The following is a 57,671-nucleotide window of genomic DNA, read 5'->3' on the forward strand; positions in this document are numbered from 1 at the left end:
CCGACAATCTGTACCAGCGGCGCTTCAGACGCCGTCAGCACACTAAATACTGCCCTGGACGATGGGCCGGATGGCGCTCGCAGCCTGCTAAAGCAACGGCGCACTGCCGATATCAATGACGAGGCGGCTGTAAAACACATTCTGGCCCTGTGTCCCTGGGAACCGCATGCTTCGGGAGATATTGACTTGTCGATTGCTGAATTGTTGCTGGAGTCACCCACATTGCTGCGACGCGCCCTGGAAATCGCGCGGGCACCGGATGGTGCCTGATATGGATGCCACAGACCCTACACCCATGCCCGTCACCCCAACAGAGGCGGCCAGTCTGGTCATTCTGCGCGGCCCCGTGGATGCGCCAGATGTTCTGTTGGGACGCCGCCGGGACACCGCCCGTTTCATGCCGGGCTATTTCGTCTATCCGGGTGGGGCAGTGGATGCGCCGGATATTGCACTGGCCGACAGTGACTGGCCGGGAAGCCGCTTTCATGCAGCCGCGATTCGCGAAACCTGGGAGGAAGCGGGCGTCAGCCTGGCCAGACCCGGCACATTAGACGCCGATCTGGTCACTCTGGATCCCTGTTTTTCTGCCCTGAATGCAATGGGCCTGCGCCCTGCTGCGGAGGCGTTGCAGTATATCGCCCGGGCCATAACCCCCGCGACATCCCCTATCCGGTTCGATACCCGGTTCTTTCTGACCGGCACAGACGACATGCATGGAACCGCCACCGCCATTGGGGAATTGCCCGAAGTCGTCTGGATGCCGGTCGTTACAGCCCTTTCCAGCACGAAATTAAGCGGCGTCACAAAGTTCGTCCTGGGGGAAGCGCTGAGCCTGTGGCAGCGCGGCGAAGGCCTGATCGAGCCAAGCCGCCCGGTGCGGGTTTACACCTATGAACACGGTGCCAGACTGATCCGGCGCGAGTCCCAGTCAGACGGATTGGCCTGAGAAACGCTTTGTGGTGGATATCCGCTTGACATCGCGGGCCGCACGGCTATTTTCCAGCACCGTTGAAAGCGGCGCACCCGACAGGCGGGGGGCGACGCATTAAGTAGAAAAGGATTACTCCGATGGCTAAACCCGCGACCATTCGCATCAAATTGGTAAGCACCGCCAATACCGGTCATTTCTATGTGACCAAGAAAAATCCGCGGACCATGACGGAAAAGATGGAATTCACCAAATACGATCCGATCGTGCGCAAGCATGTGGCGTATAAAGAAAGCAAGATGAAGTAATCTTGCCGCTCGCCCTTTCGGGGTGTGCCAAATGTTGAAAAGCCGCTCTTTGAGCGGCTTTTTGCGTTGCCAATTGGACCTTTGGAATTCGTGTAACTATGCCAGCCCCCTACGAAAGCGGCATGGCCTTACAATAAACGCCCCGTTGCGACAGGGTTGAGCAAATTTTGGTCGCCTGAGACTGACTGTCGACCGGCCCGGCATGCAGGCGATAGAAGATCCCCTTGCTGCCCAGATCAACGCGGCGAATGATGGGACGCAGTCCTTCCAGTTGATCGCGATTCCCATTCATCAGAATCTTCCATCCCTCTTCCGCATGGGCCTGATCCTTATAGGATGCCAGATGCAACCCGAATGAGCCCGGTGTAACACCAGACCCGCTTTGGGCGACGCCCTGCTGCGCTGTCGTATCTGTCGCCATACTGGATTGCGGTGCGGTGGACGGTGCCGCCTGTATCGCAGGCTGTGTGCCTTCCCCCGGCTGGGGAATGCCCGCGATCATGCCCAGCGCCTTTGGTCCGCTGGTCGATTGGCTATCACCCTGCATTGTCGCCATCTGGTCTGGTTGCTCTGCTTCCATCACAACCTGCCCCTGGGGCGGCACAGCGGTGCCTTCCGGCATCATGGCCGATTGTCCGGTTCTGCTATAGCTCTGCAAGCGCCGAATGACCGGTGGCCCGCCCGCACTGTCGCGCGCGATCAGCGTCACGTAATTCCCGATCTCTGGCGCATATAGAAAGGTTACTTCATCGGGCGTTTCACGACCACAGCCGATGCGATAGACCGCAAAAGTTCCCGCGGGAACCATCGCGGATTCCAAGCCACCGGTGACGCATTGCCAATCATATTCCCAGGCATAGGGCGGCACATCCGTATCAACAGTGGATCGAAATGTGATTTTTCCGCCCGGCTTCAGGGGGAACATCGACCCCTGCATATCCGTAATCAGGCGCTTACCACGGCCACGGTCCGGGCTGGACCATTCCAAGGCAGGCAGCAGGGGATTGGCGTCTGTGATCTGACTTTCTCCGCCCGATGACCGCCATGCAATGCGCCCTTCTTCGACGATTGCCGCAACCTCCCAGGTGACATCAGGATTGTCATAGGTAAATCGGTTCCCCGGCTGTAATCGGGGCAAGGCGCTGGCTGCCATCTGAACCTGCGTCAGTTGTTGCTGCGACATGCCGTTTGGGGGCGCGTCCTCCCCCAGGCCAAGACAGGCCGACAAGGTCAGGCACAGGGCAGACACACAGGCCAGGGAAGCGACGGATGATGGAATTTTATGTGGCATTGGACCTGCCCTCCCCGATCACTGTGGCGGCGGAGTTGGCCCGCCGAACAGGAAAGATCCAGGTATCTCAAAACTATTGGCCCCGGACGCCGATGTAACAGAGATTGCATTCACTTCCTCAACGCCGACCACCGGAACAGGACCCTGTGCAATCGTCGGGGCCGCAACGGGCGTAATCGAAGGTGCTTCCGGTCCAGCGGTTGGGGGCTGCAAAGAAAGGGGGTCTGATACCGGCGCAGCACTCAGCGATGGACTTGCAGAATCCGCAGCGGGAACTGCCGCTACCGATCGATCCAGCGGCCCCTGAACAACCGCAGCGTCGACCGCTGAGACACTGGTTTCAGACGACCCGCCAAGCAGACGACGCACAGAACTGAAAAAAGTCTCTGATTCGTTAGGGACCGTGGCAGCAGCTTCGCTCACGGTTGCGGTCTCATAGACAGGCTGAACCCCCGAATCGGATGGAACCACAGCGGGTGAAGGCGCAACAGTTGGCGGTGTGAGACGCGCGGTACTGACTTCAGGAACTGCGACCGGGGTTGTTGCCGGACTATCAGCAGGGGCATCCAGTGGCGCCATGCCGGTCGTCGGGGCGGGAACAGTTTCGGGCTCAGCGGATGAGGGCGCGGTGGTGCCCGCTGCGGGCGCATCTGAGGATGTTTCCGGCGGTGGCGTGATCGTAGAGGCAGGCGCGCTTGGTTCAGCAGGCGGCGCTAAAGGCTCAGCTGGCGGAAGTGGTGCGGGTGCTTCTGACCTCAGCTTGTTTTTCATCTGGCGCGCCTGAACATCTTCCAGGGGCGGCAGTTCCTGCACATCCCCATCATTGCTCTTATAAAACTCAAGGTCTTCAATGACGTCGACATCCAGCTTCATAAAGCCCGGCGTCATCAAACCCATCGCAGTCGCCAATTCATAAACGGCAATACGGGTATCATAATCGGCCCGGATAAGATTCTGTTCCGCCTGGAAAACCTCGTTTTCCGCATCCAGAACGTTCAGGGTTGTTTCCTTCCCGGCCGACCGCAACTTCTGCCGCGCGACAAAAACCTCCTGAGCAATAGAAACGGCATTGAACAGCAATTCTTTGCGTTCAGAGGTGTTCTGGTACTTCGTCCAGGCCTGTCGCACCTGACGCTCAACCTCGCGTTGCGTGCGGTCTGCGGCAGCCAATTGTTCCAGCCAGCTTTCCTGCGCACTGGCGACGGCGGCATCTGTGCGGAAGCCTGAGAAGATTTCCCAGCTTGCCTCAATCAACACCGCCATGTCCTTGTCGACATTGCGGGTGCCACTGACATTGCTTTCGTAATTCATGCGCCCAACAGCGCTGAGGCTGGGCAGATAGGCACCGCGTTCCGCCTCAATCGTGAAGCGGGCGCTTCTGGCCAGAAACTCCCGGCCGGTTATTAAGGGGTTTTCATCCCTGGCAATATACAGCGCGTCATCAATGGTTGGCGGGATGACTTCCATCGGTACCGGTTCCAGGCGCATCTGGGTAATGTCTGGTGACGAATCGAATGACTGAATATAGGAGGCAACCGCCTGGCGAAGCTGGCCTTCCAGATCAACGCGGGCCTCAATCGCCAATTGCAGACGCGATTTCGCCTGCAGCACATCAACCTCAATCCCCGCGCCGCGTTCAACCCGTTCGGTTTCCAGATTCAATTGCTCCCGGATTGTGCGTTCCCGGGCGCGCGCCACGCGGATCAGTTCGTTCAATCGCAGGACACCCAGATAGGCTGTGACGCCTTGCAACATGACGGTTTGAACGGTGCTTTCCAGCGCATAGGCCACACTGTCACGCGCCATTAATGCAGATGACACGCGGTTATCAGTCCCGCCACCATCGAACAGAACCTGTCGGATCTGGATGCCCAAAGCTTTGAACTGCTGAAAGTCCCCTTGGGTCCCCGCCGCGCGGGTCGTGGTGTTTGAAACCAGTTCCTTACCAAGGCTGCTGGTGGCGGTGACAGTCGGCAGATACCCGGACCGCGCGCTGCGCACTGATTCCTGCGTGCGGCGCAGAATCGCCCGTTGTTCTTCAATTCTTGGATTTGTTTGGATCAGGGACCGCAGCTCTTCGGCCATTAACTGGGCGTGTGCCTGCGGGGTCTGTGCCGTGGTCAGAACGCAGAAAGCCAGCGCGCCAAAATACATGCCGCGCACAGCCATTCCAAAACCGTTCAAATCTCTAGCCACCGACGCCCCTCTTACCCCTATTCCTCGCTTAATGCCCTGATTCTTAGCCAGTGCAATAAACGAAACCGCCAACCACCTTATTCTTACCAGATAGATCGGCAGTCTACCAACAGACTCTTACCGCTCCCGGAACGCTTCATGTTGCAGCTTCAGTACGGGCCTGACCATGTAATCAAGCACAGTTCGCGTTCCTGTGTGGATATCAACAGTCGCTTCCATCCCCGGTGTGATCGGAAAATCACCTTCTTGTGTCCCTAAATACGTCTTATCCGTCCGCACCACAACTTCATAGTAAGTCTGCCCCTGCTGCCCTGTGCTGGTGCTGGCTGATACACGTTCGACAACGCCGTCCAAGCCCCCATACCGGGCATAATCATAGGTGGTGATTTTAACGACAGCCTTCTGCCCGGCGGCAACAAACCCTCGATCTTTCGGGTTCAGTTTCGCCCGAATTTGAAGGTCGTCGGAAACCGGAACAATTTCAGCAATCGGTTCACCGGGGCGAATAACGCCGCCGATCGTATTGGTCCGCAAATCCATCACGATCCCATTTATTGGACTTTTGATTTCGGCCCGCAACGCCTGATCAGTCGCAGTGGTCAGGGTCTCTTTCATTTCAGCAATTCTGGTTTCAATAGAGACCAGGTCTTCAAGCGCCCGCCTGCTGTACTGTTCGATCTCCCGTTCACGTTCCGCATCAATCTCGCTTAACGCAGATCGCGCACGCGGAACGGATTGCTGCAAAACCGACAATTCCCCTTTTAACTTTTCGACTTCCCCTTCAATCTGGACATGCTCCATCTTAGGGGTCAGGCCTTCCTTTAACAAATTAGCGGACATTTCTAAGCGCTGCTGAACCAGCGCCAGATCCCGGCGAACGGAGCTGGTATGAGCCTCCAATTCCGCAATCTCTAACTGACGCTGTTTAGAGCGTTGATCCAGCACGCTTAATGACGACTGAAGATCACGTTTGCGCGCCTCAAAACTGCGCAATTCCGCTTCGACCATGTCGGGGCGGTTTTCAACGATATCGGCGGGGAACTGGGGATCAGACTCACCGCCCTGCGCCTCCGCCGTCAGACGCGCCTTCGCCAGATACAGGCCATCCAGGCGGACCTGCAACTCCTGCCGGTTAATGCCAACACCCGCCAGGTTCAACTGCATAAGACTTTGCCCGGCGGTCACATGGTCCCCCTCCTTAACCATTATGGACTCGATCACGCCGCCTTCCAGATGCTGTACGAACTGGGTCTGCTGTTCAGGAATAACCTCCCCGATCGCAACAGAGACTTCATCCAGTTGCGCCATCGACGCCCAGCCAAAGAACCCTGCCAGCAACACGCCAGGCCCCCAAATCGCGAATCGAGAAGATCCTGTCTTGATCGACGCTCGCAGGGCGTCCAGCGGATTGTCGGAATTCGGATCAATACGGGTGGCGACCATTGCTAAAGCCCCCCAAACATACAGGATTGCCTGAAGCCAGACTGGGCCAAAATGTTGCTATTCCGCCGCATTGGGAGAAACTTCCTTTTTCACAGATCCCGCCGCTCCAGGGCCCATTTTTCCAGGAGGTGTTGCCCCCTGAACCGCCGGGTTTTGCTTTTCTGCCGCCCCCCCTTTGCGCAATTGTTCCAGCACAGAGCGCGCCGGCCCGGCCAGTGCGACACGCCCGCGATCCAAAACCAGTATCGTATCTGCAACCGCCAACAAAGAAGGCGAATGCGTCGCCACCAGGATCGTGTGATCGGCGGCCATCTGGCGCAGGCTTCGGGCCAGGGCTTGTTCCGCCTCCCCATCCAAATCTCCGGATGGCTCGTCCAGCAACAGAACCGGCGGATCGCTGATCATGGTACGGGCGGCAGAAATCCGACGGCGCTGCCCCCCGGACAGCCGGCCCCCGGACTCCCCGATTTCAGATTCATATCCTTGCGGTAACTGGGCAATGGCTTCATGGGCCCCTGCCCGCTTTGCCGCCGTCACGATATCGTCGTCCTGCGCATCCGGGCCGCCCATCAGGATATTTTCCCGAACAGTGCCGCTAAACATCACCACTTCCTGCGGCATCAAGCCGATCCATCGGGCAATCTGGGCCCTGGGAAACTGGGCAATATCAGCACCATCCAGCAATATCCGGCCGGTATCAGGCGCATACAGTCCACCCAGCAGCTTAAACAATGTGGTCTTGCCGCTGCCATTCCGCCCAACGATGCAATGCAGCCCTCGGGGGCCAATGGTCCCATCAATCTTTTCAATCGCCGCCTCCCCTTCAGGGCTGTAGCGGAAGGAAAGTTCTTCGATGCGCAGCACACCTTCCGGGCGATCAAACGGCAGTTCAGGGGCACTGACATCATCTGCCATCGCCAGAACGACTTCCAGGCGTCGCGCGGCTTCTCTGGCGCTTTGCAAGGTTTTCCATTGCCCGACCAAACCAGCAATCGGGGCGACCATGCGTCCCGCCAGCATGTTCGACGCGATCAAAGACCCGATCGTCATGGATTGGTCCAGAATCAGCAAAGCCCCAACACATGTGATCGAAATCGTCGTCGCCAGACTCATGACATGGCTGATCGTGACATGGGCATCCCCTGCCGAACCACGGGCCAGCGACGCCTTGATGGTGTCAGCATGACGTTGCGCCCAGATGGGCCGCAACCGACCGGCCAGCGCCAGGGATTTTACAGTGGCACGCGCGGCAATGATTTCAGAAACAAGAGTTTCACGTTTGGTGCTCTGTAGACGCTCTTCTTCGGTCAGCGTCGCTGCGCTGGAGCCCGACCGCCATGCCAAAATCATGAAAAACGGCAGCACGATCAGAACCACCATCGCCAAAGGCGGGGCCAGCCAGAAGATGGCAATCAGGAACACCACCGCGAAGGGCAGATCCATCAGCAAGCCCATAGAGGGCCCGGAGACCCCGCCCCGCACAGCATCAATATCGCGAAACAGAGTTTGCCAGGAGGTTGTCGTGCGGGATTCAAGCACGCGCAACGGCAGGTTCATGATCTTCTCGAACAGGGCCCGACCGACATCGATGTCAATATCCAGCCCGATTCGCTGGAACAGTTTCGACCGGCCCAGGCGCAACAGACCATCAAACCCGATGGCAACGGCCATTCCGATGACCAGCCCCTGCAGCGTGGTCAATCCCGCATGGAATACCACACGATCATAGACCTGCAGCATGAAGATCGGCACAGCCAAGGCCAACACATTGATAAACAGGGAAGAAAACAATGCTTCCAAGAGTTTCCCCTTGGCGCGCTTCAAGGCGCGATGCAACAGTTTCCCCACCTGTCCTTCGGACATTTCCATTTCCCTATTCGAATTAACCTGAGCCCCATTATTCGGAGCACTGCTGCATTTTATCCCAACGCGACGGGTACAATAGCATAGTTAAAGCGACTAGAACCATACGGGCAAAGTGACACGCTGCAACCCCATCGAATGGCAAGGCGATATAGAAAGGTTCAAAAAAATCATTAAAGTTTTACCAAACATAAAAAACTATGCCTGAAATCTTTCCAAAACTTCCATCAAATGCTATATAAATTTTAGGAGGGGCGCTTAGCGCTTGAGGCGTTGCTGGTTTATGAATGCATTCTCGCACAGAAGTGCTATGGATACTGATAAACTGGGGCTCCTGGGGATTGAAAATGGCAAAACAAGAATCAACGCTTCGCCCAGGCGATAATGGCGCTTCGTCTGAGGAAGGCTCTAACTTTTCAGTGGAGCCCAACCACGAAGCCAATAGTGATTCTGCTTCACCCACCGTCGATCCAGCGTTAAACACCCCGCGCAATCAAGATGGCGATGCCTTAGCCAGCCCCAACGGCGTTTCCAACATCATTCTAACAGACAATGATCTATCTGATCTGGCGGCACGCAGTGATGCCTTACCCGGATTCCAGGCGACATCAGAGACCGGGCTGCAAACCGGAACATTGGGCGGCGCTGATGTCAGCATCGTAATGTCGTTTGATGCCCGCGATGGCGACACTGTTTCCCTGCCCGACATCTCCTACATCTATGACGGCGATTATGTCCGCCAAGGCACGGACCTGCTGTTGATCAAGCCGGATGGAACGGCTGTTCAGATTGAAAACTATTTCGCCGTGGAATTCACCCCCGATATCTTGGGGGCTGGCGGACGTCGGTTAACGCCGGAACTGGTCGAATCCTTCCTGCACCCGGTCGCGCCCAATCAATTGGCTGCCTTGACTGATAATCAGGTCGCGCAGGCCCAGGGCAACAGCATTGGCACCGTGGAAACCATTACCGGTGAAGTCTATGCGGTTCGGCCCGATGGCACCCGCGTGCGGCTGCAGGCCGGTGATCCCGTTTTCCAGGGCGACCAGATTGAAACGGCAGACGGCGCGTCGATTAAAATGACCTTCATCGATGGCACGCTGTTCACCCTTGGCGGCGATGCGCGGCTGGCGCTGGATGAAATGGTGTTTGATCCGGCCACCAGTTCTGGGGAATCTGCCTTCTCCATCCTGCAAGGCGGGTTCCTGTTTGTTTCGGGTCAGATTGCCCAGAACAATCCAAACGACATGACCGTGACCACGCCTGTCGCGACCATCGGGATTCGCGGAACCATCGTGACCGGGGAAGTGTCTGGCGAGCAATTGAGTACGGGAGAGACCTTCCGCTTCACTATTGTGGATGGGGAAATCGCCATCACGGCGGGCACCCAGACCATCGTCTTGAGTGAGAATTTCGCCACCGCTACCGGCACCGCCGATGGGACCGGCGGCACAGCCATATTTGATTTCGTCGATACGGCGCAAAATGTGATCGCCCGGAACTCCAGCCAGTTCAAAGCTCTGTCGCCCAGTGATCTGCAAACAATTGAAAATGCTATTAAAACGACTATTGAGGCCAGAACCGGCCAAACCATTGATCTGAATTTGCAGGATCTTGTGACAAACGCACCGGATTCCAATTCCGACGATGAATCCGATAGCGAAGAGGATGACGACAATTCAGCAGGGGAAGTCGAAGACAGCGGCGGCGACGATGAAGAGTCGCCAACAAATAGTGAAACTGACGAAAGCGGTGGCGGTGAAGATTCTGAACTGACCGAAGAAGACCTGCAGGATCTTCAGGATGCCGAAGAAACGGATGAAGAAGGCGCAGGCGACGACGAAGAAGAACAGGAAGAGATTGGCGATATAGAGGGCGGTGAGGATCCCGGTGACGAAGGCGGCGGTAATGACGGGACCAATGCGCTCGGTGATGAAGTAATCAATGTTGTCAGCCCCTATACCGGTGGGTCGGATGACACGGAACAGACAACGGGTAACGATAGTCAGGTCACCCCAAATCAAACACCCTCATCAACCCAATCCCCTGTTTTCTCTCAAGATGACTCGTTCAACGAATCGGTCACGCCGGTAACCGGTTCCTCATCCACGGTTGGAGATGGCAACAGTTCGTTCAATGTCACCCAGGGCAGTTTGCAATCCTCCCCCTCTTCCGGGTTTGATTTTGGATATCAGGCCCCCAACAGCACGGCCAATACCACCTTCAACAGTGCTAATTTTTCAAATCCAGATGCAAATTACCTGGTTACGACCGGATCGGGTACAGATAACATAACAACGGGCGGCGGAAACGATTCCGTCAATACCGGGGCGGGCAATGACACGATCACGACCGGTGGGGGCGATGATACCGTCAATGCAGGCACCGGAGATGACACGATTATCGGCGGTACGGGCGAAGGCAATGACTTCTATGATGGCGGCGAAGGATATGACAGCGTCACCTATGATTCCGTCTCCGGCCAGAACAGAACCTCCCTTTCGGTAAACCTGTACAGTGTTTCCGGCACCACGTCGGTGAATGACTATGGCGCAGAAATTATTGATTACGACACATTAACGAATGTTGACTTCATCCGCCTGGGCCATGGCGATGACACCGTGAGAGTGTATGAGGCCGGAATTGATGTTGATGGCTCGCAGGGGCAAGACACGTTGAGCCTGAATTTTGCGGGCGGCGATGTCACCTTCAGCTTTGCCGATGGCGTGTTTAATAAGAACAGCGCCAGTTCGACCTTCACCAACTTTGAATACGTCCTGGGCGGTGAAGGCAATGACAAGATCACTGTCGACGATATTTCCCAATCCGCCAGCGGCGGCGATGGCGGGTCTGATACATTGGTGATTGGTGACAACGCCCTGCTGTTGAATCTGGGCGGCAGTGTCAGCAATGTTTATTTAACTGATGGGGAAGCGACGCAGACATTCGCGAATTTTGATTTTGTCGAACAGACCAGCGGCACACTGTCCCTCGGCAACGGGACCTATAACGCGACCGGTCAGGTAACCCTGAACACGATTACTTTGGATAACTATATTGCGCCTGTATTCGATGGGCCCGGCACATTTGTAAATACCGGCGCGATTGAGTTCGACTATTCCGCAGGGGCGGATCTGATCGGCAATTTGGACATGCGCGACGGCACGTTCCACCTCACTGGATATTCATCGCAATTGGATATCTCAGATGGCGGTCGCCTGATCATCGGGACGGACACCGGGTATCTTGGCAGCACGCTGTCGGCGCTCAGCATAAATGTCGGATCAGATGGCATTGTTGAGATTGCCGAAGGCGAAACGGCCTCCCTGGCCAATGCCAAGTATCGTTTTCTAAACGACACATCGACATTACAGGTAAATGGAACCTGGCTGAATTCTGATTCAGACACATTCAATGGATTCGGCGCCAGTCTGAACAGCTCGGTCATCAATGGGACAGGCACCGTCATCAATGGCGGTGAGATTTCGTTTAATGGCGATATCCTGAATATCGATATCCAAAACGAAAACCCCTCTGAGGAAGCCGACGGTGATATCTATGTCAATAACAGCGGCAGCTTCACCGTCAACTCCACCATAACCGGTGGATCAATTACCCTGTTTAATGATGCGCAGCTTAACGGTACCGGGTCGCTTGCGGACCTGTCGATGCTGCAGTTGAACGATGGGGCTGCCCTGGCGGTGACTTACACAGAAGTGATCGGGACCGTTAACCTGCAGGGAACGAGCAGCGTCACGGGCATTTTGGATATCAACGAAGGAACATTGGCCTTTGAAGATTCACAAGCCACATTATCCGTTGGCACAAATGGTACCCTGATTGTTGGATCAGAAACTGACCTTGGCAGTGACGGGACCCTGAATATCGGCAGCGGCGGGACGATCAGCATCGAAGCCGGAGGGCGTTTCGATCACGTCGGGGGATACTCGTCAGGCGATGATTCACAGATAAATCAGACGGCTCTGGGCAACCAGTCCAATCCGGATATCGCGCTGCTGGGCAACGGTAATTATGCCGTTGTCTGGGAACAGGCTGGCAATGACAAGGGTGCCATCGTCAATGCATCCGGCACAGTCATTGCCGAATTTGATGCAACGGCAACAATGGGTGGCACGCATAGCCCCCGCGTTGCAGCGGCGGGCACGGACCACTTCATTATTACCTACAACCAACTCAATGGCTCGACCGTTGTTCAGAAATGGGCCTTGTTCAACAATGATGGAACCTATGTCGATGCCTACCATGAGTTATCAAACGAATCTGGAATAAATTATGTAGATTTTGACGCTTTCTCCTTTGGAAGCAATGGATACGGCTATATCACGCGCTCAGAAAACACCAGTTCATTTACGGTAAAAATCCTAAATGGCGGCACGACCAGTCCGTTCACCCTGATCCCGGGTGGCCCGATTGTTCAGGGGGCACAAATTGTTGAACGTACGGGCGGATCCCTGGTTGCAATTTTCGGAACGGAAATTAGTGGCGACAACAAAATCTACCATCAGGTTTTAAATCCGGTCGGCGGCAGCATGGGCAGCCAGACTTTTCTGGATGCGCCAGGCGCGCAAGGAAAGCTGGGCATCGCCGCATTACCCAGTAATGGCTATGTCATTGCGTGGAGCAACGGTTCGGAGATTTTTGCGCAACGGTTCGGCAGTGCAACCCAGCAGGTTGGAAGCCAGATAAGTGTTACGAATGGTGCCATCGATGGCACCGACCCTTCCATTGTTGCCTTCGCGGATGGCAGCTTCCAGATTTTCTATGAAAGTGCGACGGCTGCCGCGATTTACATGCAGTCCTTTAATTCTTCCGGTATCGCAGAGGGCGATAGAGTCCTGATCGCGGACACTACGAATTCATCCGGCGCGCAAACAGATGTTGTGGCTATCCCCAATGAAAGCGGCGATGGCGTGACATTTGTTTATGTCAGCAACGGCACGAATGGCACCGATATTTTCTTTGGCAACACCGCGGATGATGTAAACGGCACCGCCCTAAACCTTGAAGTTGGCTCCACAATTGGTGGCACAGGCACGTATGTTGTTTCCGATGCGGAAACCATGGATGGCATCACCCTGGCTGTGGGTGCCCATATCGACAATGACAGCACCCTGACGGTCGGCACCACGGGCTTAGATATACAGGGCGAAGTCGACAATGACGGTGGGACAATAGTAGTCTCGGAAGGATCCGCCTTAAGCGTCAATGGAACCAACAGCATCATCAGTGACGGGGTAATAAACGTCCAATCCCTGTCTGTGCTCAGCGGCAGTGGTCAAATCAGCGTCGATGACCTGATCCTGAACGAAGAATCATCTCTTTACCTTTCCGACACCCAAGTGAATGGAACCCTTTCTGTATTGGGTGAAGCCGACATAGCCGGAAATCTGGATATCACCAATGCAGAATTGTATTCTGAAGAAGAACGCACCAAGGGGGATTTAGATCTCGTCGACGGTGGTGTTCTTATCATCGGCAGCAATACTTCCTTTGATAACTTCGACAATGGGGGGATCAATTTCTTCAGCGGTGGTGTTTTGCGGATAGCCGCAGGTGAATCCTTTGATTTAGGAGAATTCTACGAAGCAGGAACCTCTGTCTTTGAAAGCCAATCCGGCGGAACCTTAGAAATATTGGGTTCTGCAACGATCGGAGAATACGAAACTTTCGATGGCTTGGCAGAAGCGGAATCTACGACGATCAATGGATCGGGCAACTTCTCCAATGCCGGCAGCCTGACCTTAAGTGGCGACACCGTAAACATCCAATTTGCCAATCTCGATACAGGCACGCTGCAAATCAATTCCGGGACGACGACCTTCAACGCCGACATGACGTCATCCGGCAGTATCGATATCAACGGCACCATGGCGATGAACAATACACTGACCAATACCGGGACGGTCAGTGTCGATGGCACCCTTATGGGCAATGGCCGTGTCATTAACTCAAATGGAACGATTTATCTGGGCGACGGTGCGGAGATTTCCGTCAACTATTTTGACAATTCGAACGGCACGATTGATTTCTCTGAAGGCGATGGGACGTTCACGGGCGGCACGCTGGACATGACGACCGGAACGCTGGCCGCAAGCTCATCCACGGACAGCCTGACCATCCTTGAGGCCACAGCAATCTTTGGCGGCACCACGGATTTAGGCGAAACCGGCGTCACAGAATTTTCCGAAAATGGTACGTTAAGTGTGGCTTACGGTGAAACCTTCACCTACGACGCGGACAGTACCGAAGCGCAAATCCACTTTCTGAGCGGCGCCACTATTGGCGGCGATGGCATGTATCTCAGTCAGGGAACGCTGGATGTTTCAGGGCTGACGATTGGCGACAATGTCACATTCAACAACCAGGGTCAGATTGATGTCGGGACCCTTGGTCTGACCCTTGGTTCCGGCACTTTTTATAACAACGCTGGCGCGATCGAACTGAACTACGGTGCGATGATGACAATCGCCGGTGGTGGCACGGTAACTCTGGACGGTTCCATTGGGATGAACGACGGTGCCACGATTGCGGGTGCCTCTACCTTGGACGTTTTTCAACTGGATGGTTCCTTATCCAGCAATGCCGCAGGCGGCACGAATGTGATCAGTGTGGACCTGGTGGTCAGCGAAAGTGGCAGTATCGTCATTGGTGGCGACAGTGGCAGCGATGGGACGCTGTTGATTACCGGGGCGTTTCAAAATGATGGCTTCGTTCAGGTTGACCCAGTCAATCAGAACGAAAATGGCGTGCTGAAAATCTCGCAGGATTTCACCAATTTCGGGACATTACAGGTTGATAATGCCGCGACATTGGTCGTGGGCGACGGATTGGGCACGCTGACCAATGAAGGAACCCTGCAAGGTCAATCCAGTATCCTTTTTGAGAACGGCATTATTCAGGCCGGACGGATCATAAATGACGGCGTGCTTCTGGTTCCCGGCTTTACTGAGGTTGGATCACGGCTGGAAATTCAGGGAACGCGATTTGACAGTCTGGATGGCACGATCACGATTAATAACGGGGGCGTACTCTCCTTCCTGTCCTCAACACTGACAGTCGGATCGGACACGGAATATAACAACAGTGGTTCCTTGGTGATCGGGTCCGGCAGTGTTCTTGATCTGGGTGACGACTTCCAGTTTGAAAACACCAACGCCAGCAAAATCATACTGAACAGCGGCGCCAGTCTTGGCGGCGCGGGGACATTGTTGAATTATGGAGATATGGATCTGGGTGGCGTCATTATCGATGCCACTTTCGAAAATGCGACGACAGAAGGTGGCGTCGGGTCCATTGATGTCGCTTCGGGCGAAACATTAACGGTCCATGGCAGCCTGACCAATTCCAGTTATGCTGATTTTACCGTCGAAAGTGGCGGTGTACTGGCCGGTAGCGGGTCGATCACAAACTATGCGGCCCTTGAAGCTGCGGGCGTAACAATTGACTCTGGGCTAACCTATACCGGCGATATACAGCTTCTATCCACGGCAGATACCTTCACCGTGAATGGTACCGTTGAGGGCGATCTAGATATTGATTTGAGCCAGGTAATCGCAGAGATCAGCGGTGATGGCGACTTCAATGTCACCGGCGGCACGCTGAATGGTTTTGGTGAAATTCTGCAAACATCGGTGACGATGCGTCAGTCGGGAATTCTGACCCTGTCGTCCAGCGATGCAACGATCAGCGTTCAATCCCACAGTTGGATAATGGACTCCGGTGCAGGATTTGCGGACAATCACGGAACCTTGTCTTTTGTATCCGGGGCCAGCCTGGGCATGGCGGATGGTGTTGATTTCTCTTACAATGCCACCGGAATGCCAGAAATCCAGTTGGGGATATCCGGCGGACAGAATGAAGGCAACAGCGCGATTTTTGGTGATGCGACATTCACCGTAGCCAGCGGCACACTTGCCCTGAGTAACGAAGCCGTCGACATCGATTCCAGTGGTTTTATTGTAAATGGCGTGTTGAGAATCGAAGAAACGGATGTATCGGTCTCATCCTCCGCATTCCAGACGACAGCCAACGGAACCATTTCGGTCAATAGCGGCTTATTGGAAACGGACAACCAATGGACCAATGCCGGAGAACTTTCGCTGATAGGCGTTAACGCCTCCTCCGTCCTGACCCTGACACAGGACCTTACAAATTCCGGTAGCCTAACGCTGTATGCACTGGAAGGCCCCTATGGCGGCACGATTGAGGTTTCGAACGATCTGTCTGATGCAACCCTGGTCAATACCGGCGTTATCGAAACCAACCTGTATGGGACCGCAACGGCGCAGCATCTGTTACAGGTCAATATCGACAATCAGGGCACGATAGACATCCAACAGGACACCCGCTTAGGGCAAAGTGAAGCATTTGAATTGCCAACCCTGGACACGAAGGACGGCACCGTCTCAATCAGTTCAGGTAAGGATTTCCTGATTTCCGGCACGATGGTTGTCGGCGCAGATACAAACCTGAACGGGTCAGGTACACTGACGCTTGGGGATCAGTCTTCCTTCCAGGTGGTTGGGGGCGAAACCTTCACAATTGGAAATTCCGGCGGCACGCTGTCTTCTGCGCTGGTCAATTTTCAGGGTCAGGCCTTTATCAATGGCACAGGCGTCTTAACGAATGACGCCATAACCAGTTTTGAAACATTGGAAGTATCCAATGGGGCCAGCCTGACGAATGATGGCACCATGACAGGAACCGACTTTGCTATCGATACAGAGGGCGAGGTTACAAACTCCGGATTATTCGAACTCAGTGGCGGATCTTTCAGCGTAGCGGGCTCTCTGGCAAATGAAGGCACGATTTCTGTTGATCGTGGTGCTGTCATCCTGAACACGTCTGAATTTGATAACACGAATGGGACAGTTACGTTTTCGGCGGATTCCATGGGTGGATCGACGTTGACGATCAACAGCGCCGTAACAAATGCCGGCAAAATCGTCGCATATCTCAGTGGCACTCAAATGCAGGGTGAAAATGTTGTCGTGAATTCCGATAACGGCAGCACATTCACAAACAGCGGCACTTTCACCGTTGATCAAGACCCGCAATCGAATCCGGGGTCCCTGATAATCGGAACAGACTTTAACAATTCCGGTCTGCTTGAAATAGATGGGGTTGCTGAAATCCAGACGGGCAAGAACCTGGACACGCATGATGGCGACATTGATTTCGATTTTGAATCAGAAATCGTGATCAATGGCAACGCCACCTTGTCTGTTGGTAATGATACCAGCATTACAGGGTTCGGCTCTCTAACATTTGGCGACTCCGCGCAGCTGAACATCGTTTCCGGTGAAGTCTTTACCATCACCAATAATACATCTGACATGGATTTCACCGCAGGCGGCACCATTTCCGGCGATGGCGATCTGGAGATTAATGACAGTTCGTATTTCTATGCTGCAGGCGCATCTGTCAGCCTGAGCACGATTGAAAACAATGGTTTCCTGCGCATCGATAACAGCACGGCAGAATTGTCTGTAGGCACGATTACAGGCACCGGAACCACGCAGCTTCGGTCCAACAGCACCGCATCTTCGACGCTGTCGCTGACGGACGATCTGACCATTGATACCAACCAGACACTGCGATTCTATTCCAGCAGCTTCCAGTCTTCCCTGGGGGGGCAGGTTACGGGGTCAGGAACCCTGACGAACCAGGGCACAATATCGACAGATACGGCAGGTACTGCGCATATTTTTGACGTTGATATCATCAATACGAACCTGATGGATATTGCCGGTCAGGTCGATGTTCAGGGTACCATAACGCTGGACTCAGTGAACGGAACGATAAAGGTATCAGACACCGACAATGGCCCAGATGGGGTGATAAACTTCCTGGCCAACAGCACATTGAATGTCGGCGATGCCTCTGTTCTGACATATGATACGGGCATAGGCTCCAGCCGCGGCACAATAGACTTTGCCAGTGGGGCTGTTATGTCCATTGCTGATGGTGAGACATTCACTGTTGACGATGACACGGTATCCCTGAATTTCGCCTCTGGGGGACATATCGGCGGAACTGGCACCTATAAAGTTGCCCAAGATACCGACATAAACATGAATGGTGCCACTTTCACGACAGCCGCCTTGTTGAATGAGGGTACAATCGAAGTGGAATCCGCCCATGGATTGCGCCTGAACAACAGTGCGGTGAACAACAGTCAGGGACTGTTGGACATTTCCGCCCGTGCGGCCGGTGTTGAACTGGACATCGGAACGGATATGACGCTGGATGGTGATATCCGACTGAGTATGATCAGCAACGGCACGATTGCGACGCAGGCGACCTTGGCTGTGGACAGCGGGTCGACGCTGACCCTGACCGGAACGCTGCAATCGGCCAAAGAAAGTGGTGCGGGTATAAGCAATCACACGTCGGGAACGATTATCAATCAGGGTATGGTCGACATTGACCAGACACTGACAGTTGCTGACAATTTTGATACGCGCGACGGCCAGATCGACATTGCCTCCGGCCAGGCGCTGAATGTGGACGGCACCCTGACCATTGGAAGCGACACTGCCCTGACCGGCGCAGGGACAATCAGTGTAGGGAGCACCAGCCTACTGGATATCGCGTCGGGGGAAACCTTCACCCTGACCACGCTGACACCCGATCTGGACTTTGCCAATAGCAGCACATTTGGCGGTGCGGGAACGCTGCGCGTCAACAGCGATGTCAGCTTCGACATTGGCGGTTTCACTCTGGCCCCAGGCGAAATTACCAACAATGGAACGATCACCGTTGACAGCGCCAGCGGGACTTTGGGGGCCGACACAATTGGCGGCACGGGTAGTTTGGCGATCATTACCAACAGCGACTTTGGCGCAACGCTGGTTTTGTCAGATGATGTCACAAACGCGTCTGGTCATACCATTGCCTTTGACGCTTCGGATGGGATTCTTGCCCAAGGGGGCACATTAACGACTGTTGGCAATGAAAAGCTTACCAATAATGGCGTCCTGCAATTGGACGATGCTGGGGGTGCCCATCGTCTGAACCTGGATATCCAGAATAACGGGCTGATTGACCTGGATGGATCGGCCACCCTGACCAGCGGGCACCATTTGGACAGCGTCGGCGGTGACATTTCAATTGCCACCGGCCATACCCTGTTTGCCGACGGCACTTTAACATTGGGCAGCGGATCGACGGTATCGGCGGCGGCTGCAGAAATTGCGGGCGTGGGGACATTGGCGATCAGCGGCGGTGCGGTCAATCTGACCAACGCCACCTTGTCCACCAGCAATATTGATAATGATGGCACCATCCTGGTGAATAATGGCGATCTGACGCTTGCCTCCAGCAATTTTGACAATGCGGGCGGCACAATCGATTTTTACAGCGCGAATACCAACAGCACGATCTGGTTCAATACCGATTTCGACAATGCAGGCACGATCAAGGTCCAGGCGAATTCGGAATCCATGTTGAGTGGCGGCTCAACGAACATCCTCACCAATTCCGGCCTGATTGCCTTTAGAGATGGGGACAAGGCGGGCACGAATGACGGGGGTGGTGAAAATCAGATCAAAACCATTTCCGTCGTCAATACAGGAACCATCACACAGGGCGTGAATGACTATTTACGTATTCACCAGGGTGCATCGGTCAACAGCGTCAATGGCGCCCTGCTGCTGGCGGCCGGTGCGGTTTTCGATGTGAATAGCGGCTCAACTCTGTTCCTGGGAACCAATACAGATCTGACCGGGACAGGGACGATAGAGTTGCAGGATTACGCGACCCTGAGCCTGGGTTCTGGTGAGAATTTCAGCTATGACAGCACCGATTCCAGAATTGTGGCGTCATCTAATGCAGCTATTTCCGGGGCGGGAACCTTTACCAACCAACGGGATTTTGATGTTACTGAATTGACCATTACGTCAAATTTCGTGAATGGCGAAAGCGGAACGCTGAACATCGGGGACCTATCGTCTTCAACAGGCACCACAATAACAGCCAGCAGCTTCACCAATCAGGGTGAACTGAATATTATTGGATCAAATGGTGTTGAATCCTCAACCAACGCCTATTTTGATGACTTCACCAACACCGGTACCATAAATCTGATCTCAGGCACCTCGGGCGTTTCTGCCAATATCACCATCGGTGATCAAGGCGCCGGAACATTAACAAATGATGGCTTAATTTCTGTCGATGGAACCGATGGAAGCTACCGTGGCGGTGCCTATTTTGACGGTAATCTTGTCGCTGGCACTTCCGGTGGTGAAATCTTTATCGGGGCCTACAACGCTGCCTCGGATGAAGACTTCAATCCGCTCCAAATAACTGGAAATCTGACGCTTAATCAAAAATCCATCCTGACGATGGAATTGGGGTCAGGGAATGCAGTTCTTGAAAACCATAGCGCAGGCCTGCAAGTTGATGGTGACCTGACCTTTGGTGGAACATTCAAATTGCGTGTCGGGGATGACTATGACTATTCCTTAAACCCGCAATTTGGCAGCGGTGCCCAAATACAAACAGACAACTTAACTGGATTTTTCCAACGGGTTCACATCACCAATGAAACCGGAACCGGTGACGCCAATATGGCGATAATTGGTAATGTCCTTCTTCCCACGTTTACAGACAGTGGCTTCAAACTAATCGCTGCGACAGCACAGGGGGACTTCACTGGGACCTCGGGCGACGAAAGCAAGTTTGGGACAGCCGCAAATGAAGCGTTCACCACAGGCAGTGGCGGGACATCCGTCTGGTTTGGCCTGGGGGGCGATGACACCTTCACGCTGGAACCGGGTGGCACGATTGGCTTCCTGGATGGTGGACAGGGCGGTGCGGATATTCTGTATCTGCAATCAACCACATTTGCGTCGACTCAGGATAACGAATGGCGCGTGAACAATATCGAAGCACTGGACTATTCTGGCGCGGGCAGCAATACCTTCTTCCTGTCTGAAAACTTCGCTTTTGGCGCCTCCGAGGACTTAAATTCTCTGGTCAGCACGCTGGGCGTCAGCGACGCGCTGAAGGATGATGCGCTGGTCATAGAAGGCGATGTCGGCCAGACCCTGGACCTCAGCATGGGCAACTGGACGTCGGAAGGCATCAACGTAACCATTGACCATGACGGCGGTGGATCGCCCCACAGCTATGCAATCTATTCCGCATCCAATGGGGCACATGTCTATGTCGATACCGAAATGTCGGTCGATCTTGTGGGGGCATCGATTTAAGATTTCATCAAATTCGTTTGGTGTGATTGTTTAGCTTGCCCGTCGGGGCGGACAGTAATTTGGCGGTTACAGACGTTGGGGACTATAATTTGATATGAGTGATACAAAAGCACCCCCTGCCCAAGGCAGCGTCGATAAAAAGCCCAACCTGATCTTATCCTTCTTTACCCGGATGTTCCGTGGGTCGGGAAAGAAGCGCCGCGGCCCCTGGTGGAAGCCCGGCCTGCCGACCCTGATCGCCTTTGCTGTTCTGGCAACCGGTGTTACCGTGCGCGTCTGGGATCCCGATCCCGTGCAAACAATCCGGCTGCGGACATTCGACATGTACAATGTCGTCAAGCCCCGCGTGCCTTTGGACCCCTCCCCCGTCATCATTGTTGATATCGATGAAAAAAGCCTGGCAGAAGTGGGGCAATGGCCCTGGCCGCGAACCCAGGTCGCTCGCCTGCTGACCGCCCTTCGTGATTATGGAATTGCCGTGGTGGGGTTCGATATTGTGTTCGCTGAACTGGATCGGACGTCTCCGGACCTGTTGGCGAAATCCCGCGAGGACCTTCCAGCTTCCGTGCGCGACAGTCTTGCGCAAACGCCCGCAAATGAATCAATCATGGCCGAAGCGATGAAGACCGTCCGCACCGTTCTGGGACAGGCGTCCACCCAATCCACGCAGGCCCTCGCGCCCAGTGATTTTGCATATTCAACCTCTTTTAAAGGGGCGCTGGGCACAAAGGACGTGCCAGACCCGAATGACGAATTGTTCAAGCGCGCCGTGCGTTTTCCAACGCTTGTGTATAACCGACCTGAACTGGAACAATTCGCCTCTGGCCTGGGGGTGTTTTCCATCGGGGAAGAAGTGGATGGTGTCGTGCGCCGGGTCCCCCTGGTTGTGCATATCAGCGATGTCATCAAACCCGCCCTTTCTACAGAAATGATCCGGGTCGGGTTCGCCGGTAACAGTATATTTGCCTTTCTGACGGTTGGCGGAATCAGTGAAGTACGGCTGCAAACACCACGCGGGAATTTCCCAATACCGACAGACAGCAAGGGCCAGATCTGGGTCTATTTTGCCAAGCCAGACAGCTTCAACATGCCCAATAATGAAGGCCGCATGTATATTTCGGCCTCTGATATCATGGAAAAGCGCGTTCCACCGGAACGCATCTCCGGGCGTCTGGCGATTGTCGGGACATCGGCTGTTGGCCTGTTGGATATTCGGGCCACTCCCATCAGCCCCCGCCTGCCAGGGGTTGAGGTCCATGCGAATATTCTGGAAAACGTGCTCAGCCAGACCTTTGTCCGGTATCCTGAGACCATGCAATTGACAGAATTTGTCGCCATGGGCGTGGTTGGCCTGTTGCTGATTTTCTTCATTCCGCGGGTTGGTCCAGTTGTGACCCTGGTTGGTTTGACCGTCGCCATTGGTGGCTTTGCCGGGACCAGTTGGTTCCTGTTTTCTGAACAGCGCCTGTTGCTGGATGCCACCTATCCTGCAGGCCTGTCCCTGGCGATCTATGGCGTGCTGGCCTTTGCCAACTATGCCCGTGACGCGGCGGAAAAGCGGCAGGTACGCGGGGCCTTCGCGCAGTATCTGTCCCCTGATCTTGTGGAGCAATTGGCGGCCGATCCCGACAAACTGAAACTGGGCGGCGAAACCAAGCGCATGACCCTGCTGTTCTGTGACGTGCGCGGATTCACAACGATTTCAGAGCAGTATAAGGCAGATCCGCAGGGTCTGACCGTATTGATCAACCGCCTGTTGACGCCGCTGACCGATGACATTCTGAAGCGCCAGGGCACGATTGATAAGTATATGGGCGACTGTATCATGGCGTTCTGGAACGCCCCCCTGGATGTGCCCAATCAGGAACGCATGGCATCCGAAGCAGCCATTGCAATGTTCCAGTCCCTGATCGTCTTGAACGAAGAGCGCAAACGCGAAGCCCTGGAAGAGAATAAAACCTTCCTGCCGCTGAATATCGGGATCGGGATCAATTCCGGCGATTGCGTGGTCGGTAATATGGGATCAGCGCAACGCTTCGACTATTCCGTGTTGGGCGACGCGGTCAACCTTGCCGCCCGATTGGAAGGTCAATCCAAGAGCTATGGTGTTGGTATCGTGATTGGGGAAGAGACCGCCCTTGCCATCGATGGTCATTTCCCCCTTGCGGAGTTGGACCTGATCGCCGTGAAGGGCAAGACAGAGGCGGTTCGTATCTTTACTATCCTGGGCGGTCCTGAGGTTTTGCAGGATCCGGATTATAGCAATGTCGTAGCGCAACATGCAGAGATGCTGCGGGCCTATCGCGCCCAGGAATGGGATGACGCGGCGCGCACAATGAACGCCCTGAAAGGACGCCTGTCCGGTGTACTGGACGGATTCTATGATATCTATATGGCGCGTCTGGAAGAGTTCCGCGACAATCCCCCTCCCGCCGATTGGGATGGGGTCTATGTCGCCACCAGCAAGTAAGATCTAGAGCAATTTCAGATCACACAGGATGCTCTGATACTTATTTTTTGGCGGCGGCCTTCTTGGATTTCGCTTTCTTGGATGGCTTTCCGGCCTTTGACGCGGGCGCATCATCTGCGACGATAGATGTCGGCACATCCGGCTTCTCAGCCGCTTTGGATCGGGCATTCTTGACCGCTCCTTCCAGGCCTTCCCGCACCCGGTCCAGGACAATGCCCCAATCGCTGAGAATGCGCTGGCGCACCAAGCGCATCGTGGGATACCACGGCGTGTCTTCCCGATTGCGCAGCCACCGCCATTCGCCGCCAAAGGGCAGCATGGTCCAGACATCCTTGCCCATCGCGCCCGCCAGGTGACAGACCGCCGTATCCACGCTGATCAACACATCCAAATCTTTCAAAATGGCGGCTGTATCGGCGAAATCCTTTATATCCGCCGAATGATCAAAAACAGTGCCCCGTTCAAGATAGGGCTTCAGATCAGAGACACCGTTGCCAACTTGCAATGAATGAAAATCAACCCCGTCAATGTCGAACAGGCCTGCCAGTTCCTTCAAGGGGATGGAGCGATACAGGTTATCCGAATGGGTGGGACGCCCCGTCCAGACGATCCCCGCCTTGATCACGCCATCCTTTGATTTTGGTAAACCCTGTTGGCGTGCAGCGGCTTCCGGTACGCTGAGATAGGGGATATTGCGCGGGACGGTGTCCAGGGTCGTTCCGAAACGATGCGGCAGGGATAACAGCGGTATCTGCACATCAAACACGATCTGGCCGTTCTCCTGGCGCAGATGATACAGATCATCCACACCACCCAGCGTCTTCATCAGGCGAAATACTTCTTTTTCACACAGGAAGACAATCTTGCCCCCCGTCCCCAATTTCTGTTGCAGCAAGGGAAGATAGCGACAGAACTGGATTGTATCGCCGAACCCTTGTTCGACATGCACCAGCAGGGTCCGCCCATTTAACGGAGATCCATCCCACAGCCGTTCCCGGATGTTTGGAACATTGGGCTTGAAGGCCGACATCGCATAGCGCGATTCATACGCAGCCCAGCCCTTTTCATACTGCCCATCCATCAACAAGACTGCAGCGGGTGCAAAGGTACCCCGCGCCTGATTGGGCTGTAACTCCCGAACCCTCAGATACAGGTCCATGGCGGGCTGTAGCTGTTCCATCCGCAACAGGCAATTGGCATAGGAATACAGAACATCCGGGTCTGCCGGGGCCAGATCCCGGGCGCGGGCCAATACATGTTTGGCCTCTACCGAATTGCCCAACTTTAACGTTACATGCCCCAACCCCTTCAGGGCACCGACATCATCGGGGGCAATCGTCAGGACGTGGCGCAGATGCGACGCAGCCGATGTCAGACGCCCCAGCTTTTCCAACGTCATCGCATATGTCGACAAGGCCCGCAGATGATTGGGGCTTAACCGCAAGGCCTTGCGAAACGCGGCTTCCGCCTCGACATGTTTTTCTTCCGAATGACGGCTGGTGCCCAGTTTTACCCAGGATTCGACATTAAGCGGATTAATTTCCACCGACCGTTCATAACATGTCATTGCGGCGATGCGGTCCGGATGCCCCTTTGTCTTGCCCCGGGCAAACAACGCATCGCCCTTGTTTGACCAAGCCTCGGAATAATCCTCTCGGATTGTGATTGCTTCGTCATATCGGGTAAGGGCTTCATCCAGGCGATTGCTGCGGGCCAGCACATTGCCCAGATTATTCAGAACTTCCGGGAATGCGCTGTTGGCGCTCAGGGCTGCCTCATAAGCGGAAATCGCCGCGTCGGGCTGACCGGATTCTGACAGGGCGATGCCCAGATTGTTCAGGGCCTCACCATAGTTGGGTCGCAATTCAACCGCGCGCCGCAATGCCGCCACGGCCTCTGCATGTTTTCGTTCAAGACGAAGCAGAAAACCCAAAGTATTCAGAAACGCCGCAGAATCCGGTTCAATCTCCAGGGCTTTCTGAACCAATTGAACACCGACATCCGTTTTCCGGGCCTGATGCGCAATCACGCCCAACAGGTGAATCGCCTGGGCGTCGCGATCATTATCCTGCAACACGTCCCTGACGCCCGTCTCGGCCTCCTGCAGATTGCCCGCCTGCAAGGCAGCCACGGCGGCATGATAGCGCGCATCGGGATGAATAGCTGCGGATTTATCCCCAATCCCCGTTTCCTGTGTCGATTCCTGTGTCGCTTGCGATTGAACGTCTTGTTCCGACATATTGTTATCCGATCCGCGTGTATCCGCTGGCTTCTTGTTCGTTTCGCCCCTGCCTTAAACTAGGTCAGGGCGGCGGAAAAGTCCCGCAACAATAAGCGCATCCTGCACCTGCATCGGCAGCCATGGCCTGACATTCCTTTTTCCCGTCCGAAAGAATACCAATGAATGTCGTATTTTCAGTCGACATTCACACATCGTTGTTTACATCTACTGTCCGGTTTTTTGAACTGTACGAATGGATTCCAATGCGGTTTGTACTCCGTTTTCTACTGATACCGATCCTATTGCTGTGGTCCCTGCCCGCCCTGGCGCAGGATCGCCCGTTGCTGATCCTACGAATTGAAGCGGAACAGGGCTTTACCCTGGATGGGCGCAAGGCCGGATTGTCCGGGGCCATCTATGCCCTGTCCCGAAAAAGTGCCATCCATGGCGCGCAATCCCTGCAAATCGCCTATGACGCCCGAAACCGCCCGGTATTGATGCGCCTGGCCCAGATCGTGACCCAGGACAAGGATCGCGCCGCCCTGATCGATGCGGCCCGCCAATTGGCGACAGTGATACAACCCACCTGGATGCAGGTTGATACGGACCTTCCCACCGTGATGACCCCGCCCTTGACTGAATTCATTCAATCCAAGAAAGCACTCCCGACCGCCATTCCGATACCACAGAGCAAACCCGGAAATCTGTCCTTTGTTCCAGATCAGAAATTGGCTGTTTTGGACCTGCCGATCCAGGTAGCGGAAGAGACCAGGCTGAGCGAAGCGGCCCTGAAAAGCATGATTTCGGACGCCAGCTTCATCTTCACCCCGAAGACTGGCGAAGAGGTTCCTTATATCCGGTATCATACGCCGAATGGTCGCTTTGCTGCGGGAATTCAAGAGGAAGGAACCGCCGATACCGGATCCTGGGCGGTTCAGGCGGATGGGCGATATTGCATTGAACAGGCGCCCTTACCGATTTCCCAATGTGCGGTGTTGTATCAAACCGCCCCGGATAAATACCTGTATGTCCCAATCCAAGAGCAGGACTTGGATGGCAAGGATATGCGCCCCTTCACCGTGGTCTTTGGAAATCCGGGAGGATTGGTCGCCCCGCAGCGCAGCGATGCAACACAGGCGGCAGTCACCCGCATGATCCTGCGGGGAAACACGGAAGAACGCCGCACACCAGGGGGGACGCTGGACAAACTGTATCTTGATCCGACGGGCACGTATCGCGGTGTTCAGAATGGCGAACCCGCACATGGCGACTGGACGGTTCTAAGCGATGGCCGGCGCTGTCTGATCGATGGTGACACACAAGAAGCCGAATGCGCGTTTCTGAGCGAAACCGACGGCGGGACCTATCGCCTGTTTGATGCAGAAAACCGCAGCCTGGGGGAGGCCCTGTATCGCAGCGGTAATCCGTCCGGCCTATAGCCACCATTTCGCAGCAAGAGCGCCTGACCTTTGCCTTACGCCCCCACCACGAAGTGGCTTTGATTGCCCAATCCGTCCACACCGGCATCGATGCGATTGCCTGCGCGCAGATATTCCGGCGGGTCCATGCCGGCCCCGACACCCGGCGGGGTGCCTGTCGCGATCACGTCGCCCGGATGTAAGGTCATGAACTGGCTGACATAGCTGACAATCTGGGAAACGCCGAAGATCATCAATTCGGTATTGCCATACTGCTTGCGCCGCCCATCCACTTCCAGCCACAGGCTGAGCCGCTGGGGATCCATAATTTCATCCCGGGTGACAATCCAGGGGCCCAGCGGCCCAAATGTGTCACAGCTCTTGCCCTTGGTCCATTGTCCACCGCGCTTATTCTGAAAATCCCGTTCGGACAGGTCGATAAAGGTGGAGAATCCTGCGACGTGGTTTATGGCGTCATCTTCGGAAACATAGCTGGCGGCATCGCCGATCACGATGGCCAGTTCCACTTCCCAATCCGTTCGCGTCGAGTCTCGCGGCAACCGGATGTCATCAAACGGCCCGGTCAGGGAACTGGTCGCTTTCATAAAAATAACTGGTTCTGTTGGTGTATCCGCCCCCAATTCCTTGGCATGATCGGAATAGTTCAACCCAATACAGACCAGCTTGCCAATCCCGGTCAGCGGCACACCAAGTCGGGGCTTGCCGTCGACCATCGGCAGATCCTTGATATCCAGATCCTTGATCGCCTGAAGCGCCTGCGACGTCATTGACTCCGCGCCGAAATCAGAAAATTCATGGGACAGATCACGCAAATTCCCATCGCCATCCAGCAGACCTGGCTTTTCCGATCCCTTTTGTCCATAGCGAACCAATTTCATGGCCACGCCTCCCTAAGTTTCATCCATTTAGAAAGGATGGTGCATGCCAGTCAGGCGAATTGCAACGCTTCGCAGATTTCCGCTATATTTCCGCCATTTCTGACCCATGCTTCTCCGTTCTGAAACAGGAAAATCCACACAAATCGATGTTAAGGGGTCCATCCGGGCCAATGAAACGCCGGATATTGGCGCAAGAAATGCCGATTCGCAGCTGTGCGGCCATTCTGTGAAACCGCACTTCCGGTTTGACAGACCTTCATACCCATGATGTCTTTAACCATCAATTTAGCGGTTAAATAGGGTCAAGAACCCGAATACACCCAAACAAAAACTGCGGTTGATAAACCTCTACAGCACATCCGGCACGGGGGTGACAGTGTCGGACGTAAGACAGGGAGTCTCAAAAGTGCGAAAAATGCTACTCGTGGCCGCGACCGGCCTTTCCTTGGCTCTTGGCGCGCAAGCGGCTCAAGCCAAAACCCTTGTCTTCTGTTCAGAAGGCAGCCCTGAAGGGTTCAACCCTTCCCTCTTTACCGCTGGCACAACCTTTGACGCATCCTCGCGCCAGATCTTCAACAAACTGGTGGAATTCGAACGGGGTACAACCAAAATTGCCCCCGGTCTGGCCGAAAGCTGGTCGGTTTCCGATGACGGGTTGGAATATACGTTCAACCTGCGCAAAGGCGTGAAATTCCAAACCACAGAAAATTTCACCCCGTCGCGCGACTTTAACGCCGAAGATGTGGTCTTCTCTTTCAAGCGTCAGCTGGATAAAGAAAACCCATATCATATGATTTCCGGCGGCACGTACGAGTATTTCAACGGCATGTCCATGCCAGACCTGTTGAAAGACATCGTCGCGGTGGACGATTACACCGTGAAATTCATGCTGAACCGCCCGGAAGCGCCAATGATTGCCAATCTGGCGATGGATTTCGCCTCTATCATGTCAGCGGAATATGCCGATCAGATGCTGAAAGCCGGGACGCCCGATATGGTGGATCAGGCGCCAGTCGGCACCGGACCTTTCCAACTGGTCGCCTATCAAAAAGATGCTGTGATCCGCTACAAGGCTCACCCAGATTATTGGGCTGGCAAGGCGAAGATTGATGATCTGATTTTCGCCATTACACCTGATGCCTCTGTGCGGTATGAAAAGCTGAAAGCGGGCGAATGCCACGTCATGCCCTATCCAAATCCTGCTGACATCGAGTCGATGAAGGGCAATTCGGATCTGGTCGTTATGGAACAGGAAGGCCTGAATGTCGGTTATCTGGCATACAACACCCAGGTCGCCCCGTTCGACAAGGTTGAGGTCCGCAAGGCCCTGAATATGGCTATCGACAAGCAGGCCATTATCGACGCCGTTTTCCAGGGCGCCGGTAAAATTGCGAAAAATCCGATCCCACCGACCATCTGGTCCTATAACGAAGCCACCGTTGACGATCCTTATGACCCGGAAGCTGCCAAGAAAATGCTGGCGGATGCAGGCGTTACGGATTTGAAAATGGAAATCTGGGCGATGCCCGTTCAGCGCCCTTACAACCCGAATGCCCGTCGCATGGCCGAACTGATGCAGGCCGATCTGGCAAAAATCGGTGTTGAGGTTGAAATCGTCTCCTTCGAATGGGGCGAATACCTGAAACGGTCAAAGGAACTGGACCGCAAAGGGGCCGTACTGCTGGGCTGGACAGGGGATAATGGTGATCCGGATAACTTCCTGGCTGTGCTGTTGGGCTGTGATGCCGTGGGCGGGTCCAACCGCGCACAATGGTGCTATCAGCCTTTCGAAGACCTGATCCAGAAAGCGAAGATCGTATCCGATCCTGCCGAACGGACCAAATTGTATGAGCAAGCGCAGATCGTCTTCAAAGAACAGGCACCATGGGACACGATTGCCCATTCCGTTGTGTTCAAGCCGATCCGCAAGGAAGTCAAAGACTTCAAGATTGATCCCTTCGGCGGTCACATCTTCTATGGTGTGGATATCGAAGAGTAAGGGTTAGCCCGGGCTCAGACGACCGGTTCAGCCCCCTTGGTTGAGCCGGTCGTTTTGACCAAGGCGACGCTTTGCGCCGTCGGATAGGACAATCCCCTTATGTTTCAGTATTTTCTGAATAAGCTTTCAACTACGATTCCCACCTTTCTGGGAATCAGTTTGATCGCGTTTGCCTTCATTCGGGTGCTGCCCGGCGACCCTATCATGCTGATGGCGGGAGAACGCGGCGTAACACCTGAACGGTATGAGGAACTGGCCACCCAATTCGGCTTCGACCGCCCTTTCTATATTCAATACAAGGATTTCCTGTTTAACATTTTATCGGGGGATTTCGGACAATCCTTTGTCACCAAGCAACCGGTGATCGAGGAATTCCTGGCGCGGTTCCCTGCCACCCTGGAACTGTCCCTGTCTGCGATGTTTCTGGCCGTACTGTTTGGATTGCCGGCCGGCATTGTCGCGGCGGTCAAGCGGGGATCGTGGTTTGACCACACATTAATGGGGATATCGCTGACGGGTTATTCCATGCCGGTATTCTGGCTGGGCCTGCTGCTGATAATTCTGTTCTCCAGCATTCTGGGCTGGACCCCGGTATCCGGTCGCATCTCGTTATTGTACTTTTTTGATATCCATACCGGATTCATGACTATCGATGCCCTGATGTCCGGACAAAAGGGGGCATTCGCATCGGCGATTAGTCACTTGATCCTGCCTGCCATCACCCTGGGCACGATCCCCATGGCCGTCATCGCCCGCCAGACCAGGTCTGCCATGTTGGAGGTCCTGAGCGAAGATTATGTGCGCACCGCCCGCGCCAAAGGATTGAGCACATTCCGCATCATCGGCCTGCATGCCTTCCGGAACGCATTGATTACTGTGATAACGGTTATCGGCCTGCAAATCGGTGTGCTGCTGGCCGGTGCGATCCTGACAGAAACAATTTTCGCCTGGCCGGGGGTCGGCAAATGGATGGTCGATTCCATCTTCCGCCGCGACTATCAGGTCGTGCAGGGCGGGCTGATCCTGATTTCCAGCATTGTGATCCTTGTTAATCTTACGGTTGATCTGCTGTATGGGCTGATCAATCCCCGCATCCGCCAGACAAGGGGCTAAAGATGAGCACCACCACAGACGTCGCCAGCGCCAGCGCCACCCGTCGTGCCTTTGACGAATTCTGGCATTACTTCTCGGAAAGCCGGGGGGCCGTTGCGGGCATGGTGTTCATGATCTTCATCATCCTGGTCGCAATTTTTGCGCCCGTCATTGCGCCGCACAGCCCGATTGAAACCAACACTGAATTCCTGCGCAAACCACCTGCCTGGCAGGACGGTGGCAGCATGCAATTCCTGCTGGGAACCGATGCGGTTGGACGTGATATCCTGTCGCGCCTGATTCACGGATCGCGCTATTCACTGCTGGTCGGCTGCATCGTTATCTTTCTGTCCCTGACTTTCGGCATATTGTTAGGAGTCACGGCGGGATATTTCCGGGGGTTTTACGAAACAGCCGTCATGCGGGTGATGGATGTCATTCTGTCGGTTCCAAGCTTGCTGATGGCCCTGGTGCTGGTTGCGATTCTGGGGCCTGGCCTGGAAAACGCCATGATCGCCATTGCCGTCACCTATACGCCCCATTTCGTCCGATTGAGCCGGGCACAGGTGATTTCAGAGGCAAAGCGCGACTATGTCATGGCCAGCCGCATCGCCGGGGCTGGGCGGTTTCGACTGATGGCGATCACGATCCTGCCCAATTGCATGTCCCCGCTGATCGTGCAATCGACGCTCAGTTTTTCCACCGCGATCCTGGATGCGGCGGCTCTTGGATTTCTGGGCATGGGTGCACAGCCCCCAACCCCGGAATGGGGCACCATGCTGGCAGAGGCACGCGAATTCATCACCAGCGCCTGGTGGATGGTGACCTTCCCCGGTCTGGCCATTCTGGTCACTGTTCTGGCGATAAATCTGATGGGCGATGGGCTGCGCGATGCCCTGGACCCCAAGATGAAGCGGTCCTGAACGCCATGGCCCTGTTGGAAATCAAAAATCTCACCGTTGAATTCTCAACCGCGCATGGTCCTTTCCGGGCCGTGGACAATATTGATCTATCCGTTGACGCCGGGGAACTGGTCGCGATCGTGGGGGAATCCGGGTCGGGTAAATCTGTTTCCATGCTGGCGCTGATGGGTCTATTGCCCTGGACAGCGAAGGTCACGGCAGACCGGATGGCGCTGGATGGCAAAGACCTGACAGAGATGCCGCACGATCAACGCCGCCGGATCGCCGGCAAAGACATGGCGATGATTTTTCAGGAGCCAATGACCAGCCTGAACCCCTGTTTCACCGTTGGCTTCCAGATCAATGAGATCATGAAGCGCCACCTGTCCCTGACCCGGCATGAGCGGGATAAACGCGCGGTGGAGTTGATGTCCCTGGTCGGCATCCCCTCCCCGGAATCACGATTGCGGGCCTTCCCGCACCAGCTTTCCGGCGGCATGAGCCAGCGGGTAATGATCGCAATGATGATCGCCTGCAACCCCCGCCTGTTGATCGCAGATGAGCCGACCACAGCGCTGGACGTCACGATCCAGGCGCAGATTCTTGAACTGCTGGCATCGCTGCAGCAGGATACGGGCATGGCATTGGTGCTGATCACCCATGACATGGGTGTCGTCGCAGAAGTCGCCCAGCGCGTCATTGTGCAATATGCCGGACAACAGGTGGAATCACGCGATGTCATCGACCTGTTTGATACGCCCAAACATCCCTATACCCAGGCCCTGCTGGCGGCCCTGCCGGAACGCGCAACGACCCAGCACCTCCCCTCCATCCCCGGCGTTGTGCCCGGTCAGTTGGATCGCCCGGATGGGTGCCTGTTCAATCCCCGCTGCCAGTATGCGCTAGAGGCCTGTCGGCATACGCCCCCCGGCATCCAGAACGGGGTTCGGTGCCATACGCCTTTAAACGCCCAGGGCCATCCAACCGACCCGATGAACCTGCGCCAGAAGGAGGGCGTGTCCTGATGAACACGACCCCTGTTTTGAAGGCACATGACCTGCAACGCCATTATGATGTCGGCGGTGGTGCCTTTACCAAGGCAACGCCCCTGCGCGCCCTGGCCGGGGCCAGTTTCGATCTATATCCGGGTAAGACACTGGCGGTGGTTGGTGAATCCGGCTGTGGGAAATCCACCATGGCCCGTCTGGTGACAATGATGGAGCCCCCGACATCCGGAACGTTAGAGATCGATGGCCTGGATGCCGTCCATGGCAAGAAAAGCCGCAATGTGGCGCGCCAACTGCGCCAAACCGTTCAGATGGTCTTCCAGGATCCCTATGGTTCCCTGAATCCGCGCCAGCGCGTCGGGGCCATGCTGGAAGAACCGCTGAAGATCAACCGCCCTACCCTGTCTGCGAAAGAGCGGGAGGAAGCCGGGCGATCCATGATGCAGCGGGTCGGCTTGCGGTCGGAACATTATGATCGCTATCCCCATATGTTTTCCGGCGGTCAGCGCCAGCGAATTGCGATTGCACGCGCCCTGATGCTCAATCCAAAGATCGTCGTATTGGACGAGCCTGTTTCGGCCCTGGATGTCTCCATCCAGGCGCAGGTCTTGAACCTGTTGAATGACTTGCAGGAAGAATTCCAACTGGCCTATCTGTTCATCTCCCACGATCTGTCTGTCGTGAAACATGTCGCGGATGACGTGATGGTGATGTATCTGGGCCATCCGGTCGAATCCGGCCCCAGCAAAGAGGTATTTGCCAATCCACAGCATCCCTATACCCGCGCCCTGCTGTCTGCAACGCCGGTAGCGGATCCACGCCGAACCCGAAATCGGATCAAACTGACCGGGGAAATCCCCTCCCCCCTCAATCCACCGTCAGGTTGTACCTTCCACCCGCGCTGCCCCCTGGCCAATGAACGCTGTAAGGAGGAGGTCCCAAAAACCCTGACACGGGGCCCCGTCACCGTTGCCTGCCACGCCGTCGAAGAAGGCCGTAACGAGGCGGGCGCGCGCGCCAAGGCCTGATTAGAAAAGCCTAAACGCAAAGGGCGCAGAGAAGGCGCGAAGGTCGCTGAGCAAGTGGTACTTTATGACCTTCCACTACTCAACATCGGTCCCATTCTCATCCTGAGGAGGCGCGGCAGCGCCGTCTCGAAGGAGGGGCTGGAAGAGCGGTGCTTACAGAAAGCCCCCCTTCGAGACGCTACACTCCTCAGGGTGAGGATGCTCTTGTCTACCACTTCGTCACCCCGGACATCGATCCGGGGTCCAGAGCGGCAGGCTCCATGTGTGCGTCTGGCTCTGGATACCCGCCTGCGCGGGTATGACAGAGCATGGGGAGCCATTCTCATCCTGAGGAGGCGCGGTAGCGCCGTCTCGAAGGACGGGGCTGGAAGTGGGGTGCCTACAGCGGGCTCCCCCTTCGAGACGCTACGCTCCTCAGGGTGAGGATGCTCTTGTCTACCACTTCGTCACCCCGGACATCGATCCGGGGTCCAGAGCGGCAGGCTCCATGTGTGCGTCTGGCTCTGGATACCCGCCTGCGCGGGTATGACGAGGTGACCTTTTTTTTTGAAGATTAACCGCAAAGGACGCAGAGGAAGCGCGAAGGTCGCTGAGCAAATGGTACTTTATGACCTTCCACTACCCAACATCGGTCCCATTCTCATCCTGAGGAGGCGCGGCAGCGCCGTCTCGAAGGACGGGGCTGGAAGTGGGGTGCCTACAGCGGGCTCCCCCTTCGAGACGCTACGCTCCTCAGGGTGAGGATGCTCTTGTCTACCACATCGTCACCCCGGACCTGATCCGGGGTCCAGAGCGGCAGGTGCAATTCATGCCTGTAGCCCTGCTCCCCTGCGCGGGTGTGACGAGAAGTTAAGGGTTAACCGCTGAGGGCGCAGAGAAGGCGCGAAGGACGCTGAGGGGTTGGTGCGTCACGGCGTTCCACTTCTGACCATAAGCACCATTCTCATCCTGAGGAGCGGCAACGCCGCGTCTCGAAGGAGGACCTGTAAGCGCGGTGCCTACAGACAGATCACCCTTCGAGACGCTGCGCTCCTCAGGGTGAGGGTGCAATTGGTACCAACATCGTCACCCCGGACCCTGATCCGGGGTCCAGGGCGGTCTGTTCGATGTCACTGATCAAGTTTAGCTTTCAGCAACTGGTTCACCATACCGGGATTGGCCTGGCCCTGGGTCTGTTTCATGACCTGGCCGACAAACCAGCCGATCAATTTCACATTGCCGCCGCGATAGCCTTCGACCTGGCTGGGGTTTTCCTCGATCAGCGTGTCGATGATCGCCTCCAACGCACCGGTATCCGAGATTTGCTTAAGACCCTTGGACTCAACGATTTCCGCCGCATCGCCGCCGGTTTCGAACATTTCATCGAAAACATCCTTGGCAATCTTACCGGAAATCGAGCCATCCTTGATCAGCGTCAACAGCCCGCCCAAAGCCTGTGCAGAAACCTTGCTGTCTGAGATACCAAGGCCCGCCTTGTTCAGGCGACCGAACAGTTCGACGGTCACCCAGTTCGACGCCAGTTTCGCATCGCCACAGGTCTCCGAGGCTGCTTCAAAATACTCTGCCATTTCCCGTTCCGCCGACAGCACACCCGCATCATAGGGGCTTAAGCCCAGCTCTTCGACAAAGCGGCGCTTCTTGACGTCCGGCAGTTCCGGCAAGGTTGCCTGGCAGTCGGCAACAAAGTCTTCCCCAAACACAACGGGTAACAGATCAGGGTCCGGGAAATAGCGATAATCGTGGGCATCTTCCTTGGTCCGCATGGAGCGGGTTTCCCCCTTGTTGGGGTCGAACAAGCGGGTTTCCTGCACCACCGTGCCGCCGCCTTCGATCAGGCGGATCTGGCGCTTTACTTCCACTTCCACCGCCTGACGGATGAAGCGCAGGGAGTTCACATTCTTGACCTCTGCACGGGTGCCCAGGTCATCGCCCGGCTTGCGTACCGAAATGTTGATATCGGCCCGCATGGAGCCTTCCTGCATATTGCCGTCACAGGAGCCAATGTAGCGCAGGATGGAGCGTACCTTGCCGACATAGGCCGATGCCTCATCCCCTGACCGGATATCGGGCTTGGAGACGATTTCCATCAGGGCGACACCTGCGCGGTTCAGATCGATCAGGCTTTTTTCCGGCACCTGATCATGGATCGATTTCCCCGCATCCTGTTCCAGATGCAGGCGCTCCACGCCAATTGCGCGGGTCGTGCCGTCTTCCAGGTCAATCTCGATCTCGCCCTCGCCGACAATCGGCTGTTCGTATTGGCTGATCTGATAGCCCTGGGGCAGATCGGGATAGAAGTAATTCTTCCGCGCAAAGACGGAATGGCGATTGATCCTGGAATTCAGGGCCAATCCCGTGCGCACAGCCTGGCGCACGGCCTCTGCATTGATCACAGGCAACATGCCGGGCATGGCCGCATCCACCAGGGATACCTGGGAATTCGCCTCTGCCCCAAACGTGGTTGGCGCGCCGGAAAACAGCTTTGCCTGTGTCGTCACCTGGGCGTGGATCTCAATCCCGATCACCACTTCCCAATCGCCTGTTTTGCCCTGTACCAAATTGCTCATCATCGTGCCTGGTTCCAATGCTTAAATCCGTGTCTCGGAGATAGCCCTTAGCACAAGGTGAGGCAAGCCTGATGGGTGAATTATGAGACTTTACGCAAGTTCGGAACATAGGGTTTGGAGGCAAAATGCTCCTGCGCGCCATCCGAAAACCGAACCCCCGCCTTACGAACAGCATCATCCTCCACCCGGTCCAGCGGGACATAGGATCGATCATCATTTTTGACGAAGGCGTCATTGGTGATGGCGTTATAGCAGATCAGCAAGGTCCAACGCCGCTGGTCGGATGTATTCCGGTCCGAACGATGCAAGGTGTTGCAATGAAAGAAGAACCCATCGCCCGGCTCTAACAGGACATCGACGACCTCATGGCGCGCCAGAATCTCTTCCATGCGCTTGGGGTCTGCCTCGTTCTGCTTATCGGTCAGCGGCACATGATCAATGCGACCCATTTTATGACTGCCCCGCACAACTTTCAGACAGCCATTCTCCGGTGTGGTCCGATCCAGGGCGATCATGCAGCTCAACATATCAGGCCGCAGGCATCCATTGTAATACCAATAGCCATAATCCTGATGCCATTCCCAGGCCCCACCCTCACGCGGCTCCTTAGCGGTCAGTTTGGACTGATAATGATAGACAGGTTCGCCAATCAGCCGCTCCGACGCATCAATCATGCGCGGCAAGCGCGCGGCAAGCCCATAAACACTGTCCCCGGCGCGGTTCCATAAGGCGATTTTTGTGCCAAATCCTTCCTGATCGGCACGGATCAGCATATGGTCACGGATCGCTGGATCCTGTTCCATCGCGCGGTTCAGGGCCGTGACCTCTTCCGGGTCAAAAAGCCCTTTTATGGTAACGAATCCATCTGCGTGATAGGCAGCTTGTTGCTGTGCGCTTAGTTGAAAGCTCATGGCATACCCTCCCGATTGTTTTCAGGCAGTGTATGACAAATTTAAAAAAACGTCATCAAAACAGAAAACGGCGCCACCCGTCTCCAGGCAGCGCCGTTTGCAATCTTCAATTTCGCCTAAGACTTACGCAGCCGCCAGATTGGTGTTGGCGAAGTCCCAGTTTACCAGGTGTTCCAGGAAGGCACCCATATAGTCCGGGCGACGGTTCTGGAAATCCAGATAATAGGCATGCTCCCAGACATCCATGGTCAGGATCGGGGTTTTGCCATCGACCAGCGGTGTGCCGGCATTCGGGGTTTTTTCAACCTTCAGCTTGCCGCCATCCAGCACCAGCCAGGCCCAGCCGGACCCGAACTGTGTTGCGCCAGCATTTTTGAACTGGGTTGCGAATTCTTCATAAGACCCGAAATCTTCGTTGATCTTGTCAGCAATCGCACCGGTTGGCTTGCCGCCGCCATTGGGGCTCATTGAGTTCCAATAGAAGGTGTGGTTCCAAACCTGGGCTGCCTGATTGAACAGACCCTGGTCGCCCTTCTTATGGGCTGCCATGGTGATTTCAGAAACTGACGCGTCGGCAAGGTCCGTACCGGCGGTCAGCTCATTGCACTTGGTCACATAAGCATTGTGATGCTTGCCATGGTGAAAGCTGAGGGTGTTTGCGGAAATGTGGGGTTCCAAAGCGTCTTGCGCGTAAGGAAGAGCGGGCAATTCAATAGCCATAGTGTCCTCGTATCCTTCGTTAATGTGTTTAGATCGGTGAAATCTTCACGTATTTGTCGTATTTCGGGGCCAAAATCACAGTTTTAGCCATGATTTGGTCTCACAGCAGAACATAAGGCTTTCACTCATATGTTCAACCGGTTTCCACAGCACCCCTCTCTGCCTTCTTCTCCCAACCACGATCGGTTTGCTGCCAGTAAGTCAGGTGATGGCCGTCCGCCTCCTCCTGTTTCCAGAAGACCCGCGCGGTTGCCACGGCTTCATCATCTGCCCCATCAAACAGGCGGCAAACCAGATCATATCGGCCGATTGCTTCAGAATGTGCGCCATGGGTCAAAAACAAAACGGAGGCCTCATTTGGATTCTCATCCTCATGGGTCAGCCAGATCGGTTGCTGGCCCGCATGCCCGTCTCTGGCCTCCCCATGGGGCAGGAAACTGGCGGGATCGTAGGTCCATAAGGCCTCGCTGAGCGCGATCACCTGATCGGACTTTTCCGCCAGCACCACGGCCCGCCATTTCCGCGACAGACACATTTCCAGCATTTTGGGCAAAGCCGCTGCCAGCTTCGTGCGCTGCAAATGATAGAAGCGGATTTCTGTCATGAACTTTTCAGATCAGCTTTCATAGACATCCGTGACGAACCGATCCAACAGGCGTACCCCATAGCCAGTTGCACCTTTTGGCACGGTTGCCGAGTCCTTTGACGTCCAGGCCATGCCCGCAATGTCCAGATGCGCCCAGGCGGTATCCTTCACAAAACGCTGAAGGAATTGCGCCGCCGTGATGGAGCCTGCACCCCGCCCGCCGATATTCTTCATATCCGCGCAATCCGACGTCAGCAGCTTGTCATAGGCATCCCCCAGCGGCAGTCGCCAGACGGGCTCGCCCGTCGCCAGGCCCGCCGCCGTCAATTGTGCTGATAAGCTGTCATCATTGCTGAACAATCCGGCATTCTCATTCCCCAGAGCGATGATAATCGCCCCCGTCAGGGTCGCCAGATCGATCATCGCCTGAGGCTTGAACTGTTGCTGGGTATACCACAATGCATCGGCCAGAACCAATCGGCCCTCAGCATCCGTATTATGGATTTCGATGGTCTGACCGGACATAGAGGTCACGACATCGCCGGGCCGTTGAGCATTGCCGTCGGGCATATTTTCCACCAGACCAACAACGCCGACAGCATTGACCTTTGCTTTACGACCGGCAAGCGCCTTCATCAGGCCCAGAACCGTGCCGGATCCCCCCATATCCCATTTCATTTCTTCCATACCGGGGCCGGGCTTCAAGGAAATACCACCGGTATCAAAGGTCACGCCCTTACCAACAAAGGCAACGGGTGCCTTGTTCTTGGGTCCGCCATCCCAGCGCATGGTGACCAGGAAGCTTTCGCGAATAGAGCCCTGACCAACGCCCAACAGCGCGCCCATGCCCAGCTTCGCCATTTTCTTTTCGTTCAGGATTTCTACCTTTACGCCCAGTTCTTCCAATTCCTTACAACGGGCCGCCAGGGTTTCCGGGTACAGAATATTTGGCGGTTCGGTGACCACATCGCGGGTCAGGTAAACCCCATCCACTACCGCATCACGCAACTTAAACGCCTTGCGCGCCGCAGTCGCCCCGGTTCCATGGATGGACATGGATTTGACGCTGGGTTTCTCTTCCGCCTTCTTTTTGGTGAAATACTTATCAAAGCGATACGCGCCCAGCCTTGCACCCTCGGCAACATTGGTGGCGGCCGCGACCAAATCTTCCGCGCCACAATCCACAAGAACATGGATTTCCGCATCACCGGCCCCATTGGCCGCTTTGACAAGAGAGCCGCCCAATTTCAACCAATCCGCCTCTGCCAGTTCCTTACCGACACCGAACAGAACAATACGGCTGACCTCAACACCAGACGGCGCGACCAGGGTCAGGGACTCCCCCTTTTTTCCATTGAACCGATTGCCAGACAGGGCGCGGGAAATTGCGCCCCCTGCAGCCTCGTCCACGGACCGTGCAGCAGGCGGAAGATGCCCGCCTTCTTCAATACCAACAGCCAACATGCCTGCCTTTGGCATATCCATTTTCTCAGAAAAACTAATCTTCATGAAGGGCAATCCTTTTGCGTTTGAAAACAGGGCCTGGACCAAGTTTGACATGCGTCATTCGTGTTACCATAAGATACACTGCCCGTGACGAAAAGACCGACCTGTCCCCCGGTCCTTGACAAGATCGTCACCAATCGGGAAAAGAAGGCTGTTAAAGTCTTTCCAGATACGGAAAAGCGGGCGAAAGACCTGGAATGTTAAGTATCGCCAAGTATTTTTAAGACTTAACAGCAAGAAAAATCGTGCAGAATCAATTGGTTTCTGATATTTATTACATCTGAGACTCAAGCGATCCATATAACGCTATATCTGGTAACGATGAAACAAATTAACCGCTATATAATGCGCCAATTGGTCAGTGTGACAGTGTTCGCGACCGTTGTTTTGTGCGTGGCGGTGATGTTGGTGCAATCCGTGCGTCTGGTCGACCTGATTGTAAATCGCGGTCTGCCGCTGCCGGAATTCGCCTATATGGCTTCTTTGATGATCCCCCGTTTCGTGGCTCTGGTGATGCCGATTGCCCTGTTTGGCGCAATGCTTTTCACCTATAACCGGATGATTAGTGACAGCGAGTTGATTGTGATGCGATCGGCTGGGATGAGTTCATCCTCGCTTGCCATGCCCGGATTGGCCATCGCCTCCGCGGCCAGCATAGTCTGTCTGGGCATGACCCTGTATCTGATGCCGATGTCTGCCATGGAAATGCGGTTTTATGTCGACAAGAACCGATCCCAATGGGGGGCGGCCCTGTTGCGTGAAGGGCAGTTTACAACAGTTGGCAAGGCGATCACCATTTTCGTAAAAGAACGCGAAGGGTCCGAGCTGTTCGGCCTGCTATACGACAATCGGGAAGACCCCGAAGCACCCTATACGATCATGGCCGAACGGGGCGCAGTCGTTGAAACCAATGATGGCCCGCGCATTCTGGTCGTCAATGGCAGCCGCCAGACCTTCCAGGACGGTAAAATGCATCTGGTCGAATTTGACCGGACAATGATTGATATCGGCGTCCCCGCCTCCGCTGCCAGCGCGGTCTGGGCGCAGCCTGAAGAACGCTTTCTTCCGGAATTGCTGTCGCCGGATCCGGATAACTCAAATGACATGTATTACTACAGCAAGCTGATCGCAGAAGGACACAGCCGAATAGCCACGGCACTGCTGCCTATCGCCTATTCCATCGCTGCATTGGCGTTTATCCTGCGCGGTGGCTATTCCAGGCGGGGGAATTTTTCGGCCCTGGTCAGCGCGATTGGCGCGATGATGGCGCTTCTGATTGGTCATATGAGCCTGGTTTCGGCCTCCGGCTCGGACAATCGCTTGATTCCTTTGATCTATCTGAACTCTGTGATCCCCTCCCTTGTGGGCTTGTATTTCATCTTCCGTCCGACCCGCCATAAGCGTGTGGTCCCCACGACAGTGGCGAATTAGGGTCAGGGCGCAACGATGCGGATATCCAAAACACTCGCCTTTTATATGGGTCGCCAGTTCATGTTCTGGATGATCTGTGTTTTCATTTCCCTGATCGCCATCGCAGCCATGTTCGACATTGTCGAATTGCTGCGCCGCGCATCCGGTCAGAAGGAAGTGACAATCGACATTATCATTCAAATGTCGCTGCTTAAATTACCCAATCTGGTGCAGGAAATGCTGCCATTCGCGGTGCTGCTGGGGGGCATGATGGCGTTCTGGCGCATGGCGAAAGCCAATGAATTGGTGATTTCTCGTGCAGCAGGCGTGTCAGCCTGGCAATTCCTGATGACCCCCATGATCCTGACCTTCCTGGTTGGCGTTGTGTTAATCACAACATTCAATCCTTTTGCCGCCGCAATGCGCTCACATTACGAGAACATGGAAAGCAAGTATCTGGGCAAGAATCATACGGAATTCGCTATGGGGTCCACCGGTGTGTGGTTGCGCCAGGGCAAACAGGATTCCCATGCCGTGATCCACGCAAATACGGTCAGGGGCAGCGGCGACGAAGCGCAATTGCTGGGGGTAATCGTGTTCCAGCTGGAAGGCGACGACCGATTTGTCGGCAGGATCGACGCTGCCAAGGCCACATTGCGCGCCGGATACTGGGAACTTTACGACGCCTATATCTCCGTCCCGGACGAAGCAACCCGTCACGTCGATGTCTATCGTCTGGCGACAGAATTGACGATAGAGGGTATTCAGGACAGCTTTGCTTCTGCCGACACCTTGTCCTTCTGGGAACTCCCCAAATTCATTTCTACGATGGAACAGGCAGGCTTTAATGCAAATGCCCACCGATTGTATCTGAACAGTCTGCTTTCCATGCCGGTACTGTTGTGCGCCATGGTTCTGATCGCAGCAATCTTTTCGATTCGGGTTTCGCGGCGAAGCTCTACAGGCATGATGATCATTGGGGGCGTGGTCAGTGGTTTTCTGTTGTATTTTTTCACAAATATCGTTCATGCATTAGGCATGTCCGCCAGCATTCCCGCAGCCCTGGCGGCGTGGATGCCTGCGGGTGTCGCCATGATGTTGGGCATCACTGCATTGTTGCACTTGGAGGACGGGTGATGACCGCCCCTATGTCGTTCGCCCATCGGTTTGTGCTGGTAACCTGTCTGTCTTTGGGTGGATTTTGCCTGTCTGCCGGTACGGCCATGTCACAAACACAGCAGATTGCCCCTAATACGGCTGAAACCATCAACGAGGACGGTCTGCCGATCCTGCTGAAAGCCGATGAGGTCACGCAAGACCGGGAACTGGGTGTCGTTGTTGCACGCGGCAGCGTTGAAATCGCGCAAGGGGATCGGGTCCTGTTGGCCGATACGTTAAGCTATAACCAGAACGCCAAGACCGTAACGGCCTCTGGCAATGTGAATATCCTGGAACCAGACGGACAGGTCATATTTGCGGATTATGTTGAACTTTCAGAAGACCTGTTAAACGGCACAATTGAAAACCTTCGCATCCTGCTGGCCGGGAATGCCCGCATTGCCGCTGCCGGGGGGCGTCGGACAGATGGTGCGACAATGGAAATGGCGCGGGGCGTCTATTCCCCCTGTAAGGTCTGTAAGGATGACCCCAGCAAAGCTCCCTTATGGCAGATCAAGGCGGATCGTGTCATCCACGACAAGAATGAGAAATCCATCGACTATTATGACGCATCGTTGGAAATGTTCGGGGTTCCGGTTCTGTACACGCCCTATATGACCCATCCGGATCCAACCGTTAAACGCAAAAGCGGCTTTCTGACACCATCCTTTGGGACCAAAACCAATACCGGTTTGTTCCTCAGAACCCCGTATTTCTGGAATCTTGGATCGGATGTCGATATCACCCTGGACCCGATTTTTACGGAAAAGCAAAAAGCCTTAATGGGTGGGGAATATCGACAAGCCTTTGATACCGGCAGGATTAATCTATCCGGCAGTTTTACTTATGCGGATCAGAGCATCGGTAGCCCGACATTTGTGCGCAAGGAAGATGATGTCTTTCGCGGGCATATTTTCACTGATGGCGTATTTGACTTGAGCGAGACCTATCGCGCCGGTTGGGACATCAATCGATCGACGGACCAGACCTATCTTAGAAAGTTCAACTTCTGGGAAGACCCGGGCAATTCTATGACATCGACGGTTTATGCCGAAGGGTTCAGGGGGCGCAACTATATGGCGGCGCGTGCCTATTCCTTTCAGGACCTGCGCCTGGGACAGCGATCCGATACCCCCATCATCCTGCCGTTGCTGGATTACAATGGCGTGGGCGACGCGGGAAAATATGGCGGCCGCTGGACCCTGGACGCCAATGCGCGCGGTCTGACGGATGGCGATGACGCTGACAGCCAGCGTTTCTCGATAAGTGCTGGATATGAACGCGAATTTATCGCGGATTGGGGTTTGGTCACGACAGCATCCGGCAGCCTGCGGGGTGACCTCTATAACGTCGATCAGGACAGCCGCTTTGACTCAGCCGGGCGCAGTGTTGACGATGGCTTGACCGGGCGTGTCATTCCCAGAGTGGGCTTGGAATCCCGGTATCCCATGGCCCGCTATTCCGTGGGGGGACGCCAGGTTATTGAACCTATGGTGGCCCTGTATGCCTCGCCAAATGGTGGTAACCCCGAAAACATTCCTAACAGCGACAGCACCGTCTTTGAAACCGATGACATCAATGTTTTCTCCGCTGACAGGACCCCGGGACTGGACCGCGTAGAAACCGGACAGAAAGCCGTGGCGGGGATCAACCTGTCGCATTTCCAGGATGATGGGGGGCGGTTGTCTCTATTCGTCGGTCAAAGCTATCGCTTCCGAAGCGATCAGGACCTCGCCACCGATGCGCGCCTCGAGAATGAACGTTCAGACTGGGTTGGACGTTTGGAAATCACACCAAATGATTATTTTTCATTATTCTATCGCTTTAATTATGCCGCGAATGAGTTCAAGGCCAACCGGAACGAGCTTGGATTTTCAGCTGGCGGGAGCGGCCTTCGCTTTTCATCCAACTATACCTATATAAGAGACAGTCTGAGTCCGGATGCTGCGTCCATTGAAGAATTATACCTTAACGTCAGCACACAGATGACCGATAACTGGACGACCGAGGTTGGAACGCTGCAGGATCTGAGAGATGGCGGCGGATCGCTGAGCCATACTGCCAGCCTGAAATATGAAGACGAATGCTTTATCTTCCTGGGCAGATACCTGCGCAGCTATATCAACAGCGTCGACATAGAACAGGAAGATGCCTTCATCTTCACACTGACCTATAAGACGTTGGGAGAGGTTACCTTTTAATGCCTGATCGCTTCATGTTTTTGGACATCCCCACAAGGGCATGGCTTAGCTGTGGCAGGACCTTTCTAGCCATTGCCGTGCTGATTGTGTGTGCCTTCACCATCTCTACGGCACAGGCGCAATCGCAAAATAACCTGATGCGCATTGCGGCCGTCGTGAACGACGACATTATCTCCGTGCTGGATCTTGAGCAACGACTGCGCCTTGCAGCGCTGTCTTCAAACCTGAACTTGGACGCGCAAACCCGTCAGCGCCTGATGCCACAGGTTCTGCGCAGCCTGATTGATGAACGTTTGCAATTGCAGGAGGCGACCGCCAACAGCGTCACCGCCACCGATCAGGAAATAGAGACCGAAATTGGCAACCTGGCACAACGCAATAACATGAACGCCAATCAGCTGGCCGGCCTGTTGGCCAGCCGGGGAATTGATATCCAGACCCTTCGAAATCAATACAATGCCCAAATCGCCTGGGCCAAATATGTCGGGCGGCGGCTGATGCGTCAGATAGATGTGGGCGAGGAAGAAATTGATGAGGAATTGGCACGCCTGACCGCTGTTGCCGATCAACCTCAGAAGCGGGTGTATGAAATATTTCTGGGCATCGATAACCCCGATGAAGCCAATGAAATCCGCAGCAACGCAGAGCGCCTTTTGAACCAAATCCGCAATGGGGCGGATTTTTCGTCATTGGCGCGCAGCTTCTCGCAAAGCGGCACGGCCAGTTCGGGCGGTGATCTGGGTTGGATCGCGCCGGGTCAGCTACCAGATGAGTTGGACTCTGCCCTGCAATCGCTGTCCCCGGGCATGGTGTCGGCCCCGATCCGCAGCATAACCGGGTTTTACCTGCTATATGTCACCGACAGCCAAACCATTGGTCGCGATCCCGGTCAGGCGAAGGTTGATCTGTTTCAATTGATCCAGCGCATTCCCCAGGACAGCGGGTCGGCCACCAAGTCAGATGCCATGGCGGCCCTGACCGCCGCAAAGGCCTCGATTACCAGTTGCGATGCGCTGAAATCTTTTGGCCAGGGGCGGCCTGAGACCAGTGTTGCCGCCGCGGAAGATATCGCCATATCCGAATTGCCCGCCGCCACGCAGAAGGCCATTGACGGATTGCAGCCAGGACAGACATCAGACCCTATTGATATGGGACGGGCTGTTGTGATGGTCACTATTTGTGATCGCCAGGACGCCGGATTGACACTGCCCAGCCGCGAGCAATTGAATGCGCGTTTGACCAATGAACGTCTCGAACTGCTGGTGCGCAGAAAGTTGCGGGACTTGCGGCGCGAGGCCTTTATCGACATCCGCTTATGACCAGCACGCCCCGCCTGGCGCCCATTGCCCTGACCATGGGGGAACCTGCCGGAATTGGCGGCGAAATCGCCCGCGCAGCCTGGCTGCGCCGCAACAGTGATGATATTCCGCCCTTTCTGCTTATTGATGATCCTGATCGCCTGCAGGCGCTGGATGATGCATTAGGGGGTGGGGTCCCGATCGTTGAAATTACAAGCCCAGACGAAGCAAACGCTGTCTTTGCCAACGCGATCCCGGTCCTTCGGCAGTCCCTTCCGGTCCAGGTGAATCCGGGACAGCCTGACCCGGCAAATACCAATGCCGTCCTGGCCTCAATTGATCGCGCCGTTACCTTATGCAAGGCCCGCACGGTGTGTGCGATGGTCACAAACCCAATTCATAAGGCGGCATTATATGCGGGCGGCTTCCGCCATCCGGGTCACACGGAATATCTGGCCGATCTGGCCGCCGTCCCTCGCACGGTCATGATGCTTGCCGGGGGCATGATGCTGAAAGAAGAAGGCCTGCGGGCAATTCCTGTCACAGTCCATACCAGCCTGCGCGATGCCATTTCCATATTGACCAGCGATTTGATTGTAGAAACCGCCCGTATCCTGAATGCCGATCTGAAACGCTATTTCGGGATCGCCGCCCCGCGCATTGCCGTTGCAGGGCTGAACCCTCATGCAGGTGAAGGCGGCGCCTTGGGGGATGAAGAACAAACCATCCTAGCCCCCGCCCTGGACCAGTTGCGGGCAGAAGGGATGACGATCCTGGGGCCCCTGCCCGCCGATACAATGTTCCACGCAGAAGCCCGCGCCACCTATGATGCGGCCCTGTGTATGTATCATGATCAGGCACTTATTCCAGTAAAGACACTGGATTTCCATGGCGGGGTGAATGTCACGCTGGGCCTGCCCTTTATCCGGACATCGCCGGATCACGGCACTGCCTTTAACATTGCAGGGACAGGGATCGCGCGTCCGGACAGTCTGATCAGCGCCTTGCGCCTGGCTGCGACAATGGCCCGTACCCAATCATGAGCGACACGACAGTTTCAACAGCCCTAGCCGCACTTCCACCCCTGCGGGACGTCATCAAAGCGCATGACCTTGCGGCACGGAAATCGCTTGGACAGAATTTTCTACTAGACCTGAACCTGACCAGCAAAATCGCCCGCAGTGCCGGCGATTTATCAGTCGGAACCATAATTGAAGTTGGCCCTGGCCCGGGCGGTTTGACCCGCGCCCTGATCAGTGAGGGGGCCAGTTCCGTTGTTGCTATTGAAAAGGATCGCCGCTGTCTGGAGGCACTTGCCCCCCTGGTACAAGCGTCCCAGGGACGCTTACGCCTTATCGAGGGCGATGCCCTGGCGATGGACTACACCACCCTTGGACCAGGCCCGGTGAAGATCGTCGCCAATCTGCCCTATAACATCGCAACCCCCCTATTAATCAATTGGTTACGCAAGGCACAGGATATCGCCAGCCTGTCACTGATGTTCCAAAAGGAAGTGGCAGAGCGGATTGTCGCCCGCCCCGGCGACCAGGCCTATTCGCGCCTGTCGGTCTTGTGCAATTGGCGCTGTGATACCCGGATTTCCTTAACCCTGCCGCCACAGGCGTTCACGCCCCCGCCTAAAGTGTCATCGGCAGTGGTCTCTTTGATCCCAAAAAAACCAGCGCCTGTTGACTGTGACATGGCGGCCCTGGAACAAGTGACCCAGGCCGCCTTCGGTCAGCGCCGTAAAATGCTGCGGGGATCCCTGAAAAGCCTGGTCGCAACCCCCGAAACGGTGCTGGAGGCAGCCGGTATCACCGCGACACGTCGGGCCGAGGAATTGAGCGTCGCGGAATTTGTCGCCCTGACCAGTGCTGTTGAGGCACAAAAGAAACCGACGGCAGGGAACTCCCTACCGTCGGAATAACAGGCATATCATATTGTAAAGTCAGACAGACCAGATCACGTCTCAGGTGCGTCGTCTGGTGACAAATCCGCCTCTTTCGCCTCTACCGGGTCGGGGCCATCCAACATTGTAGATGACAAGATACCTGCATTGGAGCGAATGGCTGATTCAATTTTCTGGGCGACATCCGGGTTTTCCGTTAAGAACCGCTTGGAATTTTCACGACCCTGACCAATGCGCGTGCCTTCATAGGAAAACCAGGCCCCGGATTTTTCAACAATCCCGGCATTCACGCCCAGATCAATCAATTCACCGGTTTTGGAAATTCCTTCGCCATACATGATATCGAATTCAACCATGCGGAAGGGCGGAGCCACCTTGTTTTTGACGACCTTCACGCGGGTCTGGTTACCAACCACAGTGTCCTTATCCTTGATCTGGCCGATGCGACGAATGTCCAGCCGAACCGAGGCATAGAATTTCAGCGCATTTCCACCAGTCGTGGTTTCCGGGCTGCCGAACATCACACCAATCTTCATGCGGATCTGATTAATGAAGATAACCAGACAATTAGACCGCTTGATGGATCCGGTCAGCTTCCGCAGGGCCTGGCTCATCAGGCGCGCTTGAAGACCGACATGGCTGTCGCCCATCTCCCCTTCCAACTCCGCCCGCGGCACCAGGGCCGCCACGGAGTCGACGACCAGAACATCCACAGCACCAGACCGAACCAACGTATCGGCGATTTCCAGTGCCTGTTCCCCGGCATCAGGCTGAGAAATCAGCAATTCATCAACATTCACCCCCAGCTTGCGGGCATAAACCGGATCCAGTGCATGTTCCGCATCGATGAAGGAACAGGTGCCCCCGGCCTTTTGCGCCTCTGCCACGATATGCAGGGCCAGCGTGGTCTTACCCGAGCTTTCAGGCCCGAAGACTTCAATGACGCGCCCTTTCGGAACGCCCCCGATCCCCAGGGCGATATCAAGACCCAGAGACCCCGTTGAGATCGCTTCGATGTCCAAACTGTCCTGCTGGCCCAGCTTCATGATAGAGCCCTTCCCGAAGGAACGCTCAATCTGGCTCAAGGCTGCTTCCAATGCTTTCTGCTTGTCCATGTCTTCCTTGCCCACGAGGCGCAATGCCGCTTGTGTCATGATTGCGATATCCTTCCTGTCACAGCCACGTTGTTCATGCAACTGGCGATACCGTACATGTTCTGTTCTTTTCCGCAAGTTCTTTTTTTATTCTCATTTTATCTATATGAAATCACAGGAAAAAGAGAAAATCCTGTAGTTGTGTTCCTGGTGTGCCCTGGATGTTCTTAAGAGACTCACATTTGGATTTTTTTGATAAGGGTTGGAATTCGTGGTCCGTCCCAGCGGATTTAGTCGCCCGATTCGAGAGCGCCCCTTACGCTTGCGGTCAACTGCTTCAATGAAAATGGTTTGGACAGGAACCGCACCATCGGTAATTCCGCCACCTCATTGGCCACAGCCTCCCGGGTATAGCCCGACATACAGATCACCGGCAGGTCAGGATTTTCTTTCCGCGCCTCTCGAATAAGGGTCGCGCCATCCACTTTCGGCATGACCATATCCGTCACCAACAGGTCAAAGGACTTATCCTTCAGAATTTCCAGGGCGACCTCCCCGGTACGGGCTTCTGTCACCTCATACCCTTTTGACCGTAACGCCCGCGCACTGAAGAGCCGGACGGCATCTTCATCCTCAACAAGCAGGATTCGTTCCCCACCTGTGTCATCCACGGTCGGCATTTCAGGGTTCTGGGCATGGCCTTCATTCTCTGCAGCAACACGTTCCAGCTCTGTTGCGCGCGGCAAATAAAGACTGAAAGACGTTCCTTTCCCGGCCCCGTCAGAATGGGCAACGATAAAGCCGCCCATTTGGGTGATACTGCCATAAACCATGGCCAGCCCCAAACCGGTCCCCTGCCCGACCTCCTTGGTGGTGAAAAAGGGTTCAAAAATCCGCCCCATAACATCCGGTGTCATTCCAGACCCCGTGTCGGTCACTGTGATCATCACATAATCGCCAGGTGGCATGATCTGATCGCGCATCTGATAGGGACGGTCCGCAGCGAAATTATCGGTCTGAATAATCAGCCTGCCGCCCCGTTCCATAGCATCCCTTGCATTCACGGCAAGATTTATGATGCCCTGCTCCAATTGACCACGATCACCTTTTACAGGCCATAAATCGCGGCCGTGAACAATCATCAGTTCAACTGTTTCGCCCAGAAGCCGCCGCAACAGATTGGACAATTCTGCCAACATATCCGTGACATCCACCACGCGGGTGCGAATTGCCTGTTGCCGCGAGAAAGCCAGCAATTGGCGGGTCAGACCGGCTGCCCGGTTGGCATTCTGTTGAATTTGCATGACATCGGCAAAGGATGGATCTCCGGGTTGGTGACGATGCAATAAGAGATCACAAAACCCGATAATGGCCGTCAGAACATTATTAAAATCATGCGCAATCCCGCCCGCCAATTGACCAACCGCTTCCATCTTTTGCGACTGGGCAAACTGGCTTTCCAACCTTTTGCGCTCTGTTGAATCCAAGACATGGAACAGAACACCCGGCCTGTCCTGATCTGGCAAGGCCGTGCGATTTGCATATAGGGTCACAATGCGCTCTTGGGTGGCGGCCAGGCGCATATCAATCGGTTCTGGCGCTTGTCTGTCGCCGCCAACCCCCTTCAGAACCTGGTCCAGAAGAACGGACAGCCGGGGCTGATCATCCAAATGAAAAAGCTCATGAAACGCCCGCCCCTGAACAGGGCGCCCCCCGATCAATCGCCGAAACGCTGAATTTGCCTGATCCATGCGGCCATCCGCATCAATGACGGTCAGGCCGAATGGGGCACGATCCAACGCCCTGTTCGTCAGCGCCAGCTTGCGTTCCATATCATCAATTCGCTGACGGTTGCGCGTCACCTCACTTAAAATCAGAAGAACCCGAATGCCGGAAAACCCTTCTCCTGAAGGTGCCTCCCCGGGCGTAGTGGCAGATGACAGGGCGGTGCCGCGAATGCTGATCCATCGAATCGGATCACCGTCCAGCCCCTCTTTCGCCGGAATGGCAAAAACAGGTGGTTCCGGCAAAGGTTCCAATTCGTGCAACGCTGATTTGCAGCGTTCAACAACCAAATCCAGCGCATCACTGATATCGCGGGTGCCCCCCAGAATGCGGGCAACCTCTTCAACGCTGCTGTCGGGTCCGACCCGACCATCAAACACGTTTAGCGGATCACAGACAGCCGCCACTGTTGCAATGCCTTCGCCAGAAAGAGTCAAACTGATCGTGCTGGCCCCGACGGCGCTCAACAAGGCAACATGATGGTCTTCCATATCCTGCAATCGCTCAGCGCCCACCTGTTGTACTCGACGCCACTTCACCCGCCCAAGAAGCGCGCCCCACAGGCGATGGATCATGTCGGCATCCTCCGCCCCTTCAGATTGAACACATAGGAAATGACCTGTGCGACCGCCTCAAAATGCTCAGCCGGCACTTCCTGATCCAAATCAACAGTCGCGTGAAGAGCCCGCGCGAGGGGGGGATTCTCAACAATGGCGATGTCATTTTCCTCTGCGATGCTGCGAATGCGCTGGGCGATCAGATCCTGCCCTTTAGCAACCAGTACAGGCGCCTCCATGGTTTCGGGCTTATAGGACAGCGCCACAGCAAAATGCGTCGGGTTGGTGATCACAACGTCCGCCGTTGGTACAGCCTGCATCATCCGCTCTCTGGATCGTTGCATCCGGATTTGTCGCAGGCGCCCCTTTACCTGCGGGTCCCCTTCCGTGTTCTTATATTCTTCCTTCACTTCCTGCTTCGTCATACGCAGCTGTTTAATGTGTTGATATTGCTGAAACACAACGTCCAGAGCCGCGATCACGAACAGGATTGCCAATATCCCGATAAACACACGAATGATCAGAATCTGGATCTCATACAACAGTTCGGCTGCTTCCATGCTGGCCAGTGTGTCCAGTCTGGATATTTCTGGCAGCAACAAGATGGTTCCGACCGCGCCAACCAGGCCGATCTTGATCAACCCCTTAACGAATTCAACCAGTTGCTTGCTGGAAAACTGCTTCTTCAACCCCTTTAAGGGAGAGAGTTTGCTGAGTTCCGGCTCCATTGGTTTTGCAGATACGTTAAAGCCCGTCTGCGCCACACCTGAGATCACAGCCAGAACAACAAACACCCCCAGCGGCACCATCAAGAGCGTGGCTACCTCCACCAGCATTTTTGAAAGGACCTGGCCCAAACCACCATAATCCGCCAGCAACTGGTCCGGGCGTTCCAGGAAAGTGATCAAGATCTGTGTTAAATTATTCATCAAAGACGGGAATACAAAACTAATCATGATGCCTGTACCAAATAACAATATCCAGGTATTCACCTCTTTGCTAACGGCCAGCTGGCCCTTTTCGCGCGCCTCGCGCAGCCGTTTGGAAGTGGGCTCTTCTGTTTTTTGGGAGTCGTCTGATTGTTCCGACATCGCGCCTTAAAGCCCCGTTAGAATGGCAGAAATTGCCCCAGCAGCCCATGAAACTGCTTCATGAACCATATCATCATCGCGCTGAGCGTTGTCATCAAGAGAAACAGCCCCATCATGATTTGCAGTGGCATCGCGATAAAGAACACCTGCATCTGAGGCATCAGTCGCGCCAGAAGCCCCAACAGGACATAAAACAACAACCCGACCACCACAATCGGGGATGCTAGTTGAAAGCCTAACTTGAAGGAATTCGCCACTGTCTGGGTCATCACATCGGCCATATCCCCCACCATCGGATAAACACCGGGTTTAAACAGGACATAGCTTTCAACGACTGCCCGGATCAACAGATGATGTGTGTCCGTGGCAAAAATCAGCAGCAAGCCAACCAGGGACAGAAAGATCGACAGCAAGGCCCCCTGATCCGATGCCAGGGGATTGAAGATCAGGGCACTGGCAAGGCCACTCATGAAACTGTAAATTGACCCTGCAATCGCCAGGGCCATGAACAGAACCCGCGTCACGGCACCAATAAAAATGCCGATCAGAATTTCGATAAAGATCAATCCCAACATATCAGACAGGCGCGCGGGAATGGCCGGTATCAAAGGTTCAACCGTTGGCGCGACCACCAGGGACAGCAGCACGGCCAAGGTCAACCGGGCGCGGGGATTCAGGAAAGACTCGCCAATTGAGGGCAAGGTCAGAAAGGCGCTGCCGATCCGCGCGAATACCATAAAGACGGTAAATACTTCCGCCGTCAGCAATGCTTTCAGCATGGCAGGACCTTAGGGTCAGGACTCATCCAATCGCGACGATCCGGTCCATCAGAAACAGCGTCAAATCCTGAAGATGGCGCAACATGAATGGCAGCAGCACCAGCATAGCCAGAAAAATGATGATGATCTTAGGCACGAAAGTCAGCGTTACTTCCTGAATTTGTGTCAGTGCCTGGAACACAGCGATAACCAGACCTACGGCCAATCCAATCAACATCAAAGGACTGGACACGATAAGGAGTGCGTAAATCGCCTCCCGCGCGATATCGAGGGCTTGTGCTTCGTTCATGGCATCTCTGACGCAAAATTCACCCTGTCACCAAACAGGGTGCCTGCAATCTAACCGATTCTGCCCCAGTACAGGATGATCAGATCGGCATCCGCAAAATTTCCTGATAGGCAGAAATCACCCGGTCACGCACAGTCACAACGGTGCTTAAGGTTGATTCAGCCTCAGCCAGGGCGGTCACGACCTCGGTCACATTGGCCTGCCCAGCCATCGCGCGGGCGGTAACTTCTTCCGCCTTGTAGTTAGACTGCATGGCATCTTCGGCAACGCCCTTGACCATATCCAGAAAGCTGGACCCGGACGCGGGCTGAGCCTGTGGTTGGCTGCCGGTATGGAACATATTCGGACCCGTCGCATTCGCGCGATAGGCCGCAGCGGCACTCATCGGATCTATGGCCATGCTCTCTCTCCTTAACAGCGCACGGGCATCTTAACCCGATTACGCCCCTCTCCTCAATCCCACTCTTGTTTCCCATCATGTCACCGGCCAGGGTCTCTCCTCCCCGCAGATGACACGGCCATCCAGCAAAAGCCTAACGCAGAATGCTGACAGTCTGGGCGAACATTCCCTTTACAGTTTCAACAACGCGCAAATTGGCTTGATAGCTTCGGCTCGCCTCACGCATATCCATGCTCTCTACCAATGTGCTGACATTGGGTAACAGGACATAACCATCCTCATTCGCCGCAGGATGGGCCGGATCGAACTTCAGATCAAAATCTGAATTGTCTTCCCCAATCTGTTTGACCTGAACAACATCTGCGCCCAGTGCCTCGTCCATCTTGTTTTTGAAGGTGATTACCTTGCGGCGATACGGATCCCCCCCTGGGGTCGAAGCGGTCGAATCCGCATTCGCGATATTCTCTGAAATCACCCGCAGGCGCATTCCCTGGGCCCGCATGCCGGATCCCGCGATAAACATTGATGCATTAAAATCATCCATGACTGAACTCCCTTTTTCCTTACCCGGCTTCTCTTACCCTGGCCTCTCTTACACCCGCGCCTCAATCATCCCTGGCCACGGCCAAGGGCGGTGCGATGCAGCGCCAAGTACTTGCGATAGATGTTGGTCGCCATGTTATATTCACCGGCGGTCGCCCCCAGTTTCATCATCTGCTCTTCCAGCACGACACCATTTTCAGAAATGGATGTTTCGTAGGTCGTGCTGGCCGCCCCTTCCTGGAATTTGTCATTCGCATCGGGCAGGCTGACATGTTCGGGATTTGTGACCGTCAGATTGACCTTCATATTCTGCCGGGCCATCTGGTCGGTGAAACTCAGCTTCGCAATGTCGCGGGCCTTGTAATCCGGTGTATCGGCGTTGGCGATGTTCTGGGACAACACCCGCTGACGCTGGCTCAGCCAGGACATTTTTTCGGACATCATGCCGAAAATTGCACTATCACCAATAGACATGGGCTCTCTCCTCTCTCTGGCACTCACCCGGCTGTGATTGGGTCTCTCCTCCACCACACAGCCTTGAATACAGCAGTATAAGCAAACAGCGTGCCAGTTTGACTTTCAACCAAACGATTCGGAACGGCATTCCTATTTATCTAAATAATATCATGCATTACCATAATCAATTACATCAATTAATCAAATATAAATATTCCAAAATAATCTATATTCTAAATTTAAATGTAACGAACAAATTAAATTACACCTATTTAAAGTTATATTAAAACAAATACCTGATTACATTTAATGCGTTGAATTCTGCAGATCAATGATCCAGGAAAAACCATTGATATTAATATGGTTTTCAGCCTAAATACCCATATCAGAACGGAGCAGACACATGGCGCGATCTTCGACACCAACCGACCAGACGGCGCATGATGGTGCCGATAGCCAAAACCAGAAGGGTCAGAAAAAGAATGCGGTTGCGCTGACCTATAAGCCCAATGATGCCGATTCAGCCCCTGTTGTCAGCGCCAGCGGCGAAGGCTATCTAGCTGAAAGAATTATAGAACTGGCCTTAGCGTCCGGCATACCAGTGCAATCGGATTCCGATCTGGTAGAACTGCTTTCAGCAACAGAAGTGGGGGAAGAGATTCCTATTGAGGCCTTCATCGCGGTGGCGGAAATCCTGCGCTACGTTTACGCTTTGAATGGTCAGTCGGCACCGGTGCCGCCGCTTCCATAGCATTGATATGGTATCGCCTGCCCCCTGACATTGGACTGTGAACGGGCCGATCAGCGCCGCCCCACTTGGACTTGGGTCGATAATCGCTGATTGCGCCGCCATCCGTATTGGAGCCTGGTATGCACCCGGCAGATTATCTGCAATTTGCTCTGGCGCTGATATTTGTATTGGGCCTGATTGGGCTGTGTGCCGTCCTGCTGAAGCGTTTCGGGCCAGGGGGCATGATGGTTGCCCGCCCCCGTGCGGGATCTGCAAAACGCCTGCATATTGTTGATTCATTGACGCTGGATCCGCGGCGCAGATTGGTTCTGGTACGCCGTGACGGGATGGAACACCTGCTTTTGTTAGGGGCGCAATCGGACCTGGCGATTGAAACCGGGATTGATGCCGCGCCTGCACAGGGAGAAACAGACTCCCCTGCCCCCAATGGCGTCGTTCGGCGATTTGACGATGTGGTGCGCCGCATCAGCACCCGCAAAACCGAGAACAAAGCCCCGGATCAGGAGACCCCGTCGCAATGATCCCAGCACGGCTTTTTCAGGCCCTGAAGGGGCGGTTAATTCCAGCAGCAGGACTGCTGGCGACAGCGATGTTGCTTTTGGTCGGTTCCGCGGTTGTGCTGCCCGCAGGCCCCAGTCTGGCGCAGTCGATCAACATCGATATCGGCGAAGGCGGCACTGTAACCGGCAGACTGGTGCAACTGGTTGCCTTGCTGACGGTCCTGTCCCTAGCGCCGTCCTTGCTGGTTATGATCACCAGTTTCACCCGGTTGATCATCGCGTTTTCTTTGCTGCGCACTGCCTTTGGCGCGCAACAAACGCCGCCCAATACCGTCCTGATCAGCCTGGCGCTGTTTCTGACCTTTTTCATCATGCAGCCCACCCTGGAACGGTCCTATAACGAAGGCATTCAGCCATTGATAGAGGAGCGCATTTCCGAACAGGAAGCCTTTGATCTGGCGATTGCACCCTTCCGGGATTTTATGCTGCGCCATGTTCGGGATCGGGATTTGATGCTGTTCATGGATATTGGCGGCATGCCTGCGGTTGAGAACCCTGACGATACCCCCCTAAGGGCGCTGATCCCGGCCTTTATGATTTCAGAACTGAAACGGGCCTTCGAAATCGGGTTTCTGCTGTTCGTTCCGTTCGTTGTGATCGACATGGTTATCGCGTCGATCCTGATGTCCATGGGGATGATGATGCTGCCCCCGGTGATGATATCCCTGCCCTTCAAGCTGATCTTTTTTGTGCTTGTCGATGGGTGGTATCTGGTCGTGGGCAGTTTGGTTCAAAGCTTCAACCCGGTTTAATGAACCACCCGAAGAACACCAAATAAACATTTGATAAAAATGCTTAAG

40 protein-coding genes (2 of these 40 cut by a window edge) are annotated in these 57,671 nt (G+C 54.9%); 20 read left to right on the top strand and 20 right to left on the bottom strand.

Features of this window, described 5'->3' with window-relative positions:
* From ACOSDR_RS15585 to rpmG, 3 genes are all read left to right on the top strand, one after another.
* Nucleotides 1-270 carry the 3' end of a S41 family peptidase gene (locus ACOSDR_RS15585; protein WP_420731840.1) on the top strand. 1,317 nt of this gene lie to the left of the window's left edge, so only the last 270 of its 1,587 coding nucleotides appear in the window; its start codon lies off the left edge, out of view; its stop codon occupies nt 268-270.
* 1 nt (nt 271) lies between these two features.
* Nucleotides 272-946, top strand: coding sequence for an NUDIX domain-containing protein (locus ACOSDR_RS15590; protein WP_420731841.1), 675 nt, complete (start codon nt 272-274; stop codon nt 944-946).
* Between the two features lie 122 nt (nt 947-1,068).
* Nucleotides 1,069-1,236 (top strand): 50S ribosomal protein L33, encoded by a 168-nt coding sequence (rpmG, locus tag ACOSDR_RS15595; RefSeq protein WP_420723760.1) that lies wholly within the window; start codon nt 1,069-1,071, stop codon nt 1,234-1,236.
* 109 nt (nt 1,237-1,345) lie between these two features.
* Here rpmG and ACOSDR_RS15600 read toward each other — a convergent pair whose 3' ends face one another.
* The 4 genes from ACOSDR_RS15600 to ACOSDR_RS15615 all read right to left on the bottom strand — a co-directional run bounded on the left by ACOSDR_RS15600 (nt 1,346) and on the right by ACOSDR_RS15615 (nt 8,029).
* Nucleotides 1,346-2,527 (bottom strand): SPOR domain-containing protein, encoded by a 1,182-nt coding sequence (locus tag ACOSDR_RS15600; RefSeq protein WP_420723759.1) that lies wholly within the window; start codon nt 2,525-2,527, stop codon nt 1,346-1,348.
* Between the two features lie 18 nt (nt 2,528-2,545).
* Complete coding sequence (locus ACOSDR_RS15605) at nt 2,546-4,723, bottom strand: TolC family outer membrane protein (RefSeq protein ID WP_420731842.1); 2,178 nt, start codon at nt 4,721-4,723, stop codon at nt 2,546-2,548.
* A 117-nt stretch (nt 4,724-4,840) separates the two neighbouring features.
* Nucleotides 4,841-6,166 carry an HlyD family type I secretion periplasmic adaptor subunit gene (locus ACOSDR_RS15610; protein WP_420723757.1) on the bottom strand — a complete coding sequence of 442 codons (1,326 nt, stop codon included), beginning with the start codon at nt 6,164-6,166 and terminating at the stop codon, nt 4,841-4,843.
* Between the two features lie 57 nt (nt 6,167-6,223).
* Entirely contained in the window at nt 6,224-8,029 is a 1,806-nt protein-coding gene (locus ACOSDR_RS15615; RefSeq protein WP_420731843.1) for a peptidase domain-containing ABC transporter, read from the bottom strand.
* Between the two features lie 347 nt (nt 8,030-8,376).
* On the opposite strand from ACOSDR_RS15615, the gene ACOSDR_RS15620 reads away from it, so the two are divergent.
* On the top strand, nt 8,377-21,264 hold the full coding sequence (locus ACOSDR_RS15620) for a FecR domain-containing protein (protein WP_420731844.1): 12,888 nt from the start codon (nt 8,377-8,379) through the stop codon (nt 21,262-21,264).
* Nucleotides 21,265-21,358: 94 nt separating this feature from the next.
* Nucleotides 21,359-23,734 (top strand): CHASE2 domain-containing protein, encoded by a 2,376-nt coding sequence (locus ACOSDR_RS15625; RefSeq protein ID WP_420731845.1) that lies wholly within the window; start codon nt 21,359-21,361, stop codon nt 23,732-23,734.
* A gap of 40 nt (nt 23,735-23,774) precedes the next feature.
* Here the strand turns inward: ACOSDR_RS15625 and ACOSDR_RS15630 are convergent, their stop codons facing one another.
* Nucleotides 23,775-25,973, bottom strand: coding sequence for a tetratricopeptide repeat protein (locus tag ACOSDR_RS15630; RefSeq protein ID WP_420731846.1), 2,199 nt, complete (start codon nt 25,971-25,973; stop codon nt 23,775-23,777).
* A gap of 245 nt (nt 25,974-26,218) precedes the next feature.
* Between ACOSDR_RS15630 and ACOSDR_RS15635 the strand changes: the two genes are divergently transcribed.
* Nucleotides 26,219-27,394: a hypothetical protein gene (locus ACOSDR_RS15635; protein ID WP_420731847.1), complete on the top strand. Its 1,176-nt coding sequence runs from the start codon at nt 26,219-26,221 to the stop codon at nt 27,392-27,394.
* Between the two features lie 35 nt (nt 27,395-27,429).
* On the opposite strand, the gene ACOSDR_RS15640 is transcribed toward ACOSDR_RS15635, so the two are convergent.
* Nucleotides 27,430-28,272, bottom strand: a complete 843-nt coding sequence (locus ACOSDR_RS15640; protein WP_420731848.1) for a fumarylacetoacetate hydrolase family protein — start codon at nt 28,270-28,272, stop codon at nt 27,430-27,432.
* A gap of 415 nt (nt 28,273-28,687) precedes the next feature.
* Here ACOSDR_RS15640 and ACOSDR_RS15645 point away from each other — a divergent pair, with 415 nt between their 5' ends.
* The 5 genes from ACOSDR_RS15645 to ACOSDR_RS15665 all read left to right on the top strand — a co-directional run bounded on the left by ACOSDR_RS15645 (nt 28,688) and on the right by ACOSDR_RS15665 (nt 34,300).
* Nucleotides 28,688-30,271 carry an ABC transporter substrate-binding protein gene (locus ACOSDR_RS15645; RefSeq protein WP_420731849.1) on the top strand — a complete coding sequence of 528 codons (1,584 nt, stop codon included), beginning with the start codon at nt 28,688-28,690 and terminating at the stop codon, nt 30,269-30,271.
* A gap of 99 nt (nt 30,272-30,370) precedes the next feature.
* Nucleotides 30,371-31,384, top strand: a complete 1,014-nt coding sequence (locus tag ACOSDR_RS15650; RefSeq protein WP_420731850.1) for an ABC transporter permease subunit — start codon at nt 30,371-30,373, stop codon at nt 31,382-31,384.
* 2 nt (nt 31,385-31,386) lie between these two features.
* Nucleotides 31,387-32,286, top strand: coding sequence for an ABC transporter permease subunit (locus tag ACOSDR_RS15655; protein ID WP_420731851.1), 900 nt, complete (start codon nt 31,387-31,389; stop codon nt 32,284-32,286).
* Nucleotides 32,287-32,291: 5 nt separating this feature from the next.
* Entirely contained in the window at nt 32,292-33,290 is a 999-nt protein-coding gene (locus ACOSDR_RS15660; RefSeq protein ID WP_420731852.1) for an ABC transporter ATP-binding protein, read from the top strand.
* A complete protein-coding gene (locus ACOSDR_RS15665; protein WP_420731853.1) occupies nt 33,290-34,300 on the top strand; it encodes an ABC transporter ATP-binding protein in 1,011 nt (336 codons plus the stop codon). Before ACOSDR_RS15660 ends, ACOSDR_RS15665 begins: the two co-directional genes overlap by 1 nt.
* Nucleotides 34,301-35,409: 1,109 nt before the next feature.
* Here ACOSDR_RS15665 and gatB read toward each other — a convergent pair.
* From gatB to ACOSDR_RS15690, 5 genes are all read right to left on the bottom strand, one after another.
* Nucleotides 35,410-36,867: an Asp-tRNA(Asn)/Glu-tRNA(Gln) amidotransferase subunit GatB gene (gene gatB, locus ACOSDR_RS15670; protein ID WP_420731925.1), complete on the bottom strand. Its 1,458-nt coding sequence runs from the start codon at nt 36,865-36,867 to the stop codon at nt 35,410-35,412.
* Between the two features lie 80 nt (nt 36,868-36,947).
* The gene (locus ACOSDR_RS15675; RefSeq protein ID WP_420723745.1) at nt 36,948-37,778 is read right to left on the bottom strand and encodes a phytanoyl-CoA dioxygenase family protein; all 831 of its coding nucleotides are present in this window, start codon (nt 37,776-37,778) and stop codon (nt 36,948-36,950) included.
* Between the two features lie 123 nt (nt 37,779-37,901).
* A complete protein-coding gene (locus ACOSDR_RS15680) occupies nt 37,902-38,498 on the bottom strand; it encodes a superoxide dismutase (protein WP_420723744.1) in 597 nt (198 codons plus the stop codon).
* A 133-nt stretch (nt 38,499-38,631) separates the two neighbouring features.
* The gene (locus ACOSDR_RS15685; protein WP_420723743.1) at nt 38,632-39,102 is read right to left on the bottom strand and encodes a DNA polymerase III subunit chi; all 471 of its coding nucleotides are present in this window, start codon (nt 39,100-39,102) and stop codon (nt 38,632-38,634) included.
* A gap of 12 nt (nt 39,103-39,114) precedes the next feature.
* The gene (locus ACOSDR_RS15690; RefSeq protein WP_420723742.1) at nt 39,115-40,593 is read right to left on the bottom strand and encodes a leucyl aminopeptidase; all 1,479 of its coding nucleotides are present in this window, start codon (nt 40,591-40,593) and stop codon (nt 39,115-39,117) included.
* 318 nt (nt 40,594-40,911) lie between these two features.
* Between ACOSDR_RS15690 and ACOSDR_RS15695 the strand changes: the two genes are divergently transcribed.
* The 6 genes from ACOSDR_RS15695 to rsmA are packed head-to-tail and all read left to right on the top strand — an operon-like array spanning nt 40,912 to nt 48,584.
* The gene (locus ACOSDR_RS15695; protein ID WP_420723741.1) at nt 40,912-42,021 is read left to right on the top strand and encodes an LptF/LptG family permease; all 1,110 of its coding nucleotides are present in this window, start codon (nt 40,912-40,914) and stop codon (nt 42,019-42,021) included.
* Nucleotides 42,022-42,036: 15 nt separating this feature from the next.
* Nucleotides 42,037-43,137: an LPS export ABC transporter permease LptG gene (gene lptG, locus ACOSDR_RS15700; RefSeq protein ID WP_420723740.1), complete on the top strand. Its 1,101-nt coding sequence runs from the start codon at nt 42,037-42,039 to the stop codon at nt 43,135-43,137.
* On the top strand, nt 43,137-45,359 hold the full coding sequence (locus ACOSDR_RS15705; RefSeq protein ID WP_420723739.1) for an LPS-assembly protein LptD: 2,223 nt from the start codon (nt 43,137-43,139) through the stop codon (nt 45,357-45,359). Before lptG ends, ACOSDR_RS15705 begins: the two co-directional genes overlap by 1 nt.
* Nucleotides 45,359-46,678, top strand: coding sequence for a peptidylprolyl isomerase (locus ACOSDR_RS15710; RefSeq protein WP_420731854.1), 1,320 nt, complete (start codon nt 45,359-45,361; stop codon nt 46,676-46,678). Before ACOSDR_RS15705 ends, ACOSDR_RS15710 begins: the two co-directional genes overlap by 1 nt.
* Nucleotides 46,675-47,700: a 4-hydroxythreonine-4-phosphate dehydrogenase PdxA gene (pdxA, locus tag ACOSDR_RS15715; RefSeq protein ID WP_420731855.1), complete on the top strand. Its 1,026-nt coding sequence runs from the start codon at nt 46,675-46,677 to the stop codon at nt 47,698-47,700. Before ACOSDR_RS15710 ends, pdxA begins: the two co-directional genes overlap by 4 nt.
* Nucleotides 47,697-48,584, top strand: a complete 888-nt coding sequence (gene rsmA / locus ACOSDR_RS15720) for a 16S rRNA (adenine(1518)-N(6)/adenine(1519)-N(6))-dimethyltransferase RsmA (RefSeq protein ID WP_420723736.1) — start codon at nt 47,697-47,699, stop codon at nt 48,582-48,584. The genes pdxA and rsmA overlap by 4 nt, the downstream gene beginning before the upstream one ends.
* A gap of 35 nt (nt 48,585-48,619) precedes the next feature.
* Here rsmA and recA read toward each other — a convergent pair whose 3' ends face one another.
* The 8 genes from recA to flgB all read right to left on the bottom strand — a co-directional run bounded on the left by recA (nt 48,620) and on the right by flgB (nt 55,578).
* Nucleotides 48,620-49,720, bottom strand: a complete 1,101-nt coding sequence (gene recA / locus ACOSDR_RS15725; RefSeq protein WP_420723735.1) for a recombinase RecA — start codon at nt 49,718-49,720, stop codon at nt 48,620-48,622.
* 230 nt (nt 49,721-49,950) lie between these two features.
* Nucleotides 49,951-52,020, bottom strand: coding sequence for a response regulator (locus ACOSDR_RS15730; protein WP_420731856.1), 2,070 nt, complete (start codon nt 52,018-52,020; stop codon nt 49,951-49,953).
* The gene (gene flhB / locus ACOSDR_RS15735; protein WP_420723733.1) at nt 52,017-53,093 is read right to left on the bottom strand and encodes a flagellar biosynthesis protein FlhB; all 1,077 of its coding nucleotides are present in this window, start codon (nt 53,091-53,093) and stop codon (nt 52,017-52,019) included. Before flhB ends, ACOSDR_RS15730 begins: the two co-directional genes overlap by 4 nt.
* 17 nt (nt 53,094-53,110) lie before the next feature.
* Entirely contained in the window at nt 53,111-53,872 is a 762-nt protein-coding gene (gene fliR / locus ACOSDR_RS15740; protein WP_420723732.1) for a flagellar biosynthetic protein FliR, read from the bottom strand.
* A gap of 22 nt (nt 53,873-53,894) precedes the next feature.
* On the bottom strand, nt 53,895-54,161 hold the full coding sequence (gene fliQ, locus ACOSDR_RS15745; RefSeq protein ID WP_420723731.1) for a flagellar biosynthesis protein FliQ: 267 nt from the start codon (nt 54,159-54,161) through the stop codon (nt 53,895-53,897).
* A 79-nt stretch (nt 54,162-54,240) separates the two neighbouring features.
* Nucleotides 54,241-54,561, bottom strand: coding sequence for a flagellar hook-basal body complex protein FliE (locus ACOSDR_RS15750; RefSeq protein WP_420723730.1), 321 nt, complete (start codon nt 54,559-54,561; stop codon nt 54,241-54,243).
* Nucleotides 54,562-54,694: 133 nt separating this feature from the next.
* Nucleotides 54,695-55,105 (bottom strand): flagellar basal body rod protein FlgC, encoded by a 411-nt coding sequence (flgC, locus tag ACOSDR_RS15755; protein ID WP_420723729.1) that lies wholly within the window; start codon nt 55,103-55,105, stop codon nt 54,695-54,697.
* Nucleotides 55,106-55,170: 65 nt separating this feature from the next.
* Entirely contained in the window at nt 55,171-55,578 is a 408-nt protein-coding gene (gene flgB / locus ACOSDR_RS15760) for a flagellar basal body rod protein FlgB (protein ID WP_420731857.1), read from the bottom strand.
* Nucleotides 55,579-55,963: 385 nt separating this feature from the next.
* On the opposite strand from flgB, the gene ACOSDR_RS15765 reads away from it, so the two are divergent.
* The 3 genes from ACOSDR_RS15765 (at nt 55,964) to fliP (ending at nt 57,623) form a co-directional block, all read left to right on the top strand.
* Complete coding sequence (locus ACOSDR_RS15765) at nt 55,964-56,311, top strand: EscU/YscU/HrcU family type III secretion system export apparatus switch protein (protein WP_420723727.1); 348 nt, start codon at nt 55,964-55,966, stop codon at nt 56,309-56,311.
* A gap of 119 nt (nt 56,312-56,430) precedes the next feature.
* Complete coding sequence (locus ACOSDR_RS15770; protein WP_420731858.1) at nt 56,431-56,832, top strand: flagellar biosynthetic protein FliO; 402 nt, start codon at nt 56,431-56,433, stop codon at nt 56,830-56,832.
* Nucleotides 56,829-57,623, top strand: a complete 795-nt coding sequence (gene fliP, locus ACOSDR_RS15775; protein WP_420731859.1) for a flagellar type III secretion system pore protein FliP — start codon at nt 56,829-56,831, stop codon at nt 57,621-57,623. Before ACOSDR_RS15770 ends, fliP begins: the two co-directional genes overlap by 4 nt.
* Before the next feature lie 43 nt (nt 57,624-57,666).
* Here the strand turns inward: fliP and ACOSDR_RS15780 are convergent, their stop codons facing one another.
* Nucleotides 57,667-57,671: the final stretch of a hypothetical protein gene (locus tag ACOSDR_RS15780; protein ID WP_420731860.1), read on the bottom strand. Its footprint extends 3,388 nt past the window's final position; 5 of the gene's 3,393 nt are visible here — the last part of the coding sequence; its start codon lies off the right edge, out of view; the stop codon is at nt 57,667-57,669.

The organism is Hwanghaeella sp. 1Z406 (assembly GCF_048892425.1).
GTDB lineage: Bacteria > Pseudomonadota > Alphaproteobacteria > UBA8366 > Aestuariispiraceae > Pacificispira.

Excerpts from the sequence above, each read along its gene's own strand:
- ACOSDR_RS15690 (WP_420723742.1), bottom strand. The coding sequence starts at position 40,593 with ATGAAGATTAGTTTTTCTGAGAAAATGGATATGCCAAAGGCAGGCATG.
- ACOSDR_RS15590 (WP_420731841.1), top strand. The coding sequence starts at position 272 with ATGGATGCCACAGACCCTACACCCATGCCCGTCACCCCAACAGAGGCG.
- rsmA (WP_420723736.1), top strand. The coding sequence starts at position 47,697 with ATGAGCGACACGACAGTTTCAACAGCCCTAGCCGCACTTCCACCCCTG.
- ACOSDR_RS15665 (WP_420731853.1), top strand. The coding sequence starts at position 33,290 with ATGAACACGACCCCTGTTTTGAAGGCACATGACCTGCAACGCCATTAT.
- ACOSDR_RS15600 (WP_420723759.1), bottom strand. The coding sequence starts at position 2,527 with ATGCCACATAAAATTCCATCATCCGTCGCTTCCCTGGCCTGTGTGTCT.
- ACOSDR_RS15770 (WP_420731858.1), top strand. The coding sequence starts at position 56,431 with ATGCACCCGGCAGATTATCTGCAATTTGCTCTGGCGCTGATATTTGTA.
- ACOSDR_RS15645 (WP_420731849.1), top strand. The coding sequence starts at position 28,688 with ATGCTACTCGTGGCCGCGACCGGCCTTTCCTTGGCTCTTGGCGCGCAA.
- ACOSDR_RS15650 (WP_420731850.1), top strand. The coding sequence starts at position 30,371 with ATGTTTCAGTATTTTCTGAATAAGCTTTCAACTACGATTCCCACCTTT.
- ACOSDR_RS15680 (WP_420723744.1), bottom strand. The coding sequence starts at position 38,498 with ATGGCTATTGAATTGCCCGCTCTTCCTTACGCGCAAGACGCTTTGGAA.
- rpmG (WP_420723760.1), top strand. The coding sequence starts at position 1,069 with ATGGCTAAACCCGCGACCATTCGCATCAAATTGGTAAGCACCGCCAAT.
- ACOSDR_RS15610 (WP_420723757.1), bottom strand. The coding sequence starts at position 6,166 with ATGGTCGCCACCCGTATTGATCCGAATTCCGACAATCCGCTGGACGCC.
- gatB (WP_420731925.1), bottom strand. The coding sequence starts at position 36,867 with ATGAGCAATTTGGTACAGGGCAAAACAGGCGATTGGGAAGTGGTGATC.
- ACOSDR_RS15695 (WP_420723741.1), top strand. The coding sequence starts at position 40,912 with ATGAAACAAATTAACCGCTATATAATGCGCCAATTGGTCAGTGTGACA.
- ACOSDR_RS15675 (WP_420723745.1), bottom strand. The coding sequence starts at position 37,778 with ATGAGCTTTCAACTAAGCGCACAGCAACAAGCTGCCTATCACGCAGAT.
- lptG (WP_420723740.1), top strand. The coding sequence starts at position 42,037 with ATGCGGATATCCAAAACACTCGCCTTTTATATGGGTCGCCAGTTCATG.
- flgC (WP_420723729.1), bottom strand. The coding sequence starts at position 55,105 with ATGGATGATTTTAATGCATCAATGTTTATCGCGGGATCCGGCATGCGG.
- ACOSDR_RS15660 (WP_420731852.1), top strand. The coding sequence starts at position 32,292 with ATGGCCCTGTTGGAAATCAAAAATCTCACCGTTGAATTCTCAACCGCG.
- ACOSDR_RS15655 (WP_420731851.1), top strand. The coding sequence starts at position 31,387 with ATGAGCACCACCACAGACGTCGCCAGCGCCAGCGCCACCCGTCGTGCC.
- pdxA (WP_420731855.1), top strand. The coding sequence starts at position 46,675 with ATGACCAGCACGCCCCGCCTGGCGCCCATTGCCCTGACCATGGGGGAA.
- ACOSDR_RS15615 (WP_420731843.1), bottom strand. The coding sequence starts at position 8,029 with ATGTCCGAAGGACAGGTGGGGAAACTGTTGCATCGCGCCTTGAAGCGC.
- ACOSDR_RS15625 (WP_420731845.1), top strand. The coding sequence starts at position 21,359 with ATGAGTGATACAAAAGCACCCCCTGCCCAAGGCAGCGTCGATAAAAAG.
- ACOSDR_RS15750 (WP_420723730.1), bottom strand. The coding sequence starts at position 54,561 with ATGGCCATAGATCCGATGAGTGCCGCTGCGGCCTATCGCGCGAATGCG.
- ACOSDR_RS15765 (WP_420723727.1), top strand. The coding sequence starts at position 55,964 with ATGGCGCGATCTTCGACACCAACCGACCAGACGGCGCATGATGGTGCC.
- ACOSDR_RS15685 (WP_420723743.1), bottom strand. The coding sequence starts at position 39,102 with ATGACAGAAATCCGCTTCTATCATTTGCAGCGCACGAAGCTGGCAGCG.
- fliQ (WP_420723731.1), bottom strand. The coding sequence starts at position 54,161 with ATGAACGAAGCACAAGCCCTCGATATCGCGCGGGAGGCGATTTACGCA.
- fliP (WP_420731859.1), top strand. The coding sequence starts at position 56,829 with ATGATCCCAGCACGGCTTTTTCAGGCCCTGAAGGGGCGGTTAATTCCA.
- ACOSDR_RS15630 (WP_420731846.1), bottom strand. The coding sequence starts at position 25,973 with ATGTCGGAACAAGACGTTCAATCGCAAGCGACACAGGAATCGACACAG.
- flhB (WP_420723733.1), bottom strand. The coding sequence starts at position 53,093 with ATGTCGGAACAATCAGACGACTCCCAAAAAACAGAAGAGCCCACTTCC.
- ACOSDR_RS15705 (WP_420723739.1), top strand. The coding sequence starts at position 43,137 with ATGACCGCCCCTATGTCGTTCGCCCATCGGTTTGTGCTGGTAACCTGT.
- flgB (WP_420731857.1), bottom strand. The coding sequence starts at position 55,578 with ATGTCTATTGGTGATAGTGCAATTTTCGGCATGATGTCCGAAAAAATG.
- ACOSDR_RS15710 (WP_420731854.1), top strand. The coding sequence starts at position 45,359 with ATGCCTGATCGCTTCATGTTTTTGGACATCCCCACAAGGGCATGGCTT.
- ACOSDR_RS15730 (WP_420731856.1), bottom strand. The coding sequence starts at position 52,020 with ATGATCCATCGCCTGTGGGGCGCGCTTCTTGGGCGGGTGAAGTGGCGT.
- ACOSDR_RS15640 (WP_420731848.1), bottom strand. The coding sequence starts at position 28,272 with ATGAAATTGGTTCGCTATGGACAAAAGGGATCGGAAAAGCCAGGTCTG.
- ACOSDR_RS15620 (WP_420731844.1), top strand. The coding sequence starts at position 8,377 with ATGGCAAAACAAGAATCAACGCTTCGCCCAGGCGATAATGGCGCTTCG.
- ACOSDR_RS15635 (WP_420731847.1), top strand. The coding sequence starts at position 26,219 with ATGCGGTTTGTACTCCGTTTTCTACTGATACCGATCCTATTGCTGTGG.
- recA (WP_420723735.1), bottom strand. The coding sequence starts at position 49,720 with ATGACACAAGCGGCATTGCGCCTCGTGGGCAAGGAAGACATGGACAAG.
- fliR (WP_420723732.1), bottom strand. The coding sequence starts at position 53,872 with ATGCTGAAAGCATTGCTGACGGCGGAAGTATTTACCGTCTTTATGGTA.